The sequence below is a fragment of the Microbacterium sp. GbtcB4 genome, assembly GCF_019091465.1.
GTDB lineage: Bacteria > Actinomycetota > Actinomycetes > Actinomycetales > Microbacteriaceae > Microbacterium > Microbacterium paraoxydans.
The window spans coordinates 1-56180 of record NZ_JAGXJJ010000003.1; the positions used below are offsets into that span (position 1 = coordinate 1).

Here is a 56180-nt window from a genome sequence, read left to right on the forward strand (position 1 = left end):
ACTCGAGGCCCGAGCGACCGCCATCCTGGAGCAGATCAGCCCGCCACTGGCCGCTTGACAGCAATAGGAGCATCCACGATATGGGACGCACCCCCCTCGCGCGATCACGGACAGTGATCGCTCGCCCCAGGGCGCGCCGGTCGGTCAGCGGAGGCAAGTTCGATGGTGAGTTGGCGGTCGACGGCGCGCGCGATTCGTCGAAGTGTGGAGAGGGTGGGCTGCTGAGATCCGTTCTCGATGGCGGAGATGACGGACTGCTTCGAGCCGACTCGATCCGCGAGTGCCGCCTGGCTGAGACCCGCGGCCGTGCGCGCCTGATAGACCATCTCTGCCATCGCGCGCCGTGCCTCTTCCTCTTCGAGCGCGGCGTCGAACCGTGCGCGCTCGTCTGTCGTCATGGCCGCGAGCGATGCGACTTCCAGCTCCCGAAACGGAGTGCTCATCAGTTCTTTCCTTGCTTGTGTCTTGCTTGCGCCCGACGAGCTCGAAGAATCTCGCCACGCTCATTGTTGCGCCATGTGCCCGCGGACTGCACCGTGTAGGCGGGCTTGCGTCGGTCGCGTTTCCGTAGGACACTTCTCTGTTCTGCTTGGAAGGGGCACCGGTGACGCACGATGATGGCGATGTCGACTGGGAGGAGGTCATCCGCGGCATGATCGCGCGCAGCGCCGAGTCTGCTCCCACCGAGCCGGGGGTATACCGGATGCCGTGTGGGAACTGCTACGTCGACTTCTTCCTCACCTCGGACGGCGCCGAACGGTGGCTCGTCCCCGGCGATGAGCGCAGCTACACCCGCGACACCGTCGCCGTCGCCCGGCACGGCGACTACCCGTGGGAGCGTATGTACACCCTCGCCCACGCCGCCGCAGAGATCCGGCGCCGCGCGGCCGACGTCGGGAGACCCGTTGATGCCTTGATTGAGGAACTGGCAATGATCGCGGAAGCGGCGGACGCAGCCGAGAACGAGGAGATCGCCCGCATCGTCCGGGAACGGCCCACCGACAGTGAGGACATCCCGCTGGCCGACCTCGCTCGGAAGTTCGGGATCGATCTCGACGAACTCTAGCGATATCTATCCGGGTCTATCGAAACGCTAGACATCGCTAGATTCTGCAAGAGCATCCATCACCTGCGAGAGGCCTGCCATGAGTGAGTATCCGTGGTTCGACTTCGACCAGGTCGACTACGTCACTGCGGACACCCACTTCGACCACGCGCGGATCAGCGAGCTCGCGGAACGCCCGTTCACCACCGTCGACGACATGAACACCGAACTCGTCCGCAGTTGGAATGAGGTCGTCAGCCCGACCGATGTGGTGCTGCATCTCGGGGATGTCGCACTCGGACCGATCGAAGAATCGATCGGCCTCACCGCGCAGCTGAACGGTTGCCGATACCTGGTACCCGGAAACCATGACCGGGTGTCGCCCGCGACGCAGTCGAGGAAGGCGATCGAAAGGTTCGCGCCGCTCTACGAGGCGGCCGGGTGGACCATCCTGCCGGAGGTCATCGAAGGGACCCGGCGCGGGTACCGGATCCTCGCCTCCCACTACCCCTACAAGGGCGACTCCCAAGAGTCGGACCGGCACACCACGCACCGGCCGCGCTGGGACGACGGGATCCCGCTCCTGCATGGCCACACCCACGCACGCGATCACGGCCCCATCGGCCACCAGTTCCACGTCGGCGTCGACGCCCACGGGTACGCGCCCATCCCCTTCACCGTCATCGACGCCTGGATCCGCAACCTGCCGGACGTCGAGCCGTGGCTCGATGTCACGATCCGTGAGGCCCGTCAACTCGTCGCGGACTTTGACGCCAGCGAGACCTCGAACTCCGATGCCCTGTTTTACCAGATGGGATACAACGAACTGCTGATCGCGCTCGAGGACCTCCTCGGCGCGCTGGACCGCCAGTGGCCCCGCCGTGACGAATCGTGTTGATCGCGAGCAGCAGTCATGTGCCGGCGGAACCGCGGAGCCGTGTCAAGGGAAAGCGATGCTGTGGGATTGAACGGCAGCCCGATCAAAATCGGGCCAGTTTGTGACGGCTCTCATGAGACAAATCGGTGCCAGCGTCGATCCGGTCGAGCAAGGGGTTCAGGTCAGCGGGTTCACGCATGACAGTTGGTCATGAGATCCCACAATCAGCCGCCGGTCTGTCAGATCGTATACGTACTGCCGCACACCCGAAGCGGAGGGCGGCATCCCTACCGTCACGACGCACCGTCCCGGGAACCACCAGCGGAGAGCCTTCACTGAGAGACTGCCGTAGGCGCGAATCGTGGTCTCGCAACCTCAGCATCATGATCTCCGGAGAGATCAGTCGCGGACTCGTACGGTATCTACGCGGCAGCCCGGAGAGAGGGAGCAGATGGGCCACTACGACCTCAATCGCATGGGCTGGCAGCAGTTCGAGCACATGCTTCAAGCTCTCGCAAAGGCCGAGCTGGGCAATGGTGTACGCCCGTTTGGGTCCGGTAAGGATGGTCAACGCGACGCAACCTTTGAAGGTCGGGTCACTTTCCCTGTGGGCAGCGCGAGCTCTTGGAATGGATACGGCGTCATCCAGGTGAAGCACCACGAGAAGCCAACCACAGCTACCGCCGACTGGAAGTGGTTCATCGAGGAGGTGCGCGGCGAGATCCGCGGCTGGCTCGGCAAGAAGCGTCTCGGCAAGAAGACACCGAAGTACCTCCTCTTCGCCACGAACGTGGCGCTCTCCGGCACGGAGGGCAGCGGAGGGAAGGACCAGTTTGAGCTTCTGATGAGCAACTCGGCCGCCGAGCTGGGTTTGGACGGCTGGTTCGTCTGGGATTACGCGGAGATCCGCACGATGCTCGACAAGCACACCTCGATACGACAGCGGTACCTCGAACTGATCGTGACCGGCGACTTCCTCGTGCAACTCGAGTCTCTGCTGCCCAAGAGGACCGCACTTGAAGCCGACAGGCTGGCGGGTCACGCTGTCGCGGAACTCATCACCCGACAATGGGTTCGCACCGGCGACGCCGGCTACAGCGACACCTCAAAGGTCCGACTGGCGGACATTGCAATCGATCTCCCGTGCGTATGGCGCGCGGGGCCCGCCAACGAGGCCGAAGGCCGACGCATGGCTGCACGCGTAACGCTCGCGATCGGCAATCGCGCATTGTCCAGCTCTGGGGGCTCCGGCCCGCAAGGTGTGGTCCTGATCGGAGGACCGGGCCAAGGAAAGAGCACCATCGCGCAGGTGATTGCACATGCTTACCGGGTAGCGTTCCTCCGCGACACCGACATAACCCGATACGGCGCCAACGCGAAGCACGCTTTCGACGGCTTGCGCGACCGTCTCACCACCGCCGGGATCCCAGCCCCGAAGCGCCGACGCTGGCCCATCGTCGTCGAGCTGGCCAAGGCAGGAACGTCGGTCGCTCGAGACGAAGGCGCCTTCTCGCTCCTCAAGTACATCGCTGACTCAATCCTCGTGGAGGGAAACCCGACCGACCCGAGCGCCCTGCTGGAATGGATGAGCAGCTGGCCGGCCTGCCTCATCCTTGACGGCCTCGACGAGGTTCCAGATGCGAAAGTGCGCAGCAGGCTGATCGATGCCATCAGCAGCTTCGTGAGCGAACTCAGCGCTCAACGCGCCGACGTTCTTGTCGTCGCCACCACTCGCCCGCAGGGGTACCGCGGAGAGTTCGGCGACGCTCTACCGTGTGAACAGTTGGAGTTGCTCGAGTTCACGGAAGGCGAAGCGCTGAGCTACTCCGAAGCGCTCACAGCCGTCCGAACGTCGGAAGACCCAGACCTCGCCGCGCAGGTCACCGAGCGGCTCATCACCGCTGTTCACGAACGAGTCACGCAGAGACTGATGACGACACCCCTGCAGGTGACGATCATGACCGCCCTTGCAGAGGAGGCCGTTGACCTTCCCAGCGACCGGTTCGAGCTCTTCGATCGCTACTACAAGGTGGTGTACGAGCGGGAGCTCGCCAAGAGCGAGGCGTTCGCCGAACTCAAGACACTCCGCCAACACATCGATCACCTGCACGAACAAGCCGGCATCAAACTGCAGGCACGCACCGAACAACCTGGCAAATCCGACGCCGTACTGACGAAGACGGAAATCGGTCGAATCCTCCGCAGGCGTCTCACCATGGCCGGATTCGATGAGACTGAGTCGGAGACGATTGCGGACAAACTCCTTCGGCTCTCCACCGAACGGGTCGTCATGCTCGTCTCACGCAGGCCGGCCAAGTATGAGTTCGAGGTCAGATCCCTGCAGGAGTACATGGCAGCGCGAGCCCTCACGGACGGCGACGACGCAACCGTGCTCGGCGGACTGAAGACGCTCATTCCGTCTAGCCACTGGCGAAACACCTGGCTCCTCGCCGCGGGAAGACTTCTCAAGCGGCGCGAGCACCTCACAGACGAAGTCATACAGATCGTGACCGAGTACGACACCACCACAGCAGAAACTCCATTGACCGCCCTCGGTGCCGGACTCGCTGGTGAGCTCTATCTCGACAATCTCGGCGCTGAGTTCCCCGCCGTGAGACGCGCGCTGCTGACGAGCGCGATGGCGCAGTTCGCGGAAACTGCTCCAGAGTTGCCCCGATCACTCGCCGACCTTATGGATCTAGCGTTATCGCAGGCCGAGCGCGAAAGCGCAATCGCGCTGGAGTCGCTGCACGAACTCAGCAGAAAGAACCTCTCCAACCTCGCGACCAAGTACCTCAGCGAGCACAGCAGCGGCATGTCGCCGGCAGCCAAACAAGCACGAACCACGCTCACCGAAGGACGCAAGTACATCAAGCCCGGCGGCCAGACGACGCGAGCACGAGCGCAGATCCTCGCACGACACCTCGCACGAGTCGCTGCCACGGTGCCCGAGGCACTCGTGCTGGTCGAGCGGCTGAATGAGGAAGCCGCATCGACCAGCAGTAGCAGTGGCGCAACGGCGTCGGTGGCGCTCCTCCAGGCGATGGACCAACCCGCGGCACGAGCAGGACTCGCTTCCACGATCAGCTCGATGGCCCATAGTCAGCCCGACGCGGCACACTATGGGACTGTTCTGCTTCGCCAACACGCGTCTAGATCGCTTCGAGGGCAAGGGTATGCCGGGTAAGTCGGGTGTTGCGCTCACCGGCCAAGCCGCCCGAATGCGTGCGAGCCCTTGACCTTGTCCGGGCGGGTGTCTTCTCGTCGGTGCCATCGTCGGCGGGCGACTCGGATCGATTGTTGGTGCAACGCTTCCGGGAACTGCTCACCGCTTTGTCACGGTCGCACAGGTTGTCGCATCGCGGGGTACTTTGCGTATGGTGCTGCGGCTGCGATTTGCCATCGTCGGGCGACGCTTGGCGCCACGCCTGTGAGGTCACAGAGAGGACCGATCGGCATGGTGCTGGCGAGGTTGAGCATTGCGGAGCCTCGGAGCGCGACAATGCTGCAGCCGAGCGCTTCGAGGCTGGTCACGGGACGGTCGTAGTCGACATGCGCACCCGCCCTGAGCTTGGAGGGAAAGAGCCAATCGGAATCGGTATCCCATCGTCGGGGCGCGTCGATCTGGCTTCGAATGAGCTCTGGGAGTGGCGGTGGCAGGGTGATTGGAGTCTGTCCAAGCCGAAGTTGAAGGGTGTTGCCATCATCGATGATGTCCGCGCGCGTGAGGCGCAATACGTGGGAAGCGGGTCGACCGTAGAGGCCGCTGATGAGACCTGTGATCCGCGTGATCAGCGGCAGCGACTCGTCGGTGCTCAGTCTCTGGAGCCACTTCTTGTGTTCGTCTGGTGGGTAGCTGGTCGCTTTGAGACCGCTGGGATGCTTGATGGGTCGGAGCCGTCTTGCGCGGCCCGTCCGCGCGGCCCAGCGGAGAAAGTTTCGCAGGGAGGAGGCTTCCTTTGGGTTGTCGTCGAGGTACTGCTCGACGACGCTCTGCGGCGCTGTCCCGAGATCGATGCCGTTCTGGTCGAGGTGGTTGAGGAATCTCTCTGCTGTGCGGCAGATCAGTCGCGCCCGCATGTAGGACCCGTCCGTGATCCCCTTTTGCCTGATGAGCTGGCGGGTGCGTGCGGTGACTTCCCATCGGCAGAACGGTGTGAGGTGTCGCGCGACAGAGTCGGGCCGGTCGCTGAGGAAGGCGTCGAGCCATCGCTCGAACCGGACTCCACCTTCATCGCGCGGCTTGAGGATGCCGACGTCTGTAAGCGAGTGCCGGAGTAGGTTGGCAGGCTGGAAGGCTGGATGATCATCGAGTGCAGTGTGGCTGATCGGGATCTCCTCACGCAGCATCTGCCGGAGCAGGGCTGCGGTGCGGCTTCGCTTGGTCCACTTCGCCATCGATTGGGGTTCAGGGTGATCGAGTAGCCGCACTTGCAGGGGTGCGAGGAGCGAGCGCGTTCGCGCGGTTCCTTCGGCAAAGAGGTCATTGACGCAGTCGGTTGCGTGGCAGCGATGGCAGATGCGGCCGTACCGTGGCTCTTCGTTGCCACAACGTGGGCATGCGTATCGGGGTGGGGTTCCGGCGCATGTGCTGCAAACCAGGTTGCCGGCTTCGTCCACCGCGACGAGCAGAGCACTCGTGTAGCAGGTGGGGCACTTCTTCTTCGTGGACTTGGCGTGCCGGTAGCACGACTCGCAGGTGTCTCCTCCGAGGAAGGAGACGGCGATGGTCGTGGTCTTGTGGCAGTGGACACATCGCCCGCTGCGTCCATCCGCGCAGTTCTCGCAGACGCTATGGCCGTCGACTCGCTTGTGCGCTGGCTGCATCCGATCGCAGATCGTGCAGAGCCGGTAGTTGGCGGGATCCTTCCTCCAGCACGTCCCGCACACGGCCGAGCCGTCTTCGAGTCTGCGTCGAATGATCTTAGGGAGGTGGCATCGGCCGCAGATCTTCGGTGTCGCCTTGGTATAGCACCCGTGACAACATCGTGAGCCGTCGGGGTGATTGGCTCCGAGCAGCAGATCTCGATCACAGTGTGTGCAGGCCGGCACGACAACATCGTGCCCTTGTGCGCGGGCGAGTCGGAGAAGCCGCTGCGCGGAACGACTCATCTGCTGATCGCCGTTGTGCGCGTAGTTGGGCGAGGTTTGCAGGTATTGGATGAGCCAGGCCCGGGCGGTCGGCGTTTCTACGACTAAACCGAGCATCTCGGCGACACCCGCCTTGCCGATCGTCTTCCACGGTTCCCCGTCGCTGACTAACAGGGCGGCGATGTCGGCAAGGGAGGTGGTGCTGCTCATTGCTGGTTTGGGCGCACGATGCGGGCGGGGACGGGCCCTATTGCACCGTCAGTCACCGGTCGCCCCGTAGTTGCCTCCTTCGCAGCGGTGGCGGTCGCGGCGCTGAACGAGATGAGATCGTTGGGGGTGCAGTCGAGGATGTCGCAGAGCGCGTCGAGGACCTCAAGATTCAGGCGCTGGGGAGTGCTGGTGACCAGCCGATACACCTGTTCTCGGGATAGCTTCACGCCGCGGGAGGCGAGCAGCGGGACGAGCTCGGTGGTCTTGTAGATGTCGTGGAGCGCGAGGAGCTTTCTCAGGTTCCACTCGACTTTGCGGGTCATGCCGATTCCTCCTTCTGTCCGTGCACCCTGCTGAGCGCCTCCTGCAACATGCGGTTCTTGAAGTCGTCGCTGACCGACGTGTAGATGGCCGTCGTCGAAGATGCATTGTGTCCAACCTGCTCTTGGACGAATCGCTCCGCGTATCCGAACTCGATGAGGTGAGTGACGTAGGAGTGACGGAGACTGTGAAGAGTGAGGGTCTTGTCGAGCCCGAGATCGTCGCGGATGAGGGCGAAGCGTTGATTCGCATGCCGATACGCGACTCGGCTTCCTCGCTCGGTGAGCCAGAGCGCTCGTGTATCGACCGCCTTCATTCGAGGACGAAGCTGCTCCACCCACACTTTGAGTCCATCGATCGCCCACTCGAACTCCGGCACGGCGAGTATGGTTCGTCGTCGAGGTGGGGAGCCTGGAAGCGCCTTCCCGAACCGCACGTGGATCTTGCCATAGCTTCCCCAGTGCGGAACTTCGGGGTTGGGGCGTAGGTCGTGCAGATCCAGCATCACCGCCTCCCGTCGACGTAGGCCGAACGCGTAGATGGTCTTGAAGAACTGCGAGTCGCGTAGCGCGGGTAGAGCACCCTTCCGTCCGGATCTGAGCAGGCTGACGGCGATCTCGTCAGCGCGGGCGAAGAAGGCTTCGAGTTCGTCGTAATCGAGTGGGCGACGGCCGGGCTTCGCCTCGAACTCGGACAGATGCGCGTATGTGTTCCAGTCGTGGCAGATCTGGCCAGGAGCCGTGCCGAACCGTTCGATGCACAGGTCATGCCAGTCATAGGCGGGGTTCGAGAGATACCCGCAGAACCAGCGCAACCCGAGGTGATACCCACGGATCGTTGAGTGGGCGAGCTGGGTTCCACCCGAGAGAAGTGACGATGTGTAGTCCTCGACATCTCTCTCCGTCCACTCCCACGGGTACTCGCCTGTGAATTGCTGAAATCTGCCCGCGATCGAGACCCGCGACTGGATGGTCGACGGCGCCAATCCTCGTGACCGCATCGACAGTGCGAACCCCTCGAGCATCTGGTCGAACATCATCTTCGCCGGGTCCAGCGGGATCACCGGTGCAACACCGCGGAGTGTGCGCCTCATTTCACCTCGATGCATCTATCCCAACAAAGATGGCTATGAGCCTAACACAAGGGCGTTTAATGCATCGTTCTCTAATCGCGATCGGCGACGGTCACGAGATGTTCGACGACGATGCGGAACGCGACCAAATCAGCTGCTGATCAGCCAAGAGCCCCCCGCCCAGAAGTCGAAGGTTAAGGTGACGCAGGCCCATCGAAACCCGGAAGCTTGCCCCAACAACGGCACACGCGACAGGATCACAGTCGTCAGCAGTGCATGGTGATCCCTCACCGCCCGCAATCTCCGCAGAGTCATCTGATGCAACAGTGCGCACTTGTGCCCTCGAGGCTCGGCTGACGCCCCTGCAGCGCGACCACATCCGGGCCGTCCACCGCGAGCTCGAAAGTCTCCTCCACCGTGATGATCCGCTGGTCCGCCGCGCAGGCAGCGAGCAGCGCCCCGAGCATCGTCGTCTTCCCCGCGTGGGTCGCCCCCGACACGATCACGGACGCGCCCGTCCGCATCGCCTCACCGAGGGCCCGCGCGGCCTCGGGGGTCAGCGCGCCCTGCATCACTAGCGCATCGAGCGAGCGGTACCCGGGAAGGAACTTGCGGATGTTGACCGCCCACGACCCGCGCACGACATCGGCGATCGCGACATGCAGCCGCGAGCCGTCCGGCAGCGAGGCATCGACGAAGGGCTGCCCGATGTCCACGCGCCGTCCCGTCGCCTGCAGCATCCTCTCCACCAGGTCCCGCACCGTCGCCTCGTCCAACCACAGCGCCGTCCGCTCCGCCACCCCACCCCGCGCCGTGTGCACGGCCCCGTCGCCGTTGACCCACACCTCCTCGATGCCGGGGTCGTCGAGCAGCGGCTGCAGAGCACCGAAGCCGCTCACCGCCGCCAGCACGTCCCGCACGCACGCCGCCTCGTCCTCGACCAGCACGCCGCCCCGCGCGAGCGCCCGATCATCGTGACGCCGCACCTCCGCCCGGGCGACCTCCCGCGCCCGCTCCGGGTCGGTCGCCGGATCCACCCCCTCGGACCGCAGCCGACGCCGCACAAGGTCGGCGATGATCGACGCGGGCTGCTCCATCCCTGCATCCTCGCAACGATCCGCTCCCGGCCCGCGGAGTTATCCACACCCCGTGCGCGGCCTCCGAACGGGAACGCTCTGGCACCGGGTAGCGTGCAGGCATGAAGCGGTTCACTGTCTCGTGCGGCCTCCTCGGCGTTCTCCTCCTGTCCGGCTGCACCGGGGGCGCCGATCTCCTGCAGTGCCAGAGTGTGGCCGCCGTCGACACGGAGCTCGAGGCCTTCTTCGCCCAGGACACGGTCGGCGGCACGCCGAGCCCGGAGCAGACCGAGCGCCTGAAGGAGCTCGCGGACGAGTACGCCGATCTCGACGTCGACGGCGAGGTGCAGGAGGCTGCGACCGCAGTGAGCGACGATCTGCGCGCGCTCCACGACTACCGCGTCGGCGTCCAGAACGGCGACGACGCGGACCCCGACCGCGAACAGGAACTCCGCCGGACCGCGATCGATACGTTCGTCGAGGGGCAGGCCGTCTGCATCCAAGGCTCCTCCTGACGCCTCCGTATCGACCCGCCCGCCCCGGTGTCAACCGGTACGTCCCCCGTCGTCGCGCTCCCTAGGCTGAGGAGCAGACCTGCGAGGAGACGACGTGCACCGCGCCACACCAGCCGCCCCCGAACCGACCCTGAGCGTGGTCATCCCGGTCAAGGACGACGCGACGGAACTGCAGCGGTGTCTCCGCGCCCTCGCCCGACAGACGCTTCCGCCCGACGAGATCATCGTCGTGGACAACGCCTCGACCGATGAGTCGGCCGCTGTGGCTGTCCAGCACGGCGCACGGGTCGTGCGGTGCGACGCCCCGGGCATCCCTGCAGCGAGCGCGACCGGGTACGACGCAGCGACGGGCGACGTGATCCTGCGACTCGACGCGGACGGCGTGCCGGGGCCCCGATGGATCGAGACGATGGCGACCGCGTGCATGCGGGATCCGCGGGTCGGCGCCTGGACCGGCGGTGCGCATTTCGTCGACGGCCCCCGGTTCCTGCGGCGGCCCCTCGCGGTGGCCTACCTGCTGTCCTACGTCATCGTGTGCGGCTCCGCCCTGGGCCACGCGCCGCTGTTCGGGTCGAATCTCGCCCTCCGCCGCTCGGCCTGGCTTGCGGTCCGAGAACGCGTGCACCGCGACGACGCCGACCTCCACGACGACCTCGACCTCGCCTTCCACGTCGGCGAGCGCCACCGCATCCGCTGGCTCCTGCACACCGACATGGGCATCTCCATGCGGCCGTTCGGCAGCGGCCGCTCGTTCGCGCGCCGGGCCTGGATCGGCGCCCGCACCGTCCTCGTGCACTGGCCGGAGGACTTCCCGCCCGTGCGCTGGGTGCGGCTCGCCCTGCGCCGGGTACTGCACCGGCTCGGCGTCCCCGCGCCCGGAGCCCGCCGATGACCACCCCGCTCCTCGGAACACCGTCTGCCAACGAGCTGCACGTCATGACCCTCAACATCCGCCGCGATCTCGGCGCGCTCGCCTGGCCACCCGCCGACCGCTGGTCGGTTCGACGTCCCCGGCTCACCACGCTCCTGCGCACGGAGCGGCCGGACGTCCTCGGTGTGCAGGAAGCCCTCCCCGAGCAGGCTGCCGCCATCTCCGCCGCGCTCGGCCCGTCGTTCCGCCGTGTCGGCCACGGCCGCCTCCCGGGACCCCGCGGCGAGGGCTGTCCGCTCTTCTACGACGCCGACCGGCTGGAGCTGCGCACCTGGCGACAGGTCGCGCTCTCCCGCACCCCCGATCGCCCCGGTTCCCGCTCCTGGCTGAGCGTCGCGCCGCGGCTGGCGGTGGAGGCGTCCTTCCGCGACCGCCGCACGGGCGCTCCCGTCACCCTGCTCAACACCCACCTCGACGCCTTCTCGCCGTGGGCTCGGCTCCGTCAGGCGCAGGCGGTGCACGACCTCGCCGCCGCCTCCGCGACACCCGTCATCCTCCTCGCGGACGTCAACGCCGCCGCGGGCTCGGCACCGTGGCGCGCCCTGGAGGCCGACGACGTCCTCCGCGATTCGTGGACGGCCGCTGTGACCCGCCGCACACCCGCCTGGAGCACGTTCGCCGGCTACCGGTCGCCGCGCCGCGGACGCCGCATCGACGGCGTCCTCGCCTCCCCCGCGCTACCCGTGCGCCGGGTGGGCATCGACGCCCGCCAGTATGGAGGGGGCTGGCCGTCCGATCATCTCCCCGTGCACGCCCTGTTCGATCTCGCCCCCGCCGTCGCACCCGAGGAGCCCGCATGAAGGAGGACTTCCTCCGCCCACCGCAGTCCGTGGCGGAGTACGGCGCCGACGCCGTCCGCGTGATCGGCATCCTCAGCGTCCTCGTCGCGGCGATCTGGTCCACCCCGACCGACGCCGGCATCCTCGCGCTCGCCCTCCCCGCCCTCATGCTCCCCCGTGTCCTCGGGATGCGCGGCGGCATCGACCTCGCGATCGGCCTGATCGTGCTCATCGCCGCCGCGAGCAACGTGTTCGACCTGTACCGCACGCTCACCGGGTGGGACCTCGTCGTGCACTTCGTCTGCACAGGCGCCCTCGCCGCCACCGGCTACCTCGTGCTCTCCCGCCTCGGCATCGTCACCGCGCAGGAGTCGCCGGCGTTCCGCCCCCGCATCCCGATCATCCTCTGCACCGTGATCGGGCTCGCTGCCAGCGCTGTGTGGGAGATGATCGAGTGGGCGGGACGCACCTTCGTCACCGACGAGATCTTCGTCACCTACGAGGACACGATCGGCGACATGGCGATGGGCGGCCTCGGTGCGCTCGCGGCGGGAATCCTCGTCGCCGTCGTCCGGCTGGAGCGTCATCGCCCCGCGTGACGGCGCGGAACTGCGGGACGATCCCCAGGGTCGAACAGCGCGCGGGTCAGTAGACTGAAGCCACCGCGCGGGAGTGGTGGAATTGGCAGACACGCAGGATTTAGGTTCCTGTGCCCCAGGGCGTGTGGGTTCAAGTCCCACCTTCCGCACGACGGGTGCTTCGGCGCCCGCATCGCTCCACCGCCGACACCTCACGACCGACGGGAATCCCGCCAGTGCTCGAAAGCATGCTGCACGCCCCCACCGCGCTCATCCCGTGGCTCGATCCGCAGACGATCATCGGGGCGGCGGGTCCGTGGGCGCTCCTCGTGGTCTGCTTCATAATCTTCGCCGAGACCGGTCTGCTGGTCGGCTTCCTCCTGCCCGGTGACACGCTGCTCATCATCGCGGGCCTGCTGACCCACACGAGCAACGTCTTCGGCGTGAACATCTGGGTCGTCTCGCTGCTCATCGCGCTCTCGGCGTTCATCGGCGGCGAGGTCGGCTACGTCATCGGACACAAGGGCGGTCCCGCGGTGTTCGAACGCAAGGAATCCGGCCTGTTCAGCAAGAAGAACGTCGAGCGCACCAACGCGTTCTTCGAGCGCTTCGGCGGCCTCACCGTGATCCTGGCCCGCTTCGTGCCGATCGTGCGCACGTTCGCTCCGGTCGCGGCCGGGGTGGGCCACATGCCGTGGCGGCGCTACTCGCTCTACAACTTCATCGGAGCGATGATCTGGGGCTTCGGGCTCACGATGGTCGGGTACCTCATCGCCTACATCCCCTGGATCCGGCACCTCGTCGTCGAGTACATCGACATCATCCTGCTCATCGCCGTCGGCGGTACGGCGATCGTCACCCTGTGGCACTACCTCACCGAGCGTCACAAGGCGAAGAAGGCCGCGGCCGCGGGCGAAGACGTCGTGACCGACCATGCGGAGGCGGAGGAGCTCGTCCTCGACGCCGACGTGTTCGACCGGGCCCCCGACCTCGACGGCGACGGAAAGCACTGACCTCGTCGCGGATCAGCCCGCGTTCTTCGAGCGCTTCTCCTTGGAGCGGGCCACGCTCGCGCGCAGCGCCTCCATCAGGTCGATGACCTCGCCGCCGTCGGCCGCCTTCTCGGCGTCGCCACCGAACGTCTCGGCCACATCGAAGGTCTCGCCGGCCTCGATCTTCGCGTCGATGAGGGTGCGGAGCTCCTTCTGGTACTCGTCGACGAACTCCTCGGGATCGAAGTCGGCCGAGTAGCTGTCCACGAGGGAGGACGACAGCTCCAGCTCCTTCTTCGAGATCCGCACGTCCTCGTCGAGGGACGGGAACTCCGCCTCCCGGACCTCGTCCGACCACAGCAGCGTCTGGAGCACGAGCACCTTGCCCCGCACACGCAGCGCGGCGAGCCGGGTCTTCTGGCGCAGCGTGAACCGCACGATCGCGGTGCGATCGGTCTGCTCCAGGGTCTTGCGCAGCAGCACGTACGCCTTGGGCGACTTCGAGTCGGGCTCCAGGTAGTACGGCTTGTCGAGGGTGAGCGGATCGACCTGGTCGGAGGGCACGAACTCCACGACGTCGATCTCGCGGCTCTTCTCCGCCGGCAGCGCGGCGAGGTCGTCCTTGGTGAGCACGACCGTCTGGCCGTCGTCGACGTAGGCGCGGTCGATGTCAGAGTACGCGACCGTCTCGCCGCACACCTCGCACGTCCGCTGGTAGCGGATGCGGCCGCCGTCCTTGTCGTGCACCTGATGCAGCGGCACGTCGTGATCCTCGGTCGCGGAGTACACCTTGACCGGCACGTTCACCAGCCCGAACGTCAGGGCGCCCTTCCAGATCGTCCTCATCACACCAGTAGACACCAGCCCCACCCGTCACGACCACCCCTTGACTACGCTGGCTCCATGGTGGGAGAGGCGCAGGTCGTACAGGTCGACGGCCGACGACTGCGCGTGACCAACCTCGACAAGGTCGTCTATCCGGAGACGGGCACGACCAAGGGCGAGGTCATCGCCTACTACACCGCCATCGCGCCCCTGCTCCTGCCACTCCTCGACGGCCGCCCGGTCACCCGCAAGCGCTGGGTCGAGGGCGTCGGCACCGCCGCGGCTCCCGAGGACTCCTTCTTCACGAAGCAGCTCGAGCCCGGGGCTCCGGACTGGATCCCGCGGCAGGACATCCAGCACTCCGACGGCCCCAAGGCGTATCCGCTGGTGGAGGACGTGCCCACATTGGTCTGGCTCGCGCAGGTCGCGGCGATCGAGCTGCACGTGCCGCAGTGGCGGTTCACCCCGGAGGGTCTGCCCGGTCGCCCCGACCGTCTCGTGCTCGACCTGGACCCCGGACCCGGCGCCGACCTCGCGCAGTGCGCCGAGGTCGCCCGGATCGCCAGGACGCTCCTCACCGGCATGGGCCTCGACCCCCTGCCCGTGACGAGCGGCAGCAAGGGCATCCATCTCTACGCGTCCCTGCCCGGCGAGCAGACCAGCGCCGAGGTCTCCGCCGTCGTCAAAGAGCTGGCGCGCATCATCGAGAACGACCACCCGGACCTCGCGACGAGCGTCATGTCCAAGGCCGTGCGCGGAGGCAAGGTGTTCCTCGACTGGAGCCAGAACAACGGCAAGAAGACGACGATCTCCCCGTACTCCCTGCGGGGGCGCGCCCGCCCCGGCGTCGCGGCGCCGCGCACGTGGGAGGAGCTCGATGACCCGGGGCTCGCACACCTCGAGCTGGACGACGTGCTCGCACGCGCGGCTGCCGGATTCGACCCCCTCTCGTCGCTCCGCCCCGACGCTCCGGCACTGGCCGCGAACGCGCCCGCCTCGACCCCGGCTCCCGCGATCCGGGCGGCGGCCGTCGCCCCCGCCCGCCGCGGACGGCCGCTCGCCGCACCCGCACCGTCCCCCGCCGCGACCACCCTCCCCTCCCTCTCCCCGATGCTCGCCGAGAACGGCACCCCCGCGATCGCTCGAAACCTCAGCACCCCGTCCTGGGTGGAGGTGAAGTGGGACGGCATCCGTGCGATCGGCACCTGGCGCGACGGGCACATGTCGCTGCACGCCCGTCGCGGCACCGACATCACCGCGCGCTATCCCGAGCTGACGGCCGACGGCGCCCCGTTCCTCCCGGTCGACGAGGCGATCGTCGACGGGGAGATCGTCGCCTTCGACAGCGCAGCCCGGCCGAGCTTCTCCCTGCTGCAGAACCGCATGCACCTCACCCGGCCCCGGGAGATCGAGCGCGAGGTGGTGCGCACACCGGTCGTGTACATGCTGTTCGACCTGCTCCGCCTCGACGGGCATGATCTCACCGGGATGCCGCTCCGCGAGCGCCGCACGCTCCTGGACGACATCGTGGCGGGGGTCGACGCGCCCATCCAGGTCCCACCCGTCTTCGACGACGTGGACGCGGCGCTGGCCGCGAGCGAGGAGTTCGGGCTGGAAGGCGTCGTCGTCAAGGATCCGGCGTCACGGTATCGCGCCGGCCAGCGCTCGCCCTCCTGGCTCAAGCTCAAGAACACCCGCATGCAGGAGGCGGTGATCGTCGGCATCCGCCCGGGGAAGGGCGAGCGGGAGGGCACTCTCGGCTCTCTCCTCCTCGCGGTCCCGGAGGGCGGCGACCTCCGCTACATCGGCCGCGTGGGCACCGGATTCACCGACCGGATCCTCCGCGACCTCCTCGCCCGCCTGGAGCCGCTGCGGGTGCCGCGCGCACCGCTCGACGGCGTCCCCCGACCCGATGCCTCCGACGCCCTGTGGGTGCGTCCAGAACTCGTGGGCGAGGTGGAGTTCGCGAACTGGACGCCGGACGGCATCCTCCGTCACGCCCGCTGGCGTGGTCTGCGTCCCGATAAGACCGTCGACGAGATCACCGTCGAGGCGTGACGCACACGCCGCTCAGGCGTGGTGCGGTTCGCAGTCGCTCTGCTCGGCCGGCTCGATCTGGAACGTGGAGTGCGCGACGTCGAAGTGGTCCGCGAGGCACGCCTGCATCTCCGAGAGCAGCGCCGCCGAGCGGCCGTCCGCCAGCAGATCCGGCCGGACGCTGACGTGGGCGGTGAAGACCGGAGCACCGCGGGTGAGCTGCCACACGTGCACGTCATGGACCCCGACGACGCCGTCGTAGCTGAGCAGGTGGGTGCGGATCTCGCCGACCGCCATGCCCTTCGGCGCCGACTCGGCGAGCACGGAGAACACCTCCTTGAGGAGGACGAACGCCCGCGGGATGATCATCGCCGCGATAAACAGCGAGGCGAGGGCGTCGGCCGGCATCCAGCCCGTCACGAGGATCACGCCCGCCGCGATGATGACCATGAGCGAGCCGAGCAGGTCGCCCATCACTTCGAGGTAGGCGCCCCGCACGTTCAGGTTCGTGCGCTGGGCACGGCTGAGCAGCCACATCGACACCGCGTTCGCGAGCAGGCCGACGACCGCGACGACGAGCATGAGCCCACCGGCGACCTCGATCTCGGAGGGGTTCAGCAGCCGCTGCACCCCCTGCACGGCGACGACCGTGGCGAGGGCGATGAGGATGACCGCGTTGATGAGCGCGCCGAAGACCTCCGCGCGCTGATAACCGAACGTCCGCCGGTCGTCCGCAGGACGCGCCGCCACGGTCGCGGCGATGAGGGCGATCACGAGCGCCGAGGCGTCCGTGAACATGTGCGCGGCGTCCGCGAGCAGCGCCAACGAGCCGGTGAGAAGAGCTCCGACGACCTGCACGATCATCACGGTGGCGGTGAGGGTCAGGGAGATCGCGAGCAGGCGGCGGCTGCTCGCCGAACGGAGACCGCCGGGCGCGGGGGCGTGATCGTGCATGCCCCCAGGCTAGCCCGGGGGCGGGTGCCAAGAGGCCGTTCCTGGCTAGTCGGGAACAGTAACGATTCTCACCGTCAGCAGGGGTTCTTCTCTCCGACGCTCAGAGCGCGGCGAGCAGCGGCACGAGCGCCGTGAAGGCGCGGGCGCGATGCGACTGCGACTGCTTCTCCTCCGCCGTGAACTCCCCCACGGTGCGCTCCGCGCCGTCCGGCTGACCGTCCGGGATGAAGATCGGGTCGTAGCCGAAACCGCCGCTCCCGGAGGCTTCGTGGGCGAGGCGTCCGGGCCAGATCCCCTCGACGACGTGCTCGCGACCGTCCGGGAGGACGAGCGCGATGGTCGACGTGAAGTGCGCGGCGCGGTGCGGGTCGGCGATGTCGCGCAGCTGGTCGAGCAGCAGCTCCAGGTTCGCCGTGGCGTCCTTCTTCTGCCCTGCCCAGTACGCCGAGAACACCCCGGGTGAACCGCCGAGCACGTCCACGCAGATGCCGGAGTCGTCGGCGAGCGCCGCAAGGCCGGTGTGCGCGGCAGCCGCACGCGCCTTGAGGAGCGCGTTCTCGGCGAACGTCACGCCGTCCTCGACCGGCTCGGGACCGTCGTAGCCGACGACCTCCAGGTCGGGCCGCGTCTGCTGCACGATCTGCTGGAACTCCGCCACCTTGTGCGGGTTGTGGGTCGCGAGGACGACGCGCATGCTCAGGCTCCCGCCAGGGCGGCGAGCTGCCGGTCCTTCAGCTCCGCGCAGCCGGCGACGCCGAGGTCGAGGAGCGCGTCGAGCTCGCGCTTGTCGAACGGCGCCCCCTCGGCCGTGCCCTGCACCTCGACGAACAGGCCGCGGCCGGTCACCACGACGTTCATGTCGGTCTCGGCCCGCACGTCCTCGACGTAGGCGAGGTCGAGCATCGGCTCCCCGTCGACGATGCCGACCGACACCGCGGAGACGGAGTCGAGCAGCGGCGTCGAGTTCTTGCCGATGAACTTCTTGTCCCGCCCCCACTCGATCGCGTCGGCCAGGGCGACGTAGGCGCCGGTGATCGCCGCTGTGCGGGTGCCACCGTCAGCCTGGAGGACGTCGCAGTCGATGACGATGGTGTTCTCGCCCAGCGCCTTGGTGTCGACGACGGCGCGGAGAGCGCGTCCGATGAGCCGGGAGATCTCGTGCGTCCGGCCGCCGATGCGCCCCTTCACGCTCTCCCGGTCGTTGCGGCTGTTCGTCGCGCGCGGGAGCATCGCGTACTCCGCCGTGACCCAGCCTTTGCCCTTGCCGGTGAGCCAGCGCGGCACACCGTTCGTGAACGAGGCGGTGCACAGCACCTTCGTCCCGCCGAAGCTGATGAGAGCCGAGCCCTCGGCCTGCGCGCTCCAGCCGCGCTCGATGGTGATCTCGCGGAGCTGCGAGGTGGAACGGCCGTCGGCGCGGACGATGTCGGTCATGTGCTTCTCTCGGTCGGGGATGGAGCGACGGGCTCAGCGCGCGTCGAGGGCGGAATCGGGAAGCGTGATGACGCCGGTCTGGACGAGCTGCACGTCGCGCACCTCGCGGCCCATGAGCCGGTTCGCGAGCGCCGTGAAGTCATCGGCGGAGTCGCCCGTGGCCTCGTAGACATAGGTCGCGGTGGCGTCGGGCGGCGCCAGCAGATCGCCGCGCACGAGCTGGCGGTACACGTCGCCCGCGGTCTCGTCGTCGCTGGAGACCAGAGTCACGCCCTCCCCCATGACGTAGCTGATGGCACCACGGAGGAACGGGTAGTGCGTGCAGCCGAGGACGAGCGTGTCCACGTCGGCCTCCCGCAGCGGCGCGAGGTACTCCTCGGCCACGGCGAGCACCTCGGGAGTTCCGGTCACCCCGGCCTCGACGAACTCGACGAACCGGGGGCAGGCCGCCGTGAACACCTGCAGGCGCTCGTTCACCTCGAGCATGTCCTGGTACGCCCGGGAGCCGATGGTGCCGACCGTACCGATCACACCGACCCGTCCGTTCCTCGTCGTGGACACCGCGCGTCGCACGGCCGGACCGATCACCTCGACGACGGGCACGTCGTAGCGCTCGCGCGCATCGCGCAGCATGGCCGCGGACGCCGTGTTGCAGGCGATCACGAGCATCTTCACGCCCTGGTCCACGAGCGTGTCGAGCACTTCGAGCGCGTAGCGGCGCACGTCGGCGATGGGCTTGGGGCCGTACGGCGAGTGGGCGGTGTCGCCGATGTAGACGAACGATTCGCGGGGCAGCTGGGCCCGGATGGCCCTGGCCACCGTGAGCCCGCCGACACCGGAGTCGAAGATCCCGATGGGCGCGTCGTTCATGACTCCCCAGCCTACCCGCGTGCGCGGCGCCTCGTGCATCCTGGCCTCACTAAGCTGAGCGCATGACCACGTCGACGGCGCTGCTCACCGACCGTTACGAGCTCACGATGCTCGCCGCCTCGCTCCGGGACGGCACCGCCTCCCGTCCGAGTGTCTTCGAGCTGTTCTCCCGTCGGCTGTCCGGCGGACGTCGCTTCGGCGTCGTGGCCGGCACCGGGCGATTGCTCGAGCTGCTGCGCGATTTCCGCTTCGGTGACGACGAGTTGCGCTTCCTCCGCGACGAGCGCGTCGTCGACGCCGAGACCCTCGCCTACCTCGAGCGCTACCGCTTCACCGGGACCATCCGCGGATACCGTGAGGGTGAGCTCTACTTCCCCGGGTCGCCCATCCTCACGGTGGAGGGCTCGTTCGCGGACGCGGTGGTCCTGGAGACCTTGGCGCTGAGTGTGCTCAACCACGACTCCGCCGTCGCCACGGCCGCCGCGCGCATGAGCATCGCCGCCGGAGAGCGGCCCCTCGCCGAGATGGGCTCCCGCCGCGCCGCGGAGCGCTCGGCGGTCGCTGCCGCGCGAGCCGCCTACATCGCCGGCTTCGGCGCCACGAGCAACCTCGAGGCCGGGCGCGCCTGGGGCATCCCGACCATGGGCACTGCCGCCCATTCCTGGACGCTGCTGCACGACAGCGAGGAGGACGCCTTCCGCGCGCAGGTCGAGAGCATGGGCGTGGACACCACGCTCCTCGTGGACACCTACGACATCCGCACCGGCGTCGAGACCGCGATCCGCGTGGCCGGGACCGGGCTGGGCGGCGTCCGCATCGACTCCGGCGACCTCCCGATCGTCGCCGCGGAGGTCCGCGCACAACTCGACGAGCTCGGCGCCACCGATACCCGCATCACGGTCACCAGCGACCTGGACGAATACGCGATCGCAGCCCTCGCCGCCTCCCCCGTGGACGCCTACGGCGTCGGCACCTCGGTCGTCACCGGCTCCGGGTATCCGACCGCGAGCATGGTCTACAAGCTCGTCGCCCGGCAGGACGCCGACGGGGCGTGGATCGGCGTCGCCAAGGCCTCGGCCGACAAGGCGTCTTTCGGCGGGCGCAAGGCGGCGTTCCGCACCCTCGACGACGGCGTCGCCGCAGCAGAGACGGTCGTCGTCTCCGACGGCTTCGAAGCGCTGGACACGCCTGCCGAGCACCCGGACGGACGCCCGCTCCAGGTCACCCTCGTCGAGGGCGGCGAGATCGACACCGCAGCCGAGGGCGCGGCGGGGACGGCTGCCGCCCGCGCGCATCACCTGCGTGTGCGCGAAGAGCTGCCGGTGCGGGCGCTCGCACTCAGCAAGTCGGATCCGGCGATCCCGACGGTCTACGTCGAGGCGGACTGACGCGCGGTCGGCGGTCAGCCGACCATCGACTCGTAGATCTCCTTGCAGGTCGGGCAGATCGGGAACTTCTCCGGATCACGACCGGGCGTCCATTTCTTGCCGCAGAGCGCGCGGACGGGCTTGCCCGTGATCGCCGACTCGAGGATCTTGTCCTTCTTGACGTAGTGCGAGAAGCGCTCGTGGTCGCCCGGTTCGATGTTCTCCTCGCGGAGGAGCTCTTCCAGTTCGCGATCAAGCGTTGCCACGCCGCCCTGATCGGGGCTGTCCAGCGGAGTACTCATCCCGTGATTCTAGCCGCGTCCGAGCCTCGGCGGGGCGGGTCTCAGGCCGTCTCGACGAACTCCATCAGACGCTCGCCGCTGTGCTCGAAGATGCGTCCGCCGATCACGGCTCCTCCGATGAACGCGGCCGCCCCGGTGACGATGCCGACCCAGAACGCCGCAGGCGCGAATCCGGGATCGGCGACGATGCTCGCGCCGAACAGCCACATGGTCGGCACGCTCAGGAGGATCGCACCGAGGAATGCCGCCGCCGGGCCGTAGATCCCCCTGGAGGTCGGTCGCTGCGGCTGCTGGAACGGGCTGTCCCCGGGGCGGGAGACCGCGTACGGCGCCACCACCGACACCACGCTGGAGATCCCGAGGGCGCTGAACAGCAGGCTCGCTCCGACACCGACGAGCGGCAGGAGCAGGCTCCACCGACCGGCGAGGAGCAGCGAGAGCGGCACCGCGATCGCCAGCACGGGGACGGCGACGAGCAGCACGGGCACGAGGCGCCCGAGACGGTCGGGAAGACCGCGGACGCCGCTCGCGACGTGGGTCCACAGGGCCGTGGAATCGTAGGCGACGTCGTTGTGGGGCAGCCAGCCGAAGAACAGTGCCATGACGGGCACGGGGACGAGCGCGGCGATCTCGACCGGCACGCCCGCGACGATCAGTGGGAACACGGTCAGCACGCCCGCCACGGGCACCACGATGATGTTCATGATGTACCGACGGTCGCGGAGCCAGTACACGAGGCTTCGCGAGGCGATGGCGCCGAAGGCGTTCGAGGGCAGCAGGGCGAACCAGCCGAGTCCGGTGCGCTCGCGTGCCGCCACCGGACGCTCCGTCGTCGTCAGCAGGCGGCGCACGAACCAGGTCCAGGCGAGCCACAGCAACGCCAGGGTGGCCACGGCGATCAGTCCGCTGACCCAGGCCACAGCCGTCTCACCGGCGGCCGCCGCGAACATCGCCGCCGGCGAAGCGGCGAGCGGGGTGAAACCGATCACCGAGGTCAGGGTCGCCAACGATGCCGGAACCTCGCCATCCCAGCGGAGCGAGCCGAGGAACACCGCGACAGGGAAGGCGATGACGATCAAAGCGAGGGCGAACAGCGCGGTCAGCTCGCGGGATCGACGCTCCGGCAGCAGCAGCGCGTTGAGCGCCATCCCGACCCGGGAGAGGAGGATCGTCGACAGCAGCCCCGTCAGCGCCAGGAGGACGGCCGGCACCCACGGCGCACCGGCGCGGACGGCGACGATCGTCACGCTGACGTAGACCGCGAGGAGCGCGAGACTCGGCACGCTGACCAGTGAGGCGATCGCAAGGACTCCGGGCATCTTCCGCTCGTCGACGCCGAACACCGCGAAACGCCGGGGATCGAGCTGATCGACGGCCCCCACGAGCAGGGGTCCCACGAGGAAGCCGAGCAGGACGGCCGCACCGCCGAGCACTGTCACCGCCTGGGAGACCGGAACGGGCGCGTCGCCGAGACTGAACACCGCCACGCAGACGACCACCGTGACCGCGATCACCGCGCCGAAGGAGAGCAGGGTGCGCACCCGGTGTTCCCCGCGCAGGGCGCCCAGGAGGAGCGCGAACCTCAGTCGGAGAACGTGTGCAGCCACTCGAGCCCCTCCACCTCGCCGCTGGAGCCAGCGAGCTCCACGAATCGGGACTCGAGCGTCTGGCCCGCGCGCACCTCGTCGATCGTGCCCTCGGCAAGCACCTCGCCGTTGACGATGATGGCCACCCGGGAGCACACGCGCTCGACGAGGTCCATTCCGTGGCTCGACAGGATCACGGTGCCGCCGTGCGAGACGTAGGCGCGCAGGATGTCGAGGATCACGGCGGAAGAGACCGGGTCGACGGACTCGAACGGCTCGTCGAGCACCAGGACGCGCGGCGAGTGGATCATCGCGCCCGCGAGCATGATCTTCTTGGTCATACCCGCCGAATAGTCGGACACCACCCGGTTCAGGGCGTCGCCGAGATCGAAGGCCCGGGCGAGGTCCCCGGTGCGCTTCTCGATGACGTCGGCGGCGAGGCCGCGGAGCAGCCCGTAGTAATACAGCAGCTGCCGGCCGGTGAGGCGGTCGAACGTGCGCAGGCGGTCCGGCAGGACGCCCATCACGCGCTTCGCCGCCAGCGGCTCGCTCGCCTGGTCGATGCCGCAGATGAGGACACTGCCCTCGTCCGCACGCAGGAGGCCGGCGACGATCGACAGGGTCGTCGTCTTGCCGGCACCGTTGGGGCCGACGATGCCATAGAACGAGGCGGCGGGCACGGTGAGATCGATGCCGTCGACAGCGCGGTTCTCGCCGAACTGCTTCACGAGACCGCGGATCCGGATGGCCTCGGTGGCGGGCTCCGCCGCCTCCTCCTCGTCGACCTCGGCCGGCGGCTCCTCGGCGATCACGGCTTCGACCACTTCGACGACCTCGACGTCCGCGACGCGGCTTTCCTCGAGCGCGGACTCCTTCGTCACCGGCAGAGCGGTGTCCGACACCTCGACCGCGGGCTCCGCGGCGGACCCCTCGATGGCGGCCGCGTCCTCGACGCGCGTCGCCGACTCGGAGGTGCCGTCGTCCGACGCCACCACCGCGGCGGACTCCTCGGGCTGCGTCTCCGCAGCGGCCAGTGCTTCCACGGCCTGTGCGTCCGCAGCCGCGGCTTCCGCCGCCTGCGCCTCCACGGCCTCGGCTTCCGCGGCCTTCGCGGCAGCCGCCTTGGCCGCAGCCGCCTTCGCCGCAGCAGTCTTGGCGGCGGTGGTCTTGGCCGTCGTCCTGGCCGCCGATGCCTTCGCGGCGGCCGTCTTCGCCGCGGCGGCCTTGGCCGCAGCCGTCTTGGCAGCCGTCGTCTTGGCGGCAGCAGTGCTCGGCTTCGTGGTCGTCGCGGACGGGCGCTTCGGGCTCGTGGTCCGCGCGGCGGTGTTCTTCACCGCGGCTGCTCGGGCGGCCGACGCCGTGCGCGCGGCCGCGGGATCCACGCTCGCTGCGGGCGTGGGCTCGACCACGACCTCGGAGGTGGGGGCCGCCTTCTCGGCTGCGGCCTTGGTCGGTGCGGGCCGCGCAGCGGTCGGCTTCTTCACCGCGGGAGTCTTCGCCGCGGGAGTCTTCGCCGTGGCCGCCTTCGTCGCCGTCGAGGACTTCGCTGCGGTGGACTTCGCCGGAGCGGCCTTCGCGTCCGCGGCCTTCGCCGCCGCGGTCTTCTGGCTCGTGGACTTCGTGCCGGCAGTCTTCGCCGACGTGGACTTCGCAGTGGTGGTCTTCGAGGCTGCGGTCTTCGCCGCCGCCGACTTCGGCGCGGAGGACTTCGCTCCGGTCGCTTTTTTCGCGCCGGCGGAGGACGAGGCAGTTTTCTTGGCGGCCGGTTTCCGAGCGGGCGCGGAGGCTTCTGTCGGAGTCTCGGCTCCCTCTGCCTGGGGGGTGGGGTCATCAGGGGAGGAAGTCACCGTCCTACGGTATCAACGGGTGGCTGAGAGCCAAGGCCCCACGCGACATTCCGACATCAGAACCCCTTCTCCGCGGAATTTGCAAGGGGGTTGTCGTGCCTGTGCGTTGCGTGTGTACTCGGTCACGAAATGGCAACGGGGCCTGCCTGGCCCCGGGGTTCCCAGGGGGAATCGCTAGCATGATTCCCGGCACGACGAAGTGTCTGGTCGGTGAACCGACCGTGAACACAACTTCCTTAGGAGTATTCGTGACTCTTCAGACCGTCATCCTCGCAGCCGGAATGGGCTCCCGCCTCGGCCGTGCGCTGCCCAAGCCGCTCACCGAGCTCAACGACGGCCGCACGATCATGGGCCAGCAGCACGACAACATCCGGGCCGCTTTCGGATCCGACGCGCGCATCACGACGGTCGTGGGCTACCGCGCGGAGACCATCATCGAGGCCTTCCCCTCCGTGAACTACGTCCACAACGACCGCTACGACGAGACCAACACCTCGAAGAGCCTGCTGCGCGCCCTGAGCGCCACCGGCAAGAGCGGCGTGCTGTGGATGAACGGCGACGTCGTCTTCGACCCGATGATCCTCGGTCGCGCCGCCGCGTACATCGAGCGTGACCAGTCGTTCGTCACCGTCAACACCGCCAAGGTCAGCGATGAAGAGGTGAAGTACACCGTCACCGCGGAAGGCTTCATCAAGGAGCTGTCGAAGTCCGTCAAGGGCGGTCTCGGCGAGGCCGTCGGCATCAACTACATCTCCTCCGGCTTCAAGAAGGCGTTCATGCGCCAGCTGCAGCGGGTTGAGGATCAGGACTACTTCGAGCGGGGTCTCGAGCTGGCGATCGCCGAGGACGGCCTGCTGCTCGAGCCGATGGATGTCTCCGACCTGTACGCGGTCGAAGTCGACTTCGCGGAAGACCTGGAGCGCGCGAACCTCTTCGTGTGACGATCCCCTCCGAGAGCCCCGTTCCGCCACGGACCGGGGCTCTCGGTGTTTTCGCGGTCGCGCTTCATAGGATCGGCACATGGCCCCCAAGGTGCACAAGATCCACTCCCTGCCGGACGACGCCCCGTGGGACAAGGGCGTGCCGCCGGTCGGCTCCCCCGAACACCCGATGATGGTCCGCGGGCTCGATCGGGTGCTGTCGATCCAGCGCCCGCTGGTGCTCGCCCACATCCGCAGCATCCGGCTCCGCAACCCGCACGCGACCCCCGACGAGATCATCCGGATCCTGGAGCGCCGCTATCTCGCAGCCGTCACGACGGGCGGGGCCGCGGTGGGGGCGACCGCGGTGGTCCCCGGTATCGGCACAGGCATCACGCTCGCCCTCTCCGGGGTCGAGACGGTGGGATTCGTGGAATCCACGGCCCTCTTCGCGCAGTCGGTCGCCGAGGTGCACGGCATCGCGGTGGGAAACCCCGACCGCGCTCGCGCACTGGTCATGACCCTCATGCTCGGCAAGGAGGGCGTCGACCTCGTCGGGCAGCTCGCGCGGCAGGTCACCGGTCGCGGCAGCAGCCGGTCGGCGTACTGGGGCGAGCTGGTGACGAAGTCGCTGCCGCGCGCCGCCGTGGGGCCGCTCGTGGACCAGCTCAAGGGGATGTTCGTGAAGCAGTTCGCGGCCAAGGGCGGGGCTTCCTTCATCGGCAAGGCGATGCCGTTCGGGATCGGCGCGGCGATCGGCGGCGCAGGCAACCACATCCTCGGACGCCGCGTGCTCACCACTTCCCACCGGGCCTTCGGAGCCGCACCGCTCACCCTCCCCGCGGAGCTGGAGCCCGTGCCGGGCGCCGAGAAGGTGGAGCTGCGGATGCTGCGCGGAGCGCGCTACGCCGGCAACGCGGTCGCGGGAGCCGCGGGCACCGTGGCACGCGGCGCAGGATGGGTCGGGCACCGCGTCGGCGAGATCGCCGGTCGCCGACGCGAGCACCCTACGGAGGAACTCGACGCCGGTCCCGCCGATGGCGATCATGGGCTGCCGCCGCGACCGGGTTCGGACACGACCGCGGGGTGAGCGAGCGCGCACCTCGCCAAAGGATCCGCCGCCCCGTTGTGCCGATCATCCAACGGACGGCGCGAAGCCGACGCTAGGGTGGAATCCGTGACGGACAAGCCCGACCCCTTTACCACCGCCGGAAAGATCGCGGACCTGCGCGCTCGCTACACCGAGGCCGTCGTCGACGCCGAGGCGAAGGCGAAGGAGAAGCAGCACGCCAAGGGCAAGATGACCGCCCGCGAGCGCATCGAGCTCCTCGTCGACCCCGGCAGCTTCGTCGAGTTCGACGAGTACGTGCGCCACCGCACCACCGCGTTCGGCATGGACCGCTCGCGTCCATACGGCGACTCCGTGGTGACCGGCGTCGGCACCATCCACGGCCGCACCGTCGCCGTGTACTCGCAGGACTTCTCCACCTTCGGCGGGTCGCTGGGCGAGGTCGCCGGCGAGAAGATCGTGAAGATCATGGAGTTCGCCCTGGCCGGCGGGATGCCGTGCATCGGCATCCTCGACTCCGGCGGCGCCCGCATCCAGGAGGGTGTCGTCGCGCTCGGCAAGTACGGCGAGATCTTCCGCCTGAACACCCGTGCCTCCGGCGTGATCCCGCAGATCTCGATCATCATGGGCCCGGCGGCCGGTGGCGCGGTGTACTCCCCCGCCCTCACCGACTTCGTCATCATGGTCGACAAGACCAGCCAGATGTTCGTCACCGGACCCGACGTGATCAAGACCGTCACCGGCGAGGACGTCGGCATGGAGGAGCTCGGCGGCGCCTACACGCACAACACCCGCTCCGGCGTCGCGCACTACCTCGCCGAGGACGAGGACGACGCGATCGACTACGCGCGCACGCTCCTCGGCTTCCTGCCCGACAACAACATGGCGGAGCTGCCCTCCTACGAGAGCGCGTTCGAGTTCGAGACCACGGACGCGGACCGCACGCTCAACACGCTCATCCCGGACTCCCCGAACCAGCCGTACGACATCCACACCGTGATCGAGCATGTCGTGGACGACGGCGACTTCCTCGAGGTGCAGCCGCTGTTCGCGCCGAACATCGTCATCGGCTTCGGACGCATCGAGGGCCGCTCGGTCGGCATCATCGCCAACCAGCCCTCGCAGATGGCGGGCACGCTCAACATCGAGGCGGGCGAGAAGGCGAGTCGGTTCGTGCGCTTCTGCGACGCGTTCTCGCTGCCGATCGTGACCCTCGTCGACGTCCCCGGCTACCTGCCGGGAACCGACCAGGAGTGGACCGGCGTCATCCGCCGCGGTGCCAAGCTCCTGTACGCCTATGCCGAGGCCACCGTGCCGCTCGTGACGGTGATCCTGCGCAAGGCCTACGGCGGCGCGTACATCGTCATGGGCTCGAAGCAGCTCGGCGCCGACGTGAACCTCGCCTGGCCCACCGCGGAGATCGCCGTGATGGGCGGCCAGGGCGCCGTCAACATCCTCTACCGCGGGGAGATCCGCAAGGCGGAGGAAGCGGGCGAAGACGTGGCGGCGGTCCGCACGCGCCTCGCGAACGAGTACACCTACAACGTGGCCTCGCCCTTCCTCGCGGCCGAGCGCGGCGAGCTCGACGGGATCATCGAGCCGGCGAACACGCGGGTGGCCATCGCGAAGGCCCTGCGGGCGTTGCGGGGCAAGCGTGCCGAACTGCCCCCGAAGAAGCACGGGAACATCCCGCTGTGAGCGGCCAGGAACCTGCCGTCGACGGGGCGGCGCCCGCGCCCGTGATGCTGGAGGTCACCCGCGGCACCGCGACCGAGGAGGAGCTCGCTGCCCTCATCGCGGTTCTGGGGGACGCCTATGCGAACGAGCAGGCGGAGGCGACGGTCGAGGAGCCGCGGGTCTCCGCGTGGACCCGCACGCAGCGTCCGCTGCGTCGGCCGCTGCGCCGGGACATCCCCTGGGGACGTTTCGCCGGCTGAGGCCGGTGGCGGACTTTGTCCCCCAAAATACCTACAGACAACCGTTGCACGGGACCGCAGACTAGAGGAGACGCTTCGCGTTCGGCTGGTCTCTCTGTCCCAGGGTAGACAGACGCTGATCGGCCACCAGCGGACGGTTTTCGGGTAACTGTCCGCACGGCGAGGGGCAGGCGGATTCGCCGCCCCTCGCCCACTCTCAGCTCCGCGCGTCGGACGTCGTCCCGCGCCGCTCCCTCGTGATCTCGTGCCACAGGTCCACGGAATCGTCGTCCGATGCCCGCAGACCCGCGCGACCGACGACGGTGACGGCGACGAGCGGGTCTCGTGCGGAGCGGATGATGATGCGCCCGGTCCCGGCGCTACGGAGCACCGACGCGAGCTCGTCGCGGATCTCCATGCGTCGGCCCTCGTCGACGCCGTCGAGACCCCCCTCGTCGAACACCGTCACGGAGGCGCCGTGGCGGCGCGCGGCGTCGATCGCGTTACGGACGTCGTCGTTCAGGAGGTCCGCACCACGCAGCTCGTCGCGTAGACGCCCCTCCGCGAGCCGGGCCTCCAGCCGCTCATCGTCGTCGAGCTGGCCGCGTGACGCCACCACCCGGCTGAGCACGGGGCCCGCGACGGCGAGGGCGAACTGGGTGCGGAGGCGACGCTCGCGCTGGCGCACCCGTTGCGTCGCGTGCCAGGCCGAGACCGCCTGCTGGATCTCCGACAGGCGCTCCGTGTCGCTCACGGCGCGGTCCCAGAACATCACCAGGAGCTGGGCGACCGCGACCCACATGATCGACCCCACCACTCCGAGATTCATCGCCACCCCCAGGCCCAGGGCGAGGGATGCCGCGACCACGAGCACAGCGAGCGCCGCCCAGCCCGCCCACGCGCGGCGACGGACCACGCAGACGATGCCGAGCAGACCGAGGGCGCCGATGTACCAGGTGGCGAAGGGCGCCGTCCGATCGTCGGGGTCCAGCGAGAGAGTGACCAGCCCCGGGATGATCGTGCTCGCTCCGAGGGCGAGGAGCGCCGACCACAGCGGCATGCGCACCGTGGCCGGACTCCCGAGGATCGCGATGTTCACCACCACGAGGTACACGGCGATGGCGAGGACCATGAGCAGCGGAGCCGTCGGCTGCTCGATCCACCAGATCCCGCGTGCGACGAAGTACAGCGCGAAGCCGACGGCGAGCGTGGTGGCGACGCTGCGGACGGTCCGGTTCATGAGCGCTCCCACCCCAGGGTCACGACGGTGCCTTCCGCGTCCGAGGAGATGTGCGCGGTCCCGGCCACACCGGCCATGCGGGCGAGGATCGAGGCGCGGATGCCGAGCCGGTCGGGACCGATGGCGTCGACGTCGAAGCCGCCGCCCGTGTCCGAGATCGTCACGGCGATGCCCTCGTCACCGTGACCGACGACGAGGATGTGCAGACCTCGACCGTGGGCGTGCGCGACCGCGTTCCCGATCGCCTGGCGGGCGGCGAGCACGAGCGCTCGCGCGGCACGCCCCGGGATGAGGCCGCTGCCGCCGCGCTCCTCTACGATGGCGTCCGCGCCCAGTTCGGAGAGCGCTCGTCGCAGCTCCACGACGATCTGCGCGGCCCCCACCGGCTCGTCGCTGCCCTCCTCCGCGACCGCGGCCTCGGTGTTCGCGAGTCGCGTGAGGGCCTCCCTGGCCATCGCCACGGCGAGCTCCCGTGCGCGCTCGCCCTCCGCGCGCTCGGCGGCGATGAGAGCGGCCAGGACGCTGTCGTGCATGAGCGCCGACATGGCGACCCTCTCCTCCTCCGCAGCCGCGGTCGCGGCTGCCGTCGCGTACGAGGCCACGGCGGTCCCCCGCGCCTCGTCGACGCCCGCGGCGACCGAGCGGAACATCCAGCCGAGCGAGACGATCACGACACCGAGGATCAGGGTGAAGGAGACGTCGAACGCCGTCGTCACCCAGAACTCCCGGGAGAACTCCCCCTGCACCAGACGCACGTATCCGTACACGAAGGGCACGCCGACGGCCCACGCGAACTGCAGCCGCACGGGGAAGGCGAGCATCGCCGCCACCACGCCCACGTTCACGAGGAAGAAGATCCACGGCTGGTCGCCCGCCACCTTGTCCGTGGGGTCGACGACGATGGGCCACGCTGCGAGCGCGAGCAGATACACGACGGCGAACACCCCCGCGGCCAGGCGCACGCCGCGTCCGATCAGACAGGCGACGAGCATCGCCGTCAGCGGTACGAAGACGCCAACGAGCATCGAGATGTGCGGCGCGTCTGCGCGGGACATCGTCTGCACGGCCGCGATCAGGGCCTGCGCCCCGAGCACGGCCGACCCCAGCGCGACGACGATCGCGAGGATGCGCTCCATCCGCTTGCCGGTGAACCGCTCGAAGCCGTTCTCCGCGCTGCCGGGCGAAGGGATCTTGCTCCAGGCGTCGCGAACGCTCAGCGGCTCAGCGGGCACTCGGCGCCCCGTCGGCCGTCACGATGCCGTCCTCCATCGCGCGCCGCAGCAGATCGACCTTGGTGGGCGCCGGCCGACCGACCTCGACGTACTTCACCCGGATCCGGGTGATGTTCTCCTTCGCCGTGGAGTATGCGACGCCGAGACGTTCGGCCACGGCCTTCAGCGGCAGGCCCGTCGCGTACAGACGCAGCACCTCCCGCTCGCGGCTGGACAGCTGCGCGTCGGCGAACGCGCGGTCGCCCTCGACCGCACTCGCCCATTCGACGTTGTTCAGCGCCTCGCCCTGCGCCACGGTGCGGATCGCGTCCAGCACGTCGTCGAGGGCCGACGACTTGCTGACGACACCGGCCGCGCCCGCCGCCAGGGCCTCTCGCACTGCTGCGGGCCGGTCGGCGACACTGTGGATCACGACGCTGGCGCCGTCGGCGACGAGGGACACGACGTTCTCCGTCACCGTCGTCCCGTCCCCCAGCGTCAGGTCGAGCACGACGACGTCGGCCGGCGGGGCGCCCGTGGAGGACCGCCACACGAGGTAGGAGCCGACCGTGCTCCCGGTGAACACGACGGTCTGCCCGTCCCTGGCGCACGCGGCCTCGAGGCCGAGGCGGACGGACTCGTGGTCGTCGATGAGGGCGACGGTGCTCATGCCCACAGCCTAGTGAGTCGCGGACCGGGGACCGGGAATGCGCTCACCGGGTGAGCAGGGCGACGACCTCGAAGTGATGCGAGTGCGGGAACAGGTCGAACCCGCGGAGCGCGTCGACCCGCCACCCCAGGCCCCGGAAGGTACCGAGGTCGCGCGCGAGGGCGACCGGGTCGCAGGCGACGTAGGCGATCGCGGACGGAGCAAGCGCATGCACGCCCTCCACGACCGCGCGTCCGGCGCCGGACCGGGGCGGGTCGAGCACCACCGCCCCCGTCGCGCCCCCGCGTCGCGGCTGCTGCAGGAAGCGGTCGACCCGGGCCGTGACGGCGGTCACCTCGAGCGGGGCCAGGTTCGCGGCGGCGTGCTGCGTCGCGCGGCGGCTGGATTCGACGGTCACGACGTCGGTGCCGCCGAGATCCGCGAGAGTCCGCGCGAACAGACCCACACCGCCGTACAGGTCGTAGTGCGTCGCGTCCGGCTCCACGTGTCCGTCGAGCAGCCCGTACACGGCGCCGTCGAGGACGGAGGCGGCGCGGGGGTGCACCTGCCAGAATCCGCCGGCGTCGACGTCGAACGTGCGGTCGCCGACGCGCTCCTGCACCACCTCGGGCTTCGGCCGGGGGCGGCGGTCCCTGGGATCCCGGCGCTCGGCCTCGGGATGCCGGAGGATGCGCACGCGGCCGTCCGCGGGCTCCACGAGCTCGATGCGCCCGGGCTTCTCGCCCCGCAGGGCCAGGGCGGCCTCGGCGATCGCGGGGCGGGCGAGCGGGTAGGTCGAGACAGGCACGACGCGGTGGCTGCGGGCGGCGAAGGGACCGATCCTCCCGGCATCGTCGACGTGCAGGGTCACCCGCGTGCGCCACCCCGTCCCGTCGCCGGACTCCACGGCCTCGATCTCCGGGGCCTCGAGCCCGGGACCGGCGAAGCGATCGAACGCCTCTGCCAGCACCTGTCGCTTGAGCGCGCGCTGGTGGTCGAGCTCGATGTGCCCGAGGTCGGCGCCGCCGGGTCGCTGGGCGGGGTCGTGCGCGACGTCCGCCTCCGGCCAGATGTGCGGCCGGCGATGCGGGGAGGCGTCGAGGACCTCGAGCGTCTCGGCGCGCCAGAAGCTCCGTGTGTCCGGCTCCCCGGCGGCGGGGGACGGATCCAGCAGGCGGGCACGGACGCGCTCGCCCGGGATCGCGTCCGAGACGAAGACCACGCGTCCCTCGTGACGGGCGATGAAGGTGCCTCCGTGGGCGATGCCGGTGATGTCGAGATCGAGCACGTCGGCTGCGGAGGAAGTCATCCTTCGAGGATACGGTGGTCTCCATGCGCGTCTGCCTCGCCTCCACCTCCCCCGCCCGGCTCATGCTGCTGCGTCAGGCCGGCGTCGAACCGCTCACGCTGTCGCCGGAGGTGGACGAGGACGCCCTGGCCGCCGCCGCAGAGGAGCGCATGGGTCCCCTCGCACCCGCCGACCTCGTGCTGCTGCTCGCCCGCGCCAAGGCCGCCGCCGTCGCCGAACGGCTGGCCGCCGAGGGCGTGTTCGACGGCATCGTCATCGGCGGGGACTCGATGTTCGCCCTCGGGGACCGGGTGTACGGCAAGCCCTACACGCCGGAGGAGGCCACGCGCCGGTGGCAGGAGATGCGCGGCGCCACGGGGGTGCTGCACTCCGGGCACTCCGTGTTCCGTGTCTCCCCCGGCGCGGCTCTCGTCGAGGCGACGGCCGTCGCGGAGGCCGCCGTGACGTTCACCGATGACATCAGCGATGAGGAGATCGCCGCGTACGTGGCATCAGGGGAGCCGCTGCACGTCGCGGGAGCCTTCACCGTGGACAGCCTCGGCGGCGCCTTCATCACCCGGGTCGAGGGCGATCCCTCCACCGTGGTGGGCATGTCGCTGTCCACCGTGCGCCGCCTCGCTGCCGACCTCGGGGTCCGGTGGACGGATCTGTGGTCGTAGACTCCCCTCCACGTTTTTCCCTCTTTCTTGTCGAGAGTCGTCAAAAGTATCGGGATGCTACTCGCTAGGCTGGCAACCATGCCTGAAATCGCGAAGGTGCTCGTCGCCAACCGCGGCGAGATCGCCGTCCGCATCGTCCGTGCCGCTCGTGACTCCGGGATCGCCTCGGTCGCCGTCTACGCCGACCAGGACAGGGACGCGCTGCATGTGCGCCTGGCCGACGAGGCGTACGCGCTCGGTGGCGCGACCAGCGCCGAGACGTACCTCCAGATCGAGAAGATCCTCTCCGTCGCCCGCCGCGCCGGTGCCGACGCCGTGCACCCCGGCTACGGCTTCCTCGCGGAGAACGCCGAGTTCGCGCGCGCGGTGATCGACGCCGGGATGATCTGGATCGGCCCCTCCCCGGAGGCGATCGAGGCGCTCGGCGACAAGGTCACCGCCCGCCACGTGGCCGAGAAGGTCGGCGCGCCCCTCGCGCCCGGCACCCCCGGCCCCGTCTCCGGTGCCGACGAGGTCGTCGCCTTCGCGCAGGAGTACGGTCTGCCGATCGCCATCAAGGCGGCCTACGGCGGCGGCGGACGCGGGCTCAAGGTCGCCCGCGAGCTCGACGAGGTCGAGGAGCTGTTCGAATCCGCCACCCGCGAGGCCGTCGCCGCGTTCGGCCGCGGCGAGTGCTTCGTGGAGAAGTACCTCGACAAGCCCCGCCACGTCGAGACCCAGTGCCTCGCCGACGCCGAGGGCAACGTCGTCATCATCTCGACCCGCGACTGCTCGCTGCAGCGCCGGCACCAGAAGCTCGTGGAGGAGGCGCCGGCCCCGTTCCTCACGCCCGAGCAGAACGAGAAGCTCTACTCGGCGTCCAAGGCCATCCTCAAGGAGGTCGGCTACGTCGGCGCGGGCACGTGCGAGTTCCTCATCGGCGCCGATGGCACGGTCTCCTTCCTCGAGGTGAACACCCGCCTCCAGGTCGAGCACCCTGTGTCCGAGGAGGTCACCGGGATCGACCTCGTCCGCGAGCAGTTCCGCATCGCCGCCGGCGGCACGATCGACTACGACGACCCCCAGCCGCAGGGTCACTCCATCGAGTTCCGCATCAACGGCGAGGACCCGGGTCGCGGATTCCTCCCCCAGCCCGGCCCCATCCACGTCTTCAAGACCTTCGGCGGCCCCGGCATCCGCCTCGACTCCGGCGTCACCGCCGGGGACGCGGTGTCCGGCGCGTTCGACTCGCTGCTCGCCAAGATCATCGTCACCGGCAAGGACCGCGCCGAGGCCCTGGAGCGCGCGCGGCGGGCTCTGGACGAGTTCGAGGTCGCGGGTCTGCCCACCGTCATCCCGTTCCACCGCAAGGTCGTCCGCGACCCCGCCTTCACGGCGGAGGACGGGACGTTCGGGGTCTACACGCGCTGGATCGAGACCGAGTTCGACAACGACATCCCCGCGTGGGACGGCGAGCTGGAGGCTCCGGCTCCGGCGAACGCCCGGCACACCGTGGTCGTCGAGGTCGGCGGCAAGCGCCTGGAGGTCAGCCTGCCCGATCGCGTCGCGGTCGCGCCCGGCACCACCGGCCGCCCGGCGGCCGTCCCGCCGTCGCGCCGCAGCCACGCCACGGTCGCCAACGCCGGGGCCTCCGGCGACGCGGTGAAGTCGCCGATGCAGGCCACGGTCGTCAAGGTCGCGGTCGAGGAGGGGCAGCAGGTCGTCAAGGGCGACCTCGTCGTCGTCCTCGAGGCGATGAAGATGGAGCAGCCGCTGCAGGCGCACAAGGACGGCGTCGTCGGCAACATCGACGCCGCCGCGGGCACCACGGTCTCCGCCGGTCACCAGCTCCTCACGATCTCCTGACACGAGACCCCGCTTTCACGCCGAGACCCCGGGCTGCAGATGTCTGCAGCCCGGGGTCTCGGCGATTGCGGGGGGTCTCGGGTCAGGAGATGTTCACGAGGTGCATCGCGCGGCTCGCGTCGGTGATGCTGCTCGAGAGCGAGGGGTACGCGGCGAAGACCCGCGAGACCTGGTCGACGGTGAGACGGCGCTCGACCGCGATCGCGATGGGGTAGATGAGCTCCGACGCCTTCGGGGCCACGATCACGCCGCCGATGACGGTGCCGGACCCCTTGCGGGCGATGAGCTTGACGAAGCCGTCCTTGATGCCCATCATCTTCGCGCGCGGGTTGGCGGCGAGCGGGAGCTTGTAGACCATGCCGTCGGCGAGGCCGTCCTCCACGTCCTTGACGCCGTAGCCGACGGTCGCGATCTCCGGCGCCGTGAAGATGTTGGAGGTGATCTTGATGAGCTCGAGCGGGATGACGATGTCGCCCAGCGCGTGGAACACCGCCGTCCGCCCCTGCATCGAGGCCACCGAGGCCAGCGGGAAGAAGTTCGTGCAGTCCCCCACCGCGTACACGTTCGGCACCGAGGTGCGCGCGACGCGGTTCACCCGGACGTGACCGGAGTCGTCGAGCTCGACGCCGGCCTCCTCCAGGCCGATGCCCGCAGTGTTCGGGATGGAGCCGACCGCCATGAGGCAGTGGCTGCCCTCGACCGTGCGGCCGTCCGACAGGGTCACGGTGACGCCGTCCCCGACGACCTCGACCTTCTCGGCCCGCGACTTGGACAGCACCTGCATGCCGCCGCGCTTGAACACCTTCTCCAGCACGCGCGCCGCATCCTGGTCCTCGCCGGGGAGCACCTGCTCGCGGCTGGAGACGAGCGTGACCTTCGCACCGAGGTTCATGTAGGCGGAGGCGAACTCCGCACCGGTCACTCCGGAGCCGACGACGATGAGGTGCTCGGGCAGCGCCTTCATGTCGTAGAGCTGAGTCCACGTGAGGATGCGCTTGCCGTCGGGCTTGGCGGAGTCGAGCTCGCGCGGCGAGGCGCCGACCGCGACGACGATGGTGTCGGCCTCGACGCGGTCGAAGTCCGTGCCGCGCTCGCCGGTGGAGACGACGATGGCGTTCGGACCCTCCAGCCGGCCGTGACCGGAGAGGATCCGCACGCCCGCATCGAGGAGGGTGGTGCGCATGTCCTCGGACTGCTGACCGGCCAGCGCCACGAGGCGCTTGTTCACGGCGGCGAGGTTGATGGCGATCTCCGGCTTGAGCGGCTTGCCGTTCTCGCCCTTGGCGTAGAAGTTCACGCCGAGGTCGCTGGCCTCGGAGATAGCGACCGCGGCGTCCGCCGTGGCGATGAGGCTCTTCGACGGCACGACGTCGGTGAGCACGGCCGAACCGCCGACACCGACGCGCTCGACGAGGGTGACCTCCGCTCCGAGCTGGGCGGCTGCCAGGGCCGCCTCGTAACCGCCGGGTCCGCCGCCGAGGACGGCGACGCGCTGAGTGCGCTCGAAAGTGGTGGAAGACATGCTCTCCATTCTTCCGCAATCCTGGCACCGGAGCCTGCCACTTCCTAGAGTGGATCCATGCCTGAAACCCACAGCAACCCCCTCGATGACCCCGCTGCGAACCCGTTCGAGGTCGCAGCCGAAGCCGCCGCCGACATCGCGCGGCTGACCGGCGTCGAGAAGCACGACATCGCCCTCACGCTCGGCAGCGGCTGGGGCAAGGCGGCCGACCTCATCGGCGAGACCGTGGCGACGATCCCCGCGACCGAGGTCACCGGATTCTCGAAGCCCGCTCTCGAGGGCCACGTCGGCACGCTGCGCAGCATCCGGACCCCGGGCGGGAAGAACGTCCTCGTCATCGGCGCCCGCACGCACTACTACGAGAACCACGGCGTGCGCCGGGTCGTGCACAGCGTCCGTACCGCCGCAGCTGCCGGCGCGAAGATCATGGTCCTCACCAACGGCGCGGGTGGCATCCGCGAGACGTGGAAGCCCGGTCAGCCGGTGCTGATCAGCGACCACATCAACCTCACCGCCGACTCGCCCCTGGAGGGCGCGACGTTCATCGACCTCACCGACCTGTACGCGAAGCGCCTGCGCGACATCGCCCGGACGGTCGACCCCACGCTCGACGAGGGCGTCTACACGCAGTTCCGCGGCCCGCACTACGAGACCCCGGCTGAGGTGCAGATGGCGAAGCACATCGGCGGCCACATCGTCGGCATGTCCACCGCGCTCGAGGCGATCGCCGCGCGCGAGGCCGGCATGGAGATCCTCGGGTTCTCACTCATCACGAACCTCGCCGCCGGCATCCAGCAGACGCCGCTCAGCCACGCCGAGGTCATCGAAGCCGGTCGCGAGGCGGAGCCGGTGATCTCCGCCCTGCTGGCCCGGGTGGTCGAGGCCCTGTGAGCGAGGAGCGGCTCGCCCAGGCCCGCGCCTGGTTGCGCCAGGACCCCGACCCGCAGACCCGCGACGAGCTCGCCGGCATCGTCACACGGGCCGCCTCCGGGGACGAGGCCGCCGCGGCGGAGCTCGACGACCGCTTCGGCAGTCGTCTCGCGTTCGGGACGGCGGGACTGCGCGGCGCCCTCGGGGCTGGGAGCAACCGGATGAACCGGGTGCTCGTCTCCCAGGCCGCGGCGGGCTTCGCGGCGTACCTGCGCGAGCGGGCCGCCGGGGCGACGCCGACGGTCGTTATCGGCTACGACGGACGCCGGAACTCCCGGGTGTTCGCCCAGGACTCCGCGGAGCTGTTCGCCGGGGCCGGCCTGCGCGCGATCCTGCTCCCCCGCCTGCTGCCGACACCCGTGCTGGCCTTCGCCGTGCGTCACCTCGGCGCCGATGCCGGCGTGATGGTGACCGCAAGCCACAACCCGCCCGACGACAACGGCTACAAGGTGTACCTCGGCGGCGCGGATGCCGGCTCGCAGATCGTCGCTCCCGCCGACGCCGAGATCGCCGCCCACATCCAGCGGATCGCGGACAGCGGCGACGTGCGGGCTCTGCCGCGGTCCACGGCCTACGAGACCGCGGGCGAGGATCTCGTCGAGGCCTACGTCGCCGCCACCGCCGCCGTCGCTCCGGCGCCCGCGGGAGCCCGCAGCCTCCGGTGGGTCTACACCGCGATGCACGGCGTCGGCTGGGAGACGGTCGCCCGCATCCTCGACGCCGCCGGCTACCCGCGGCCCGTCGTGGTCGACGAGCAGCTGCATCCGGACGCGACGTTCCGCACGGTGTCCTTCCCGAACCCGGAGGAGCCGGGGGCCATGGATCTCGCGTTCGCCACGGCCAGGCGGGCGAAGGCGGACTTCATCCTCGCCAATGACCCGGACGCCGACCGCCTCGCCGTGGCCGTCCCGGACGAGACCGCCGCGGACGGCTGGCGGCGTCTCACGGGCAACGAGGTCGGCCTGCTGCTCGGTGCCCGCGCCGCGCGCGCCGCGGCCGGCACTCCCGGGGCCTCGCTCGCGTGCTCGCTCGTCTCCTCCCCCGGGCTCGGCGCCATCGCCGCGCAGCACGGGCTGGACTTCCACGAGACGCTCACCGGCTTCAAGTGGATCTCCCGGGCGCCTGGCATCGTCTTCGGCTTCGAGGAGGCTCTGGGCTACCTCGTCAACCCCGAGACCGTGCGCGATAAGGACGGCATCTCCGCCGCGGTCGCCGTGCTCGGGCTGGCCGCCGAAGCCCAGGAGCGCGGGCTCACCCTCGCCGATCTCGTCCGCGAGGTCGGCGACACGTACGGGCACTTCGCGAGCGCGCAGGTGTCGGTGCGGGTGGCGGACCTGTCGCTCATCGGCACGGTGATGCTGTCGCTGCGCTCGCTTCCGCCCACGCAGATCGCGGGGCGTTCGATCGCGTCGGCCGAGGACCTGCTGCAGAGCGCTCCCGGGCAGCCCTCCGGCGACGTGCTGCGGTATCGGCTCTCGGACGGATCCCGGGTGATCGTCCGGCCGAGCGGCACGGAGCCGAAGCTCAAGGTGTACATCGACGCCACGGGTGATTCCGCCGAGGCGGCCGCAGCGGCCGTCGCCGAGCTGGAGGCGGGCGTCCGGGTCCTCCTGGACGAGCGCTCCTGACCATGCCCGTCCGCCACGTCGTCGTCAGCGCCCACAACGGCGTGCACGCACGACCGGTCGCGGAGCTCGTGCGCCTCGCGCAGGCGCACGAGCTCCCGGTCACGCTGCGCACCGCGGACGGCACGTCCGTGGATCTGCGCAGCGTCCTCGCGGTGATGGACCTCGCCCTCGCATCCGGCGACGCCGTGACCCTGGAGACGCCGGCCGGCCCGGCCTCGGAGAGCGTCCTCGACCAGCTCGCCCTCGTGCTCGCCCCCGACGCCTGAGCCTCAGCCGTCGATCACGGCGACGAGTTCGTCGAGGAAACCCTCGAAGGTCGCACTGCGCCGGACGATCCGCTGCACGCTCTCGCGCTCGCTGAACACCTCCACGAGCTGCTCGAAGACGGTCTGGAAGGCGGCGCGGTCGCTCTCGCTGAAGGCGGCCAGCGCGACGACCTGCACCCTTCCGTCGCCCCAGGCCGCCGACCCCTCCGCGACACCGAGCGCGATCGCCGTCCGAGCCGCGGTCATCTGCAGCGCGTGCGGCACGGCCAGCGCGTCGGTGAACGCCGTGGAGGACATGCGCTCCCGGACGATCGTGTTCTCCACGTAGTCGTCACCGATCAGGCCGGCCCGCACGAGCGGCGCGCCGAGCCGCCGGATGATGGCCTCCTCGCCGTCATCCGGGAGGGGATGCACGAAGGCGTCGGGGTGGAAGTAGCGCGCGAGCTCCTCCCGGAGCCGGGCGAGCCGTCGCCCCCGGCGCAGGCGCCCCGCGGCCTGCTGGATGCGGTCGACGTCCGCGTCGGTGAGGAACGGCTGGATGCGCACGAAGCGGTCGCCCGCGGCCCCGGGCTCGATCGTGCTCAGCACGAGGTCGGTGTCGAACGACGCCCAGTCCGGGTCGACGTTCGTGACGACGCTGGTGACCTCGATCGCGGAGCCCAGCGAGCGGTCCACGCTCGAGCGCAGGAGTTCGTGGAGCTCGTAGTAGCCCGGGCAGACGATGGTCGCGGTGAGGATGGACTCCGCCTTGCGGCTCCGTTCCAGCCGGCCACCGACGTGCATGGCGATGTAGGCGATCTCGTCATCGTGGATGGGCGTGCCGAGCCGGTCGTGCAGACCGCTCGCGATCGACACCGCGACCTCGAAGATCATCGGGTACGTCGTCTTCAGCGAGCGGGTGAGCGGATTCCGGGTGAGCGCACTCTCCTCGGCACGACGCAGGAGGTTCTGCACGTGCAGGGCGAGACGGAGCACGAACGTCTCGTCGACGAGGTCGACGCGGTAGTCCTCCGCGGCCCGCGCGATCTCCGCTCGGACCGCCGCCTCCACGTCCGGGGCGACGCCGCTGCGGGCGAGCTCCTGCGCCGCCTCGCCACCGGGGGCGACGATCCGGGTGAGGACCAGGGAGGCGAGGTGACCGCTGTCCCCCTCGCCAAGGACCACGGCGAAGTGCTCGGCCGCGAGGCGGGCGATCACCGCTCCCACCCGCGGGATCTCCGGTCGGGCTCCCACCGGCGGCGCGTCGAGGGCGCGCCCGGCGGCCACTCGCTCGGCGGCGATCGCGATGTGCAGCAGGACGTCGGCAATCGCGAGCTCGTTGACGTAGTAGCCGAGCTCGCCGAGCTCTCCCACCAGGGCGGACTTGAAGGGTCCGACTGCCTGCGCATCGACCGCGGTCCCGGAGAGGGCTCGCCGGAAGATCTCGGGGTGGAACGAGGCGTCGTCCATCTCGTCGTGCGCGAGGCGGCTGAGCAGCCGGCGCTGGGCAGCCTCGTCTCCGCGGAGCCGCACCCGCTCCCGTGCACGTTCGAGCGTCAGGTCGGTGCCGTCGAGGAGGCCGCGCACCCGCACGAGGTCCGCCTCCAGCGTCGCCTCGCTCACGTGCAGGGCGTCCGCCGTGTCGAAGACGTCGATCCCCTCCTCCTCGTCCAGCAGCAGCCGGACCAGGGCGTGCAGCCGTTCGCGGGGCGCGGAGTCGCCGCCCTGCCGCACCCGGAGCGCACCACGGGCGCCGGGGCCCGCCCGATAGCCCGCCGGGCCGGACTCGACGACCGCGGCGCCGGGCGTGCGGGCGTTCAGGGCCGCGACGTAGGAACGGATGCTCCGGGGCGTCACGCCGAGGAGGTCGGCCAGCGTGCCTGCGGTCGCCCAGCCCTCCTCGCGCAGCAGGGCGGCGAGGAGCTGGTCCTGACGCTGGCGCGACATGATCCCTCCGAGTTCCCGTGCTGACGGCACTGTCCGACTGCTCTCCATGATGACAGCCTCCGGCGACACGGGCGCGGCGAGCAGGGTTCCGCAGGGGCGGAAGAGAACGTGTTGGTGCCACCGCGGCCTGATTTCCCAGACTGTTCTCAGGAAGGTGACATCGATGAGGATTCTCGTGGTCTGCGGCGCCGGCGCGTCGAGCACATTCGTCGCACAGCGCCTGCGCACCGCCGCCGCCGCGGCGGGACTGGACTGGGACGCGGACGCCGGTGTCGAGAGCACCGTCCCCGTCGGCGGACACGACCTCGTCCTCGTGGGTCCGCACCTCCGTGAGCGCCTCGGCGCCATCCGCAACCTGACCCGCGCGCCCGTCGCGGTCCTGCCGGACGACGTGTTCGCCGATCGCGACGGCGGCCGCACGCTTCTCCTCGCCCAGTCGACCCTCGCCGCCGCCGGCGGGGCCCCGAAAGGAACACCATGACCGCCACCCGCACCGTCCGCATCGGCTCCTCGCACGGACTGCACGCCCGGCCCGCCAAGATCTTCGCCCAGGCCGCGAAGGACTCCGGCCTCGCGGTCACGATCGCCAAGGATTCCGGCAAGCCGGTCAACGCCGCGAGCATCCTCGGGGTGATCGCCCTGGCCATCGAGCACGGCGACTACGTGACGCTCACGGCCGAGGGCGACGGCGCGGAGGGCGTCCTGGACACGCTCACCGAGCTGCTGACCACCGACCACGACCAGGACGCCGCCGGATGAGCGCGCTGCGAGGGGTGGGGATCGGTCTCGGCGTCGCGCAGGGACCGGTCGTCCGCATGACCGAGGCGCTGCCCGCGCCCGAGAACACACCGAGCACCGCGGGGGCGGATGCCGAGCGCGCGCGGGTCCGCGAGGCCGTCGCCGTCGTGGCGCAGGAGCTGACCCAGCGCGGCGAGGCCGCCGGTGGTGCGGCGCAGGAGGTGCTCGAGGCGCAGGCGATGATCGCCGAGGACCCCACCCTGCAGGACGAGGTCGACAGCAGGATCGACGCCGGCGCCACCGCGGAGTGGGCCGTGCACGACGCCTTCGCCGGCTTCCGGGCCACGCTCGAAGCCGTCGGCGGCTACCTCGGCGAGCGCGCCGCCGATCTCGACGACATCGCGCAGCGGGTGCTCGCCCGGCTGCGCGGCGTGGAGGCCCCCGGCGTCCCCGATCCTGGGCACCCGTTCGTCCTCGTGGCGCGTGACCTCGCGCCCGCCGACACTGCGCTGCTGAACCTCGACCAGGTGCTCGCCCTCGTCACCACCGACGGCGGCCCGACCTCCCACACGGCGATCCTCGCCAGGGAGAAGGGCATCGTGGCCGTGGTCGGCGTCGGCGACGGGCACGCCCTGACGACCGGGGAGACCGTGATCGTCGACGCGGCCGCGGGTGTCATCACCCGCGAGCCGACCGACGACGAGCGCGCCCGCGCCGCCGAGCGCGCCGCCGCCCGCCGCGCCGCCGACGACGCCCCGCTCACCCCCGGTGCGCTCGCCGACGGCACACCGGTCGCGCTGCTCGCGAACCTGGGGAAGCCTGCCGATGCCGCCGACGCGGTCGCTCGGGGGGCCGAGGGCGTCGGCCTGTTCCGGACGGAGTTCCTGTTCCTCTCGGCGTCGCAGGCGCCGACGGTCGCCCAGCAGCGGGACGCCTATCGCGAGCTGCTGGAGGCGTTCCCCGGCAAGAAGGTCGTCGTGCGGATGCTCGACGCGGGGGCCGACAAGCCGCTGGCCTTCCTCAACGACGCACACGAGGAGAATCCGGCCCTGGGACTGCGCGGCCTGCGGGCACTCCGCGCGAGCGAGGACATCCTCCGCGAGCAGCTGACCGCGCTGGCCGAGGCCGACGCGGCGACCGACGCCGACCTGTGGGTCATGGCACCCATGGTGGCCACCGTCGAGGAGACCGTGTACTTCACCGGCCTCGCCCGCGAGTACGGGCTGAAGACGGCAGGCGTCATGGTCGAGGTGCCCTCCAGCGCCCTGCTCGCCGACCGGGTGCTCGCGCACGCCGACTTCGCGTCCATCGGCACCAACGACCTCACCCAGTACACGATGGCCGCGGACCGGCTGCTCGGTTCCGTCGCGTCGTTCCAGGACCCCTGGCACCCCGCGGTGCTGCGCCTGGTGCGCGAGGTCGGCGCGGCCGGCGCCCGTCTCGGCAAGCCGGTCGGCATCTGCGGCGAGGCCGCGGCCGATCCGCTGCTCGCCGTCGTCCTCGTGGGCCTCGGCGCGACGAGCCTCTCCATGGCACCGTCCGCCCTCGCCGACGTCCGCCAGGCGCTCGCCGCCCGGACTCGCGAGGACGCCGTCCGCCTCGCGGAAGCCGCGCTCGGCGCGGACGACGCCCCCTCCGCCCGCACCGCTGCGGCGACCCTCGCCGCGGCACTCCCCCCTCATCAGAAAGAGACCACATCATGACGACGACGTCACCCGCCGCCACCGCCCCCGGTGGCCTCCGCGTGGGCGTGCAGCGTTTCGGCACGTTCCTCTCCGGCATGATCATGCCGAACATCGCGGCCTTCATCGCCTGGGGCTTCATCACGATGCTCTTCATCCCGAAGGGCTTCTTCGGGGCCGAGAGCCCGTTCGGCTGGCACTGGGCCGGCGTCGCCGAGATCATCGGCGGCGGCGGCGACTCCGCCGTCCTCGGCTGGCAGGGCGCGATGACCGCGGTCGCCGAAGGCGCGGACGGCAACATCCTGGCCTACGTCGGCCTGGTCGGCCCGATGGTCACCTACCTGCTGCCCCTCCTGATCGCGAACACGGCCGGACGCATGGTCTACGGCGAGCGCGGTGGCGTGGTCGCCACGATCGCGACCGTCGGGGTGATCGTCGGGACGAACATCCCGATGTTCCTCGGCGCCATGATCATGGGCCCGATCGCCGCGTGGATCATGAAGCAGGTCGACAAGCTGTGGGACGGCAAGATCCGCCCCGGCTTCGAGATGCTCGTCAACAACTTCTCCGCCGGCATCCTGGGCATGATCCTCGCCATCGTCGGGTTCTTCGCCTTCGGCCCGGTCATGCTCGGCATCAGCGCCGCGCTGGGGGCTGCCGTCGACTGGCTCGTCTCGCTCAACCTGCTGCCGCTCGTGTCGATCATCGTCGAGCCGGCCAAGGTGCTGTTCCTCAACAACGCCATCAACCACGGCGTGTTCACGCCGCTGGGGATCGAGCAGGCCGCCGAGACGGGCAAGTCGATCCTCTTCCTCATCGAGGCGAACCCCGGCCCCGGCCTCGGTCTGCTGCTCGCGTTCACCTTCTTCGGGGTCGGCGCGGCGAAGGCCTCCGCTCCCGGTGCCGCCATCATCCAGTTCTTCGGCGGCATCCACGAGATCTACTTCCCGTACGCGCTCAGCAAGCCGACCACGATCCTCGCGCTCATCGCGGGTGGAGCGGCCGGTGTGACGACCAACATGGTCCTCGGCGGCGGACTCGCCTTCCCGGCGGCCCCGGGCAGCATCATCGCCGTGACCGCCGCGGCCATCGGCCCCGGCGTCGCCAACCTCCTCGTCGTCTACCTGTCGGTCATCATCGCGGCGACCGTGACGTTCCTCATCACCGGCGTCATCCTGCGGGCCTCGCGCAAGCGCGACCTCGCTGCCGAGGGCGACGCGTTCGGCGCGGCCATCGCGCAGACCGAGGCGAACAAGGGCAAGTCGTCCGCGGCGATGGACGCCCTGCGCACCTCGACCGCGACGACGGCTCCGGAGACCACGCCGGCTCCCGCCACCACCGCGGTCTCGGCGGCCCCCATCGAGACCATCGTGTTCGCGTGCGATGCCGGCATGGGCTCGTCCGCCATGGGTGCCAGCGTGCTCCGCAACAAGCTGAAGAAGGCCGGCATCGAGGGCGTCACCGTCACGAACGCCGCCATCGCCAACCTCGACGGCGCCGCCGACGTGGTCATCACGCAGCAGCAGCTCACCGACCGGGCCACGGCGAAGTCGCCCGACTCCCTGCACGTCTCGGTGGACAACTTCATGAACTCGCCGAAGTACGACGAGGTCGTCGAGATGGTCAAGGAACAGCGAAAGGACGAAGAATGAGCGTTCTCACTGCCGAGCAGGTCCGCATCCACCCGGGAGGCGCGTCGCGCGACGACGCGCTCCAGGAGGCGACGGACATCCTCGTCGCCGCTGGCGCGGTGACCCCGGCGTACGTCGACGCGATGCGCCAGCGCGAGGAGACCGTGTCGACGTACATGGGCAACGGGCTGGCCATCCCGCACGGCACGAACGAGGCGAAGGACGCCATCCTCGCCTCCGCCCTCTCCGTCGTCCGCTACGACGGCGGCGTCGACTGGGACGGCGAGCAGGCGCGGTTCGTGATCGGCATCGCCGGCGTCGGCGACGAGCACCTCGACATCCTGTCGCGCATCGCGATCCTCTTCTCCGAGGAGGACGACGTCGCGCGGCTGGAAGCGGCGGCGACGCCGGACGAGCTGTTCGCTCTCCTCTCGGAGGTGAACGAGGGATGAAGGCGGTCCACTTCGGGGCGGGCAACATCGGGCGTGGTTTCGTCGGCCTGCTCCTGCACGAGGGCGGCTACGAGGTCGTGTTCAGCGACGTCGCCGACGCGCTCGTGGAGGCGATCGACCGGGCGGACTCGTACACCGTGCACGAAGCCGGCCCCGGAGGGACCGACCACGTCGTCTCCGGGTTCCGTGCGGTGAACAGCCGCACGGACCCCGCCGTGGTGGCGGAGGAGGTGGCGACGGCCGACGTCGTCACGACCGCCGTCGGCCCCACGGTGCTGCGGTTCGTCGCCCCGTCGATCGTCGCCGGGCTCGCGCTGCGCTCCCCCGAGGCCGCGCCGCTGCAGGTGATGGCCTGTGAGAACGCCATCGGCGCCACCGATCAGCTGCGGCAGGAGATCGTCGCCGCGGCAGGGCCGGACGCCGATACGCTGCTCGGCCGCGCCGTGTTCGCGAACACCGCCGTCGACCGGATCGTGCCCGCGCAGCCGGAGGGCGGCGGCATCGACGTCACGGTGGAGCCGTACTTCGAGTGGGCGATCGAGGCCCGGCCGTTCGGCGACACCCCGCCGCGCATTCCCGGCGCCCATTTCGTCGACGACCTCGCGCCGTACATCGAGCGCAAGCTCTTCACGGTGAACACCGGTCATGCCGCCACCGCGTACTTCGGTGCGCGGGCGGGCATCGAGCGGATCTCGGACGCCCTCGCGGACGAGGCGATCGCCGCGCAGGTCTCCGCCGCGCTGGAGGAGACCTCGGCGGTGCTGGTCGTCGAACACGGTCTCGACCCCGCGGAGCTGGCGCAGTACCGCGCCACCATCCTCGAGCGGTTCCGCAATCCCGCGCTCGTGGACACCGTGCAGCGCGTCGGCCGTCAGCCGCTGCGGAAGATCTCCCGGCACGAGCGCTTCATCGGTCCCGCCGCGATGGCGGCCGAGCACGGACTGTCGACGGACGCCCTGGTAGCGGCCGTCGCCGCCGCACTGGAGTTCGACGACCCCGCCGACGAGCAGGCGGTCGAGCTGCAGACCCTGCTGCGCACCGAGGATGCCGGCGGATTCACCGTCCGCACCACGGGCCTCGATCCGGAGCACCCGCTCTTCCCCGGCGTCCGCGACGCGGTGGCGCTCCGGCAGGCGGCCCTCGCCGGCTGAGAGGACGCGGCGTCCGGGCGGGAGTAGCGTTGCTGCTGTGCACAACAAGCCCGGGCGCCGCGTCCTGAAGAGAATCCTGTGGGGTGTGGCGATCGTCCTCCTCCTCGCCGTCGGCGGCATCCTCGTCTGGAGCCAGGTCGGCGTCATGGCCGCGGAGCCCGAACCGCTCGCCGCCGTCCGTGAGAACCCCGCGATCACGGTGACCGATGCCGAGGAGGGGATCGTCCTGGAGCCCGCGGACGGCGCGTCAGACCGCGGACTGGTCTTCATCCCGGGAGCGAAGGTCGACCCCTGGGCCTATGCGTCGATCCTGCAGGGACTCGCGGAGGAGGGCACCACGGTCGTCATCACCCGGCCCTGGCTCAATCTGGCCTTCTTCGATCCGCGTGGCCTCGACTCGTTCACGAGCGCCGCGCCCGACGTGGACACCTGGGCCGTGGGCGGCCACTCCCTCGGCGGGGTGCGCGCCTGTCAGCTCGCGACGGACGCCGACGCCCTCGTCCTCTTCGCCTCCTACTGCGCGACCGACCTCGCCGGAACCGACCTCCCTGTACTGAGCGTCTCCGGCAGCGAGGACGGCCTCTCCACGCCGGAGAAGATCGCGGACGCGCGCTCCGAACTCCCCGCTGACGCCGAGTTCGTCGAGATCGACGGCGCCTCCCACGCCTCCTTCGGCGACTACGGACCCCAGTCCGGTGACGGCACCCCGACCATCGACGGCGACGAGATGCACGCCGAGATCACCGAGGTCGTCGGCGGCTTCCTGGAGCAGGTCGCGCCCTAAGCCGCCCGCGGATCCCCGAGGATGGGATCGAGCAGCGGATGCAGGTGCCGGGTGGTCAGCACGCCGGCGGCCGAGCGCGCACCTGCCGAGAGCGCCGACGCCAGGTCCGCACCGGCCAGCCGCGCGTCGAGGACTCCGGCCAGGAACGCGTCGCCCGCGCCGTTGGTGTCGACGACGGTGGTCGGCAGCGCGGGCACCCGCAGCTCGGCCCCGTCCTCCCCCACCGCGACCGCTCCCTCGGCGCCGAGGGTGCACACGGCGAACTCCGCTCCGTCCGCGACGGCGGCACGGAGGAACTCCACCGGCGCGGCCAGCCGATCCGCGTTGCAGAACACCGCCGCGGCCGCCTCCAGGAACGGCCGGTGGTACGCGTCGATGCCGTCGTAGTCGTGCACGTCGACCCAGAGCGGCGTGCCGCTGGCCGCCGCGAGCGGGAGCAACCGCCGTGGCTCCGCGGCCAGATCGAGCACGACGGCGTCGGCGGCGGTCATCGCCGTGGAGTACGCGGCGTCCTCCGTCCCCGTCGTCTCCGCGGGTGTGGAGAGGTACAGCGACACCCGGTCACCCTGCGAAGTCATCAGGTTGAGGTGCCGCTCCGTGGTTCCGTCCGTCCACTGCGCGACCACCCCGGCCTCCTCCAGCGCCGCACGCACCCGGAGCCCATCCTCGTCGTCCCCGGCGATGGCATGCAGCACGACGGATCGGCCGAGCGCCGTCAGGCTCAGCGCCTTGCCCGCACTCGTGCCGCCGATCGTCTCCCAGCTCGCCTGCGCGAACTGCATGTGCGGCACCGGCTCGGGGAGCCGGTCGAGAAGGACCATGCGGTTCCAGGACGCGGGACCGGCGAGGAAGACGGAGGCGGGCATGTGTCCATCCTCGCGCGCCGCCTCCCGTTCCGGCGCGCGGACCGGTCGTGTCGACCCGGGCTCAGGCGTCGAAGCCCTCGGCGATCATCTCGACGAGCTCTTCCCTCTCCTCGACGGGGAGGAAGGCGGCTGCGGCGGCGTTGAACTGGAAGGCCTCGAGGTCGTCGAGGTCGTACTCGAAGGTCTGCACGAGCAGGGCAAGTTCCCTGGTGAGCGAGGTGGCGCTCATGGTGCGGTTGTCCACGTTCACGGTCACCGCGAAGCCGAGCTGGTAGAGCAGGTCGAACGGGTGATCGGCGAGCGTCTTGCCCCAGGCGGCGACGGCACCCGTCTGCAGGTTCGACGACGGGGAGAGCTCCAGCGGGATCTCCCGGTCGCGCACCCAGCGCGCGAGGTCGCCGAAGCGCACCTGCACCTCGTCGCCCTCCTGCGTGACGACCTCGAGGTCCTCGGCGATCCGGACGCCGTGTCCGAGGCGGAGCGCACGACCGTCCAGCAGGGCCGAGCGGATCGAGGCGAGCCCCGCCGCCTCCCCCGCATGCACGGTCACCGGGAAGAAGTTCTCGGCGAGGTAGTCGAAAGCCGCGCGGTGGTCCGACGGCGGGAAACCGTCCTCGGGACCGGCGATGTCGAAGCCGACGGCGCCGCGTCCGCGGAAGTCCACCGCGAGCTCGGCGATCTCCCTGGCGCGGTCGGTGTGCCGCATGGCGGTGAGGAGCTGTCCGACGCGGATGCTGCGACCGTCCCGGTCCGCCGCGTCCTCGCCCTCCTCGATCCCCTGCTGCACGGCCTCGACGGCATCCTCCAGCGAGAGACCGCCGGCCTGGTGCTGTTCCGGTGCCCAGCGCACCTCGCCGTAGATGACGCCGTCGGCCGCGAGGTCCTGGACGAACTCGCGCGCGACACGGGTCAGCCCCTCGCGGGTCTGCATGACCGCGGTGGTGAGCTCGAAGGTCTTCAGGTACTCCACCAGCGATCCGGAGTCGCTCTTCTTCGCGAACCAGGAGCCGAGCGCCGCCGGGTCGGAGGCGGGGAGGTCGAGACCGATCGCGTCGGCGAGCTCGATGATCGTGGCCGGGCGCACGGCGCCGTCCAGGTGGTCGTGCAGCGACACCTTCGGCAGGCTCCGCAAGGAGACGCCCTGGATGGCGACGTCGCCGCTCGCATCGATCGACATGGGGATCCTCTCGGTCGCGGGGTGTTCGTCCAGGCTAGCGCCCGGGCCTCACGCCGTGATGCGCTCGCGGACGATCGGCCCCACGGTCGGCGCTTCGTCGCCGAGCTCCCAGGCCCCTTCGAGCGCCTCGATGGCTCGTGGGAAGCGCGCCTCGTCCGCCGCCGACAGCGTGAACAGCGGCTGCCCGGCGGCCACCCGGTCACCGGGCTTCGCATGCAGGTCGATGCCCGCCTCGAAGATCACCGGGTCCTCGGCCCGCGCACGGCCGGCGCCGAGACGCCAGGCGGCGATGCCGAAGGGGAGCGCGTCCATCCGGGTGACGATGCCGTCCGCGGGCGCCGTGACGACGTGCGTCTCCCGCGCGACCGGGAGGGCCGCATCGGGGTCGCCGTCCTGGGCGCGGATCATCGCCTTCCAGGCGTCCATGGCGCGGCCGTCGTCCAGCGCTGCCTCCACGTCCGCGTCGGGCTGGCCGGCGAGGGCGAGCATCTCCCTGGCGAGCGCGACGGTCAGCTCCCGTACGTCGGCGGGTCCTCCGCCGGCGAGGATCTCGACCGACTCGCGGACCTCGTTCGCGTTGCCGATCGCGCGTCCCAGAGGGACGTTCATGTCGGTCAGAAGTGCAGTGGTGGCGACGCCGGAGTCGGTGCCGAGCGCGACCATCGTGCGGGCGAGCTCGCGGGCGCGGTCGATGTCCTGCATGAAGGCGCCGGAGCCGAACTTCACGTCCAGGACGAGAGCGTCGGTCCCCTCGGCGATCTTCTTCGACATGATGCTGGAGGCGATCAGCGGGATGGCCTCCACGGTGCCGGTCACGTCGCGGAGCGCGTAGAGCTTCTTGTCGGCGGGAGCGAGACCGGAGCCCGCGGCGCAGATCACGGCCCCGACGTCGCCCTGCATCTGCGCGAACATCTCCTCGTTGCTGAGCGCGGCGCGCCAGCCGGGGATCGACTCCAGCTTGTCGAGCGTGCCACCGGTGTGGCCGAGGCCGCGACCGCTGAGCTGCGGGACCGCCACGCCGAACGAGGCGACCAGCGGGGCCAGCGGCAGGGTGATCTTGTCGCCGACACCGCCGGTGGAGTGCTTGTCCACGGTCTTCTTGCCGAGCGTCGCGAAGCTCATCCGCTCGCCGGAGGCGATCATCGCGTCGGTGAGCACGCGGATCTCGTCGCGCTCCATGCCGCGCTGGAAGATCGCCATCGCGAAGGACGCCATCTGCGCGTCGGACACGTAGCCGCGCGTGTAGGCGTCCACCATCCAGCGCAGCGCCGGCTCCGGCACCGCCCCGCCGTCCCGCTTGGCGCGGATCACGTCGATCGCGTCGAACTGCTCGATGGCTCCCTGAGCCTGTCCAGCGGTCATCGTGCTTCCTCCAGGTCGCGCGGCCCGAACGCATCAGGCAGCACCTCGTCGATCGTGCGGATGCCGGAGACCGTCTCCAGCAGCATGCCGGGTACGGCGTGCTCGAACAGCAGCTGCCGGCACCGGCCGCAGGGCATGATCGTCTCGCCGTCGTTGTTCACGCACACGAAGGCGACGAGCTGCCCGCCGCCGGACATGAACAGGTCGCCCACGAGCGCACACTCCGCGCACAGCGTGACGCCGTACGAGGCGTTCTCGACATTGCAGCCGGCGACGATCCGCCCGTCGCTGACGAGAGCCGCCGCACCCACGCGGTAACGCGAGTACGGCGCGTACGCCTTGGTCATGGCCTCCGCGGCGACCTGGCGCAGCTCGTCCCAGTCGATGTCCGTCATGATGATGGTTCCTTCTTCCCTGCGGGTTCTACGACTTGATGTACGGCTTGCCGCTGGCGGCAGGACCCCGGATCTGTCCGGCGAACCCGGCGACCGCGAGGAGCGTGACCACGTACGGCAGCATGAGCATGAACTCACCGGGGATGGGCGTCTTCAGGATCGAGAGCAGGTTCTGCAGGTTCGTCGCGAAGCCGAAGAGCAGGGCCGCGAGCGTCGCGCGGATCGGGTCCCAGCGTCCGAAGATCACCGCGGCGAGGGCGATGAAGCCGAGCCCGGCCGTCATCTCCTTGCCGAACTGCGGGACCGAGACGAGGGTGAAGTACGCGCCGCCGATGCCGGCGATCGCGCCCGCGAGCAGCACGTTCCAGAACCGCGTCGGGTTCACCCGGATGCCGACCGTGTCGGCCGCCTGCGGGTGCTCGCCCACTGCGCGGAGGCGCAGGCCCCACTTGGTGCGGTACAGGCCCCACGCGACGACGGCCACAGTGATGAACATGAGGTACACGATGAAGGTCTGGTTGAACAGCACCGGACCGATGATCGGGATGTCGCTCAGCACCGGGATCTCGATGCGGGAGAAGCGCACCGGGGTGTTCAGCTCGGCCTCGTTCGGGGCGAGGAGCGCGCCGTAGAGGAATCCGGTGAGGCCCGTGACGAGGACGTTGAGCACGACACCGACGATGACCTGCTCGACGAGGTACTTGATCGCGAACGCCGCCAGCACGCTCGCGACGAGCACACCGCCGATCATGGCGCCGATGAGGCCCACGAAGGCGTTGCCGGTGATGCTGGACAGCAGCGCCGCCGAGAAGGCGCCGAGGAGCAGCTGTCCCTCGATGGCCACATTGACGACACCGGCCCGCTCGCCGATGACACCGCCGAGCGCGCCGAACACGAGCGGCACCGACAGCGACACGGCACCGAAGAGGAGGCTCGTGACGGGGACGAGGCCCCCGGCCGCGGCCCAGACGAGGAACGCGAACACCGCGAGCACGCCGTACGCCACGATGAGCCAGATCGACGGCGCACGGTACGTCCATGCCCGGAGGAAGGCCCCGACCGTGAGGACGACGAGCACGGCGAAGACCACCCAGAAGGTCGGCGCGGTGGGAAGCTCCACGTCGGGGAGCTCGAAGGCCGACGTGCGGTCGCCGAGCCGGAAGGTGCTGATACCGCTGCGCGGCACGGCGAGGAAGAGCACCGCCAGCAGCGCGGTGACGACCGCGAGGCTGATCGGCGCCTTGAGGTGGCGCTCCCGGACGGTGGCGAGCTGCACCGTGCCGTCGGCGGCTTCGGTCTGCACGAGCGACATCATGCCGTCACCGCCTTCTTCGCGGCCTTGGCTCTCGCCTTGGCCGCCTTCTCTGCGTCGGACTTGGGGAGGAAGAACACCGTGCGCAGCAGCGGCGGCGCGGCGATGAACAGCACGACGAGCGACTGCACGACGAGCACGATGTCGACGGGGATGTCCTGCGCCTGCATGGAGAACGAGCCCGCCTTGAGGGCACCGAACAGGATTCCGGCTGCGAAGGTCCCCCACGCGCGGCTGCGCCCGAGGAGGGCGACCGTGATGGCGTCGAAGCCGATGCCGGCGTCGATGGTCTCGGTGACGCCGGTGGTGACGGCGCCCTGGAGCTGGTTCATCCCGGCGAGGCCGGCGAGGGCACCCGCGAAGAGCATCGCGTAGACGTAGACGCGCTTGACGCTGATACCCGCGGCGCGAGCGGCGTGCGGGTTCTCCCCCACCGCGCGCATGCGCATACCCAGCGAGGAGCGCTCGATGAGCCACCACACGAACACCGTCGCGATGACCACGATGACGAAGCCGAGGTCGAGCAGCGGGAACTGCGGGCCGAGCAGGGTCGGGAACTGCGCGCTCTCCGGCGTGGCCGAGCCGAGCGCCTGGTTGGTCCCCGGCTTCTGCAGGAGCCCGGGCGTGCGGATCATCCACAGCAGCAGGTAGTACGCGATGTAGTTGAGCATGATCGTGAGGATCACCTCGTGCGCGCCCGTGCGAGCCTTGATGAGACCCGCGATGCCGCCCCAGAGCGCCCCGCCGGCGATACCGGCCAGCAGCGTGACGGGGAGGTGGAACCAGATCGGCAGGTCGAGGTTGAAGGTCAGCAGGGCCGCGACCGCGACACCGACAAGCATCTGACCCCGGGCGCCGATGTTGAACAGACCGACGCGGAACGCGAGCGCGACGCCCAGACCGGCGGCGATCAGCGGAGCCGCGAAGCCCAGCGTGTTCGTCAGCGGACGGATCTGCGCGGCGAAGTCGGCGCCGCGGGCGTTGAAGATCGCTCCGCGGAACAGCGCCTCGTAGCCGTTGTAGACCGCGTTCCAGGCCGCGACGAACGTGTCGCTCGGCTTGGCGAAGAAGTACCCGGAGGCCTTCTGCACGTCTTCGTTGGTGAACGCGATGAGGATGCCGCCGACGATGAGCGCGAGGACGATCGCCAGGATCGTCGTGACGGCGCTGCCGCGGAGGATCTCCTTGAGGACGACGTTGCCGCGCGGGGGCGGGGGCACCTCCTCCGCGAGGCCCGTGCTGGGCGGGAGCTGCTCGGGAGGCAGACCCTTCGTGACGTCTCCTGCACCGGGTGTCGCGCCGCTCACGCGGTCACCTCCGCATCGGCCGCTCCGGCCATCATGAGTCCGAGTGTCTCCCGGGGCGTGTCACCGGGGACGATGCCGACGATGGTGCCGCGGTACATGACCGCGATCCGGTCGGCGAGGGCGGCGACCTCGTCGAGCTCGGTCGAGACGACGATCACGGGGATGCCCGCGTCCCGCGTCTCGATGATGCGCTTGTGGATGAACTCGATCGAGCCCACGTCCACCCCGCGGGTCGGCTGCGCGGCGACGAAGAGCCGCAGTTCGCGGCTCATCTCGCGCGCGATCACGACCTTCTGCTGGTTGCCTCCGGAGAGGGTGCCCGCGGGGGTGTCCGGGCCCTGCGTGCGGATGTCGTACTCTGCGATGCGCTCCTTGGCGAAGTCCTCCAGGGCGCCGCGGCGCAGCGTCCCGGCCCGGCTGAACGCGGGATCGTCTGAGCGGTCGAGGATGAGGTTCTCGGCGACCGAGAATCCGGCGACGAGGCCGTCCTCGGTGCGGTCCTCCGGGACGAACCCGACACCGGCGTCGAGGATGCCGCGGACGCTCTTGCCCACGAGCTCGGTGCCGTCGAGGATGATGTTCCCCTCGACGCGTGCGGCGAGGCCGACGATGGCCTCGACGAGCTCGGTCTGGCCGTTGCCCTGCACACCGGCGACGGCGAGGACCTCGCCGGGTCGCACGGTGAAGTCGACGTCGTCGACGACGATGGCTCCGGTGGCGGTGAGCACGCGGAGGTTGCGGACCTCCAGGCCGCCCTCGCCCAGCCGCGGAGCCTCCTTGTGCACGGTCAGCTCGACCGCGCGGCCGACCATCAGCGATGCCAGTTCGGCGTTGGTGGCGGTCGGCGAGGCCTCCCCCACCACCCGACCGAGCCGGACGATCGTGATGCGGTCGGCGACCTCGCGCACCTCGCGCAGCTTGTGCGTGATGAAGACGATCGCGGTGCCCTCGTCCCGGAGCTGGCGCATGATCGCCATGAGCTCGTCGGTCTCCTGCGGCGTCAGCACGGCGGTCGGCTCGTCGAAGACGAGGACCTTGGCGTCGCGGGACAGCGCCTTGATGATCTCGACGCGCTGCTGCACACCCACCGGCAGGTCGCCGACGACGGCGTCCGGATCGATGTCGAACCCGAACCGTGCGGCGACCGCGCGCACGTGCTCGCGGGCCTTCGCGATGTCCAGCGTGCCGAGGCCCTTGGTCTGCTCGTGACCGAGCATGACGTTCTCGGCCACCGTGAACACCGGCACGAGCATGAAGTGCTGGTGCACCATGCCGATGCCGGCGGCCATCGCGTCGCCCGGGCCGCGGAAGTGCTGCACGACGTCGTCGAGGAGGATCTCGCCCTCGTCGGCCTGATACAGGCCGTAGAGCACGTTCATCAGCGTCGACTTGCCTGCGCCGTTCTCGCCGAGGAGAGCGTGGATCTGACCGGGTTCGACCACGAGATCGATGTGGTCGTTCGCCACGAGGCTGCCGAATCGCTTGGTGATGCCGCGAAGTTCGAGCTTCATATCTGCACCTTAT

Annotated in this window: 52 protein-coding genes and 1 tRNA gene; 27 read left to right on the plus strand and 26 right to left on the minus strand. The window is 69.9% G+C overall.

The genetic code is table 11. The features are described from left to right. Positions 1-104 precede the first annotated feature (104 nt). On the minus strand, positions 105-443 hold the full coding sequence (locus tag KVS71_RS05900; RefSeq protein WP_231860830.1) for a helix-turn-helix transcriptional regulator: 339 nt from the start codon (positions 441-443) through the stop codon (positions 105-107). A 161-nt stretch (positions 444-604) separates the two neighbouring features. On the opposite strand from KVS71_RS05900, the gene KVS71_RS05905 reads away from it, so the two are divergent. The 3 genes from KVS71_RS05905 to KVS71_RS05915 all read left to right on the plus strand — a co-directional run bounded on the left by KVS71_RS05905 (position 605) and on the right by KVS71_RS05915 (position 5109). Then, positions 605-1066 (plus strand): zinc ABC transporter ATPase, encoded by a 462-nt coding sequence (locus tag KVS71_RS05905; RefSeq protein ID WP_217584117.1) that lies wholly within the window; start codon positions 605-607, stop codon positions 1064-1066. 79 nt (positions 1067-1145) lie between these two features. After that, complete coding sequence (locus tag KVS71_RS05910) at positions 1146-1943, plus strand: metallophosphoesterase (RefSeq protein ID WP_217584118.1); 798 nt, start codon at positions 1146-1148, stop codon at positions 1941-1943. A 430-nt stretch (positions 1944-2373) separates the two neighbouring features. Further along, a complete protein-coding gene (locus tag KVS71_RS05915; RefSeq protein WP_217584119.1) occupies positions 2374-5109 on the plus strand; it encodes an NACHT domain-containing NTPase in 2736 nt (911 codons plus the stop codon). A 149-nt stretch (positions 5110-5258) separates the two neighbouring features. Here KVS71_RS05915 and KVS71_RS05920 read toward each other — a convergent pair whose 3' ends face one another. From KVS71_RS05920 to KVS71_RS05935, 4 genes are all read right to left on the minus strand, one after another. Then, a complete protein-coding gene (locus tag KVS71_RS05920) occupies positions 5259-7223 on the minus strand; it encodes a hypothetical protein (RefSeq protein WP_217584120.1) in 1965 nt (654 codons plus the stop codon). Then, the gene (locus KVS71_RS05925) at positions 7220-7546 is read right to left on the minus strand and encodes a helix-turn-helix transcriptional regulator (RefSeq protein ID WP_061683557.1); all 327 of its coding nucleotides are present in this window, start codon (positions 7544-7546) and stop codon (positions 7220-7222) included. The genes KVS71_RS05920 and KVS71_RS05925 overlap by 4 nt, the downstream gene beginning before the upstream one ends. After that, a complete protein-coding gene (locus tag KVS71_RS05930) occupies positions 7543-8637 on the minus strand; it encodes a tyrosine-type recombinase/integrase (RefSeq protein WP_242086195.1) in 1095 nt (364 codons plus the stop codon). Before KVS71_RS05930 ends, KVS71_RS05925 begins: the two co-directional genes overlap by 4 nt. A gap of 290 nt (positions 8638-8927) precedes the next feature. Continuing rightward, positions 8928-9713 (minus strand): ATPase, T2SS/T4P/T4SS family, encoded by a 786-nt coding sequence (locus KVS71_RS05935; RefSeq protein ID WP_217584121.1) that lies wholly within the window; start codon positions 9711-9713, stop codon positions 8928-8930. Between the two features lie 101 nt (positions 9714-9814). On the opposite strand from KVS71_RS05935, the gene KVS71_RS05940 reads away from it, so the two are divergent. From KVS71_RS05940 to KVS71_RS05965, 6 genes are all read left to right on the plus strand, one after another. Further along, the gene (locus KVS71_RS05940) at positions 9815-10207 is read left to right on the plus strand and encodes a hypothetical protein (protein WP_217584122.1); all 393 of its coding nucleotides are present in this window, start codon (positions 9815-9817) and stop codon (positions 10205-10207) included. Positions 10208-10301: 94 nt separating this feature from the next. Beyond that, complete coding sequence (locus tag KVS71_RS05945; RefSeq protein WP_217584123.1) at positions 10302-11099, plus strand: glycosyltransferase family 2 protein; 798 nt, start codon at positions 10302-10304, stop codon at positions 11097-11099. Beyond that, a complete protein-coding gene (locus tag KVS71_RS05950; protein ID WP_217584124.1) occupies positions 11096-11938 on the plus strand; it encodes an endonuclease/exonuclease/phosphatase family protein in 843 nt (280 codons plus the stop codon). The genes KVS71_RS05945 and KVS71_RS05950 overlap by 4 nt, the downstream gene beginning before the upstream one ends. Continuing rightward, positions 11935-12516 carry a hypothetical protein gene (locus KVS71_RS05955; RefSeq protein WP_217584125.1) on the plus strand — a complete coding sequence of 194 codons (582 nt, stop codon included), beginning with the start codon at positions 11935-11937 and terminating at the stop codon, positions 12514-12516. The genes KVS71_RS05950 and KVS71_RS05955 overlap by 4 nt, the downstream gene beginning before the upstream one ends. 67 nt (positions 12517-12583) lie before the next feature. Continuing rightward, positions 12584-12665 (plus strand) — tRNA-Leu (locus KVS71_RS05960). Between the two features lie 78 nt (positions 12666-12743). Beyond that, on the plus strand, positions 12744-13508 hold the full coding sequence (locus tag KVS71_RS05965) for a DedA family protein (protein WP_060923080.1): 765 nt from the start codon (positions 12744-12746) through the stop codon (positions 13506-13508). A gap of 12 nt (positions 13509-13520) precedes the next feature. Here KVS71_RS05965 and KVS71_RS05970 read toward each other — a convergent pair whose 3' ends face one another. Next, the gene (locus tag KVS71_RS05970) at positions 13521-14333 is read right to left on the minus strand and encodes a Ku protein (protein ID WP_060923079.1); all 813 of its coding nucleotides are present in this window, start codon (positions 14331-14333) and stop codon (positions 13521-13523) included. A 57-nt stretch (positions 14334-14390) separates the two neighbouring features. On the opposite strand from KVS71_RS05970, the gene ligD reads away from it, so the two are divergent. Continuing rightward, positions 14391-16370: a non-homologous end-joining DNA ligase gene (gene ligD, locus KVS71_RS05975; protein ID WP_083370888.1), complete on the plus strand. Its 1980-nt coding sequence runs from the start codon at positions 14391-14393 to the stop codon at positions 16368-16370. 12 nt (positions 16371-16382) lie between these two features. On the opposite strand, the gene KVS71_RS05980 is transcribed toward ligD, so the two are convergent. From KVS71_RS05980 to murI, 4 genes are all read right to left on the minus strand, one after another. Continuing rightward, on the minus strand, positions 16383-17303 hold the full coding sequence (locus KVS71_RS05980) for a cation diffusion facilitator family transporter (RefSeq protein ID WP_144882510.1): 921 nt from the start codon (positions 17301-17303) through the stop codon (positions 16383-16385). A gap of 100 nt (positions 17304-17403) precedes the next feature. Continuing rightward, a complete protein-coding gene (gene rdgB / locus KVS71_RS05985; protein WP_144882509.1) occupies positions 17404-17997 on the minus strand; it encodes an RdgB/HAM1 family non-canonical purine NTP pyrophosphatase in 594 nt (197 codons plus the stop codon). A 2-nt stretch (positions 17998-17999) separates the two neighbouring features. Then, entirely contained in the window at positions 18000-18737 is a 738-nt protein-coding gene (rph, locus tag KVS71_RS05990; RefSeq protein ID WP_025105317.1) for a ribonuclease PH, read from the minus strand. 33 nt (positions 18738-18770) lie between these two features. Next, entirely contained in the window at positions 18771-19607 is an 837-nt protein-coding gene (murI, locus tag KVS71_RS05995) for a glutamate racemase (protein WP_060923537.1), read from the minus strand. Between the two features lie 62 nt (positions 19608-19669). Here murI and KVS71_RS06000 point away from each other — a divergent pair, with 62 nt between their 5' ends. After that, positions 19670-20995, plus strand: coding sequence for a nicotinate phosphoribosyltransferase (locus tag KVS71_RS06000; protein WP_083370889.1), 1326 nt, complete (start codon positions 19670-19672; stop codon positions 20993-20995). Positions 20996-21009: 14 nt separating this feature from the next. Here the strand turns inward: KVS71_RS06000 and KVS71_RS06005 are convergent, their stop codons facing one another. The 3 genes from KVS71_RS06005 to KVS71_RS20420 are packed head-to-tail and all read right to left on the minus strand — an operon-like array spanning position 21010 to position 24709. Further along, the gene (locus KVS71_RS06005) at positions 21010-21276 is read right to left on the minus strand and encodes a DUF3039 domain-containing protein (protein WP_060923586.1); all 267 of its coding nucleotides are present in this window, start codon (positions 21274-21276) and stop codon (positions 21010-21012) included. 41 nt (positions 21277-21317) lie between these two features. Further along, positions 21318-22883, minus strand: a complete 1566-nt coding sequence (locus tag KVS71_RS06010) for a hypothetical protein (protein WP_105950164.1) — start codon at positions 22881-22883, stop codon at positions 21318-21320. Further along, entirely contained in the window at positions 22859-24709 is a 1851-nt protein-coding gene (locus KVS71_RS20420; RefSeq protein WP_368874560.1) for an ABC transporter ATP-binding protein, read from the minus strand. The genes KVS71_RS06010 and KVS71_RS20420 overlap by 25 nt, the downstream gene beginning before the upstream one ends. A 248-nt stretch (positions 24710-24957) precedes the next feature. Here KVS71_RS20420 and KVS71_RS06020 point away from each other — a divergent pair, with 248 nt between their 5' ends. The 4 genes from KVS71_RS06020 (at position 24958) to KVS71_RS06035 (ending at position 28635) form a co-directional block, all read left to right on the plus strand. Then, a complete protein-coding gene (locus KVS71_RS06020) occupies positions 24958-25650 on the plus strand; it encodes an NTP transferase domain-containing protein (RefSeq protein ID WP_060923420.1) in 693 nt (230 codons plus the stop codon). 79 nt (positions 25651-25729) lie between these two features. Continuing rightward, a complete protein-coding gene (locus KVS71_RS06025) occupies positions 25730-26719 on the plus strand; it encodes a hypothetical protein (protein WP_254635518.1) in 990 nt (329 codons plus the stop codon). Positions 26720-26797: 78 nt separating this feature from the next. Continuing rightward, positions 26798-28396, plus strand: a complete 1599-nt coding sequence (locus KVS71_RS06030) for an acyl-CoA carboxylase subunit beta (protein WP_060923418.1) — start codon at positions 26798-26800, stop codon at positions 28394-28396. Then, positions 28393-28635 (plus strand): acyl-CoA carboxylase subunit epsilon, encoded by a 243-nt coding sequence (locus KVS71_RS06035; RefSeq protein WP_306304915.1) that lies wholly within the window; start codon positions 28393-28395, stop codon positions 28633-28635. Before KVS71_RS06030 ends, KVS71_RS06035 begins: the two co-directional genes overlap by 4 nt. Positions 28636-28831: 196 nt before the next feature. Here KVS71_RS06035 and KVS71_RS06040 read toward each other — a convergent pair whose 3' ends face one another. Genes KVS71_RS06040 through KVS71_RS06055 form a run of 4 tightly spaced genes read right to left on the minus strand, consistent with a single transcriptional unit; the run spans position 28832 to position 33023 of the window. After that, positions 28832-29854: a hypothetical protein gene (locus KVS71_RS06040; RefSeq protein ID WP_217584126.1), complete on the minus strand. Its 1023-nt coding sequence runs from the start codon at positions 29852-29854 to the stop codon at positions 28832-28834. Further along, positions 29851-31086 carry a hypothetical protein gene (locus KVS71_RS06045; RefSeq protein WP_083370891.1) on the minus strand — a complete coding sequence of 412 codons (1236 nt, stop codon included), beginning with the start codon at positions 31084-31086 and terminating at the stop codon, positions 29851-29853. Before KVS71_RS06045 ends, KVS71_RS06040 begins: the two co-directional genes overlap by 4 nt. Then, positions 31076-31735 (minus strand): response regulator transcription factor, encoded by a 660-nt coding sequence (locus KVS71_RS06050; RefSeq protein WP_144882506.1) that lies wholly within the window; start codon positions 31733-31735, stop codon positions 31076-31078. The genes KVS71_RS06045 and KVS71_RS06050 overlap by 11 nt, the downstream gene beginning before the upstream one ends. A 43-nt stretch (positions 31736-31778) precedes the next feature. After that, the gene (locus KVS71_RS06055) at positions 31779-33023 is read right to left on the minus strand and encodes a class I SAM-dependent RNA methyltransferase (RefSeq protein WP_144882505.1); all 1245 of its coding nucleotides are present in this window, start codon (positions 33021-33023) and stop codon (positions 31779-31781) included. A 23-nt stretch (positions 33024-33046) separates the two neighbouring features. Here KVS71_RS06055 and KVS71_RS06060 point away from each other — a divergent pair, with 23 nt between their 5' ends. Further along, positions 33047-33682: a Maf family protein gene (locus KVS71_RS06060; protein ID WP_217584127.1), complete on the plus strand. Its 636-nt coding sequence runs from the start codon at positions 33047-33049 to the stop codon at positions 33680-33682. Between the two features lie 78 nt (positions 33683-33760). Then, positions 33761-35527, plus strand: coding sequence for a biotin carboxylase N-terminal domain-containing protein (locus KVS71_RS06065; RefSeq protein ID WP_083370892.1), 1767 nt, complete (start codon positions 33761-33763; stop codon positions 35525-35527). Between the two features lie 82 nt (positions 35528-35609). Here KVS71_RS06065 and KVS71_RS06070 read toward each other — a convergent pair whose 3' ends face one another. Then, a complete protein-coding gene (locus tag KVS71_RS06070; RefSeq protein WP_060923621.1) occupies positions 35610-37058 on the minus strand; it encodes an NAD(P)H-quinone dehydrogenase in 1449 nt (482 codons plus the stop codon). 48 nt (positions 37059-37106) lie between these two features. Here KVS71_RS06070 and KVS71_RS06075 point away from each other — a divergent pair, with 48 nt between their 5' ends. The 3 genes from KVS71_RS06075 to KVS71_RS06085 are packed head-to-tail and all read left to right on the plus strand — an operon-like array spanning position 37107 to position 39873. After that, the gene (locus tag KVS71_RS06075) at positions 37107-37940 is read left to right on the plus strand and encodes a purine-nucleoside phosphorylase (RefSeq protein WP_060923622.1); all 834 of its coding nucleotides are present in this window, start codon (positions 37107-37109) and stop codon (positions 37938-37940) included. Beyond that, positions 37937-39607: a phospho-sugar mutase gene (locus tag KVS71_RS06080; RefSeq protein WP_217584128.1), complete on the plus strand. Its 1671-nt coding sequence runs from the start codon at positions 37937-37939 to the stop codon at positions 39605-39607. The genes KVS71_RS06075 and KVS71_RS06080 overlap by 4 nt, the downstream gene beginning before the upstream one ends. A 2-nt stretch (positions 39608-39609) precedes the next feature. After that, positions 39610-39873, plus strand: a complete 264-nt coding sequence (locus tag KVS71_RS06085) for an HPr family phosphocarrier protein (protein ID WP_105950168.1) — start codon at positions 39610-39612, stop codon at positions 39871-39873. A 3-nt stretch (positions 39874-39876) separates the two neighbouring features. On the opposite strand, the gene KVS71_RS06090 is transcribed toward KVS71_RS06085, so the two are convergent. Next, the gene (locus KVS71_RS06090; protein WP_144882502.1) at positions 39877-41799 is read right to left on the minus strand and encodes a PRD domain-containing protein; all 1923 of its coding nucleotides are present in this window, start codon (positions 41797-41799) and stop codon (positions 39877-39879) included. 163 nt (positions 41800-41962) lie between these two features. Between KVS71_RS06090 and KVS71_RS06095 the strand changes: the two genes are divergently transcribed. Genes KVS71_RS06095 through KVS71_RS06125 form a run of 7 tightly spaced genes read left to right on the plus strand, consistent with a single transcriptional unit; the run spans position 41963 to position 48237 of the window. Beyond that, positions 41963-42280 carry a PTS sugar transporter subunit IIB gene (locus KVS71_RS06095; RefSeq protein WP_217584129.1) on the plus strand — a complete coding sequence of 106 codons (318 nt, stop codon included), beginning with the start codon at positions 41963-41965 and terminating at the stop codon, positions 42278-42280. Further along, entirely contained in the window at positions 42277-42558 is a 282-nt protein-coding gene (locus tag KVS71_RS06100; protein ID WP_071329668.1) for an HPr family phosphocarrier protein, read from the plus strand. Before KVS71_RS06095 ends, KVS71_RS06100 begins: the two co-directional genes overlap by 4 nt. Next, positions 42555-44240: a phosphoenolpyruvate--protein phosphotransferase gene (gene ptsP, locus KVS71_RS06105; protein ID WP_217584130.1), complete on the plus strand. Its 1686-nt coding sequence runs from the start codon at positions 42555-42557 to the stop codon at positions 44238-44240. Before KVS71_RS06100 ends, ptsP begins: the two co-directional genes overlap by 4 nt. Further along, positions 44237-45871 carry a PTS mannitol transporter subunit IICB gene (locus KVS71_RS06110; protein ID WP_105950171.1) on the plus strand — a complete coding sequence of 545 codons (1635 nt, stop codon included), beginning with the start codon at positions 44237-44239 and terminating at the stop codon, positions 45869-45871. The genes ptsP and KVS71_RS06110 overlap by 4 nt, the downstream gene beginning before the upstream one ends. Further along, a complete protein-coding gene (locus KVS71_RS06115) occupies positions 45868-46302 on the plus strand; it encodes a PTS sugar transporter subunit IIA (protein ID WP_025105671.1) in 435 nt (144 codons plus the stop codon). The genes KVS71_RS06110 and KVS71_RS06115 overlap by 4 nt, the downstream gene beginning before the upstream one ends. Continuing rightward, on the plus strand, positions 46299-47453 hold the full coding sequence (locus tag KVS71_RS06120) for a mannitol-1-phosphate 5-dehydrogenase (RefSeq protein ID WP_105950172.1): 1155 nt from the start codon (positions 46299-46301) through the stop codon (positions 47451-47453). Before KVS71_RS06115 ends, KVS71_RS06120 begins: the two co-directional genes overlap by 4 nt. 37 nt (positions 47454-47490) lie before the next feature. Then, positions 47491-48237 carry an alpha/beta hydrolase gene (locus KVS71_RS06125; RefSeq protein ID WP_234024139.1) on the plus strand — a complete coding sequence of 249 codons (747 nt, stop codon included), beginning with the start codon at positions 47491-47493 and terminating at the stop codon, positions 48235-48237. Here the strand turns inward: KVS71_RS06125 and KVS71_RS06130 are convergent. From KVS71_RS06130 to KVS71_RS06160, 7 genes are all read right to left on the minus strand, one after another. Further along, on the minus strand, positions 48234-49103 hold the full coding sequence (locus tag KVS71_RS06130) for a PfkB family carbohydrate kinase (protein ID WP_217584131.1): 870 nt from the start codon (positions 49101-49103) through the stop codon (positions 48234-48236). The genes KVS71_RS06125 and KVS71_RS06130 overlap by 4 nt on opposite strands. Positions 49104-49164: 61 nt before the next feature. Further along, positions 49165-50280, minus strand: coding sequence for an adenosine deaminase (locus KVS71_RS06135; protein WP_060921498.1), 1116 nt, complete (start codon positions 50278-50280; stop codon positions 49165-49167). Positions 50281-50328: 48 nt separating this feature from the next. Further along, positions 50329-51642, minus strand: coding sequence for a thymidine phosphorylase (locus KVS71_RS06140; protein ID WP_060921497.1), 1314 nt, complete (start codon positions 51640-51642; stop codon positions 50329-50331). After that, entirely contained in the window at positions 51639-52037 is a 399-nt protein-coding gene (locus KVS71_RS06145) for a cytidine deaminase (protein ID WP_025105664.1), read from the minus strand. Before KVS71_RS06145 ends, KVS71_RS06140 begins: the two co-directional genes overlap by 4 nt. A gap of 28 nt (positions 52038-52065) precedes the next feature. Continuing rightward, positions 52066-53352, minus strand: coding sequence for an ABC transporter permease (locus tag KVS71_RS06150; RefSeq protein WP_060921496.1), 1287 nt, complete (start codon positions 53350-53352; stop codon positions 52066-52068). Then, positions 53349-54656: an ABC transporter permease gene (locus tag KVS71_RS06155; RefSeq protein ID WP_060921495.1), complete on the minus strand. Its 1308-nt coding sequence runs from the start codon at positions 54654-54656 to the stop codon at positions 53349-53351. The genes KVS71_RS06150 and KVS71_RS06155 overlap by 4 nt, the downstream gene beginning before the upstream one ends. Continuing rightward, entirely contained in the window at positions 54653-56167 is a 1515-nt protein-coding gene (locus KVS71_RS06160) for an ABC transporter ATP-binding protein (protein WP_025105661.1), read from the minus strand. The genes KVS71_RS06155 and KVS71_RS06160 overlap by 4 nt, the downstream gene beginning before the upstream one ends. Between the last annotated feature and the right edge of the window lie 13 nt (positions 56168-56180).

Bases quoted from the DNA above. Each gene is read 5' to 3' on its own strand.
- KVS71_RS06040 (WP_217584126.1), bottom strand. From the start codon at position 29,854: ATGAACCGGACCGTCCGCAGCGTCGCCACCACGCTCGCCGTCGGCTTC.
- KVS71_RS06025 (WP_254635518.1), top strand. From the start codon at position 25,730: ATGGCCCCCAAGGTGCACAAGATCCACTCCCTGCCGGACGACGCCCCG.
- KVS71_RS06140 (WP_060921497.1), bottom strand. From the start codon at position 51,642: ATGACCGCTGGACAGGCTCAGGGAGCCATCGAGCAGTTCGACGCGATC.
- ptsP (WP_217584130.1), top strand. From the start codon at position 42,555: ATGAGCGCGCTGCGAGGGGTGGGGATCGGTCTCGGCGTCGCGCAGGGA.
- KVS71_RS06065 (WP_083370892.1), top strand. From the start codon at position 33,761: ATGCCTGAAATCGCGAAGGTGCTCGTCGCCAACCGCGGCGAGATCGCC.
- KVS71_RS06135 (WP_060921498.1), bottom strand. From the start codon at position 50,280: ATGTCGATCGATGCGAGCGGCGACGTCGCCATCCAGGGCGTCTCCTTG.
- KVS71_RS05950 (WP_217584124.1), top strand. From the start codon at position 11,096: ATGACCACCCCGCTCCTCGGAACACCGTCTGCCAACGAGCTGCACGTC.
- rdgB (WP_144882509.1), bottom strand. From the start codon at position 17,997: ATGCGCGTCGTCCTCGCGACCCACAACCCGCACAAGGTGGCGGAGTTC.
- rph (WP_025105317.1), bottom strand. From the start codon at position 18,737: ATGACCGACATCGTCCGCGCCGACGGCCGTTCCACCTCGCAGCTCCGC.
- KVS71_RS05965 (WP_060923080.1), top strand. From the start codon at position 12,744: ATGCTGCACGCCCCCACCGCGCTCATCCCGTGGCTCGATCCGCAGACG.
- KVS71_RS06110 (WP_105950171.1), top strand. From the start codon at position 44,237: ATGACGACGACGTCACCCGCCGCCACCGCCCCCGGTGGCCTCCGCGTG.
- KVS71_RS06060 (WP_217584127.1), top strand. From the start codon at position 33,047: ATGCGCGTCTGCCTCGCCTCCACCTCCCCCGCCCGGCTCATGCTGCTG.
- KVS71_RS06050 (WP_144882506.1), bottom strand. From the start codon at position 31,735: ATGAGCACCGTCGCCCTCATCGACGACCACGAGTCCGTCCGCCTCGGC.
- KVS71_RS05900 (WP_231860830.1), bottom strand. From the start codon at position 443: ATGAGCACTCCGTTTCGGGAGCTGGAAGTCGCATCGCTCGCGGCCATG.
- KVS71_RS05970 (WP_060923079.1), bottom strand. From the start codon at position 14,333: ATGAGGACGATCTGGAAGGGCGCCCTGACGTTCGGGCTGGTGAACGTG.
- KVS71_RS06115 (WP_025105671.1), top strand. From the start codon at position 45,868: ATGAGCGTTCTCACTGCCGAGCAGGTCCGCATCCACCCGGGAGGCGCG.
- KVS71_RS06150 (WP_060921496.1), bottom strand. From the start codon at position 53,352: ATGATGTCGCTCGTGCAGACCGAAGCCGCCGACGGCACGGTGCAGCTC.
- KVS71_RS06090 (WP_144882502.1), bottom strand. From the start codon at position 41,799: ATGTCGCGCCAGCGTCAGGACCAGCTCCTCGCCGCCCTGCTGCGCGAG.
- KVS71_RS06070 (WP_060923621.1), bottom strand. From the start codon at position 37,058: ATGGAGAGCATGTCTTCCACCACTTTCGAGCGCACTCAGCGCGTCGCC.
- KVS71_RS05935 (WP_217584121.1), bottom strand. From the start codon at position 9,713: ATGGAGCAGCCCGCGTCGATCATCGCCGACCTTGTGCGGCGTCGGCTG.
- murI (WP_060923537.1), bottom strand. From the start codon at position 19,607: ATGAACGACGCGCCCATCGGGATCTTCGACTCCGGTGTCGGCGGGCTC.
- KVS71_RS06145 (WP_025105664.1), bottom strand. From the start codon at position 52,037: ATGACGGACATCGACTGGGACGAGCTGCGCCAGGTCGCCGCGGAGGCC.
- KVS71_RS06100 (WP_071329668.1), top strand. From the start codon at position 42,277: ATGACCGCCACCCGCACCGTCCGCATCGGCTCCTCGCACGGACTGCAC.
- KVS71_RS05925 (WP_061683557.1), bottom strand. From the start codon at position 7,546: ATGACCCGCAAAGTCGAGTGGAACCTGAGAAAGCTCCTCGCGCTCCAC.
- KVS71_RS06120 (WP_105950172.1), top strand. From the start codon at position 46,299: ATGAAGGCGGTCCACTTCGGGGCGGGCAACATCGGGCGTGGTTTCGTC.
- KVS71_RS05915 (WP_217584119.1), top strand. From the start codon at position 2,374: ATGGGCCACTACGACCTCAATCGCATGGGCTGGCAGCAGTTCGAGCAC.
- KVS71_RS05930 (WP_242086195.1), bottom strand. From the start codon at position 8,637: ATGAGGCGCACACTCCGCGGTGTTGCACCGGTGATCCCGCTGGACCCG.
- KVS71_RS06005 (WP_060923586.1), bottom strand. From the start codon at position 21,276: ATGAGTACTCCGCTGGACAGCCCCGATCAGGGCGGCGTGGCAACGCTT.
- KVS71_RS06000 (WP_083370889.1), top strand. From the start codon at position 19,670: ATGACCACGTCGACGGCGCTGCTCACCGACCGTTACGAGCTCACGATG.
- KVS71_RS06130 (WP_217584131.1), bottom strand. From the start codon at position 49,103: ATGCCCGCCTCCGTCTTCCTCGCCGGTCCCGCGTCCTGGAACCGCATG.
- KVS71_RS05920 (WP_217584120.1), bottom strand. From the start codon at position 7,223: ATGAGCAGCACCACCTCCCTTGCCGACATCGCCGCCCTGTTAGTCAGC.
- KVS71_RS06055 (WP_144882505.1), bottom strand. From the start codon at position 33,023: ATGACTTCCTCCGCAGCCGACGTGCTCGATCTCGACATCACCGGCATC.
- ligD (WP_083370888.1), top strand. From the start codon at position 14,391: ATGGTGGGAGAGGCGCAGGTCGTACAGGTCGACGGCCGACGACTGCGC.
- KVS71_RS06085 (WP_105950168.1), top strand. From the start codon at position 39,610: ATGCCCGTCCGCCACGTCGTCGTCAGCGCCCACAACGGCGTGCACGCA.
- KVS71_RS05955 (WP_217584125.1), top strand. From the start codon at position 11,935: ATGAAGGAGGACTTCCTCCGCCCACCGCAGTCCGTGGCGGAGTACGGC.
- KVS71_RS06160 (WP_025105661.1), bottom strand. From the start codon at position 56,167: ATGAAGCTCGAACTTCGCGGCATCACCAAGCGATTCGGCAGCCTCGTG.
- KVS71_RS05940 (WP_217584122.1), top strand. From the start codon at position 9,815: ATGAAGCGGTTCACTGTCTCGTGCGGCCTCCTCGGCGTTCTCCTCCTG.
- KVS71_RS06095 (WP_217584129.1), top strand. From the start codon at position 41,963: ATGAGGATTCTCGTGGTCTGCGGCGCCGGCGCGTCGAGCACATTCGTC.
- KVS71_RS05910 (WP_217584118.1), top strand. From the start codon at position 1,146: ATGAGTGAGTATCCGTGGTTCGACTTCGACCAGGTCGACTACGTCACT.
- KVS71_RS05980 (WP_144882510.1), bottom strand. From the start codon at position 17,303: ATGCACGATCACGCCCCCGCGCCCGGCGGTCTCCGTTCGGCGAGCAGC.
- KVS71_RS06075 (WP_060923622.1), top strand. From the start codon at position 37,107: ATGCCTGAAACCCACAGCAACCCCCTCGATGACCCCGCTGCGAACCCG.